Raw genomic sequence first — 56,018 nt, forward strand, 5'->3', positions numbered from 1 at the left:
ATATCATCGAGAAAATTAAATCACATCTTTTATGCTCAAAAACCATTATTAATCATGGCTTAGACAACCTTTTATATAACAGATTAAGAAACTAGTACAATTGTTTTTCAGGCTTACCTAAGAAGAGAAGTTGAGTCCGTTGATTCTTTATAAAGGATGCAGCAAAAGTGTTCAGCTTCTAGAACCAGTTATCAGCCAAAACAAAAAAGCGCTGCAGAAACCTCATAAAAGTTTCCGCAGCGCTTTGATAGCGAATCAATCATCAATTTTTTTCAGTTGAATAAATGTCAGGAATTCTGAGATTCCCATAAAAATTAGTATTCCGCCAAACAGTTGGAATAATAGCAGTACACTTCTAAATGGATTGAAGACTAACAAAAGCCCACCAACCACTAGGATGATTCCATAAACCAGAAAAAGTGTCCAGTTCACATTCACATATTGTTTTAGATTAAATGCCTGTACAATACGTGAGGTACCAAAAACTGCAATCAACACTCCTAAGAATATTGGTAGAATACTAACAATTCCCTTCGCAAAAATCAACACGATTACAGCTACAAGTAATAGAAAAACACCCATGACAAAGCTGCTGTTGTAGCCGCCTGAAGAACGTTTTTCCTTAACTCCATCCATCAAATTCAGTATACCCATAAATGCCAAATAACCGGAAACCGCATAAACCGCAACTTTAAATACTACAGACGGATTGATTACTACCGCTAAGCCCAATAATATATAAACAAGTCCTCTAAGCAATGCATATTTTTTTATTTGATGAATTAATGTATCCATGTGAATCCCCTCCTTGTTCTTTTCCTTATTGTATAAATTTTTCGTCATAAACACTACTAATTTGAATCGCTATTTGCCTTCTTTTCTTTCTACAGCGCTAAAATACAAAAAAAGAACAACTATCAGTTGTTCCTGACAGTTGTTCTATGTTTAGTTGACTCTGATTAATACCAACCGTTGGCTAACCAGAATGCTTGTGCTGCTTCCCATGAACCGTAGCGCTGTGCTACATATTGGTCTGCTACACGCTCTTGGTTCGCTTCTGAATAGTCACCATTTAGGTATGAAGCATCTAATTGGTATCTTCCGATGTATCTACCGTTTGTTGCTGAATAAGAACCGCTTGATTCTTTTTGAGCAATCCATTCTTTTGCAGATGAAGATGTTCCAGTATATGTTGATTCAGCTGCTGCAGTTGTTGTTGCAGGTGCAGCTGTTTCTGTTGTTGTTTGTACTTCTGTTTGAGCGACTGGTGCAGCCGTTTCAACGACTGTGCCATCGTTTGTTTTAACAACGAGTTGTTGTCCGGCAAAAATCATGTTGACATTCGAAATATTGTTGTCAGCAGCAATTGCCTCAATCAGTGAGTTGTCTCCACTGAATTGTTGTGAGATTTTAGAAAGTGAATCTCCTGATTGTACTGTATATAAAGTGTCTGCATGTGCGTCCGCTGTTCCGGCAAAGATTCCAAAGCCTGCTGCTAAAATTGTTCCTACAAGAATTGTTTTAATAGATCGCATTTATTTAATTCCTCCATAAAAATGTTTTGTCATCTCTCATATGAGACTTTCCATACTTTATCATCCCTCCGTATTTCATAGGTGAAAATATCGTGACAATTCATTACAAGGATTTATTTTTCGTAACACTTTGTAAAAAAAACGCCTGAAAAACCCTTTATTAATGAGTTTTCATTGTCGTTTTCCATTTTCAAAAAACTTACATTTTTTATAAAAAACTGCCGAAATTATAGTTTGCTTATTTTTTTTTAATCTTTTTCTTGTAAAAATTGTTTCTTTTTTTCAATTAAAGACCCTTTTATAGCATAATTGTAATGTAAAAAGTCAAGCTTTATGCTGTTTACAGCTCATTTCCAGTAATATTCATCGAAAATAATACTAGTTTTTTCACGAGTTTCTACTATGAATATAGAAATAGGAAACGGACAAAAAATTTTATGTATACAATAGAAGATTATGCCAAATTCTCTCCATGCGACGAGTAACCACAGAAGCAGAAATGTTTTGCTATAGAACTAAGCAGGTATTTTTCATCATCCGAAATACCATTTATCCGATTTTAGAGTAAAGAAAAAAGCGGGAGCCATGAAGTACCCCTTAAGTTAGATCAAAAAATCTAACCTAGTGAGCGTACTTCACCAACTATATTGCCCCACTCTCTTGCTAATTCTCTATCACTTTGTCTAACTCAGTAACGATTCAGATTTATGACCACCTTGCTCCAATTGAGCAATTGCTCCTAGAATCTCTGACAGGACCTCTTCATCCTTTTCTTCTTTCTGCAGTTGTCGGAGAATCACCATCCATCTCTCCGGCTCCCGATTGCCTAGTTTGCCAATCGCCCAAACAGCTGTTCCTCGAATGACTGGTCGTACATCCTCTGTACAGGCCAAAATATCGGGCAGCGCTTCTCTGCCTCCCAGGTTTGCCAAAGCAATCAGTGCGTTTCTCTGTAACGGCTTCTTCCCTCGCCACGATCCGGCAAGGTGACCGAACTGTTCTTTAAATGCTTTATTTGATAAGGTAAGCATCGGTCTCAGCTTTGGATAAACTTCCTCTATATTCGGCTCCATCTCTTCATGAAAATGAAAATCTTTTCCTCTATTATAAGGACAAACCAACTGGCAAATATCACAGCCATAGATAACACTCCCCATTTTTCTGCGATATTCTTTTGGCATCATCCCTTTTGTCTGGGTTTGATACGATAGGCAACGTTTGGCATTCATCCTGCCATCTCCTAAAAGAGCCTCGGTTGGACACGCAGTGACACAGCGGGTGCATTCTCCACAACCAAAGGGAACAGGCTCATCTGACTCCAAGGAAATATTCGTGACAATTTCTCCCAAATAAACAAAGGAACCAAACTCTTCAGTTATCAACAGACCATTTCTGCCAATGAAGCCTAAGCCAGCTCGTTGAGCGGCAGCGACATCAATCAGTTCCCCTGTGTCCACCTGAGGTTTAAACCGCCAGCTCTGTTCCTCTTCCAACGTTTCTGCCTGATTCCTTATGAATGTAATTAATCGCTCCAACCGATCCCGCAAAATATCATGATAATCGATTCCCCATGAAGCACGAGCAAACTGCCCTCTTTTTTCATCTCGCGGAACCTTTTCTCTTGCCTTCGTCGGATAGGCCAATGCGATTGCAATAATCGTCTGCGGGTGCTCAAAGGTTCGTTCCGGATAAATCCGTTCTTCAATGACAGGATGCTCAAACCCTGATGTATAGCCTCGATTTTTCTGTTCCTCTAAAGAGTCCTTCAAATGGTCAAAGGGTTCAGCAGAAGCAAAACCAATTTTATCAATACCCAGCCGTCTACTCTCAGCAATAATTCTTTCTTTCAGCGTTGCCATTGTTCTCCCTCCCTTTAATCGTTTCTATTATACCCGTCCCGGCTTTCCTTTGAAAGCAAGAAAAGCGGAACAGACTGGGCAACTTCCAAGCAATATAGGAACTTGACGAACTGGCGCTCTTATTGCCAGTGTAGACAAGTTATCTTATTGCCGAAGAAGTTAGTCTGTGAAGCTGGACAAGAAGAAAAGCGGAATGAGCTCGTCCAGCTTCCGAAAATAAGAAACGCCCTGAAATTCAGGGCGTTTCTTGAACAACATCTCACAAAAATCATTTTGATTCTTTCACTTTTTCAACATTGTTTAATCGCATACTTCTTTTCAACATCCATTCCACAACAGGGCCGGTCAATAACAGACAGACGAAGGTTGCAATATGAAAATCCTTACTACCTAATAATAGGCCTAAAACAACAAAGGAAGAATCAATCGCGATTCGAACCGTTCGTAGACTGAATTTAGTTCTGGATTCTAAAATGAAGGATAAGCATTCGATTGCTGCTGACCCCATCTGAGCGGATACATAGAATCCAATGCCAATGCCATACAAAACTGCCCCAAGCAGTCCCCAGAGTAACGGCATGGACATCGTCCAATCACCGAAAACAGCGAAAAAGAGATTCAGAATCAATCCGAGACCAAATCCGTTGATAATCGTTCCAATGCCCATCAACTCTCTTTGAATAAAAAAGGCAAGTACAATTACTAAAAGATTGAACAACATACTAAGATACCCAAATTCTATAGAAACATGCTGTTGGATCCCTGTCAAAAACACACTCAAGGTATCCGTTCCATAGCCGCTTTTCAGCAGCAGAAAAATAGCAAACGCTGTCAATGTTGTTCCAAAAAATACTGAAAAAATACGATATACTGGATTTAATTTTGTCATTTCTACTCACATTTTCCTTTAATTATTTACAGTTTTCCCAAACGACCAAACTTTCCCTATTTACACATTATCAGAAAAGATGTTGCAACGAAGTCTTCTACACTTTAAGAACGAAAAGTCACTTCTTTACCTATAATACAGGAAAAGGAAGGAAGAATCATGAAGAAACTCACATTTTTCTTTTGTCTAAAAACTCCTTTAAGAAAAGCAAAACCCCTCACTTTTATGTGAACTTTCTCATCTTGTTCCATCTATTCTAAATAATTACTCAGTCCCTACTAATTTAAAAGAGTGAAAGTTTAGGGGCTGCTCTGATAAACGGTTGACATTTTATTCTATATACCGTAGACTAATTACTACTTGAAAGACAACTGAATAGTACCTCAATATGAGGTAGAGGTCGCGATTTTTATTAATCTTGTGGAGTGAGAGGACACGTCGAAGCAAGCCTAGGAACAATCGCCGAAATGTACAACAGCCTTTCTGTTGTATGTTGGGACATCATGCGAATAGCTGATGGACTGTCTTAGCAGTAATGCTAAGTTGCGCTATGTTTTTGTTGAGGAATCCATTGATTTCAACAACCAGCAGGCGCATGGTTGTTTTTTTGTTTTTATCAGAGAAAGGGAGAGTTATATGAATAGACGATTTTTATCTTTCAGCTTATTCGTGACACTACTTGTAGGGTTATTCTGCACACCTTTAACAAGTCAGGCTGAAGGCAATACAAATGGGGAATTCCGTGTTGGGATGGAGGCAGGTTATGCTCCGTTCAACTGGACACAGACAACTGATGCAAATGGTGCGGTTCCAATTCCCGGCGATCATTCTTATGCCGGCGGATATGATGTCCAAATAGCGAAAAAAGTAGCAGAAGGATTAAATAAAAATCTGGTTATTGTAAAAACAAAATGGGATGGACTTGCTCCGGCACTCCAATCCGGAAAAATAGATGCAGTAATCGCCGGGATGTCACCAACACCGGAACGAAAAAAGGAAATTGACTTTTCCGATGCCTATTACGAATCAAACTTAGTTATCGTTACACGAAAAGACAGCAAGTATGCAAGCGCCACAAGCATCGATGATTTCAAAGGAGCAAAAATCACCGGTCAGCTGAATACTTTCCATTATAGTGTGATTGACCAAATTCCAGATGTCCAAAAGCAACAAGCGCAGGCAGATTTCGGTGCGATGCGTACAGCCCTGGCTTCCGGAGTTATTGACGGTTATGTCAGTGAACGTCCCGAAGGTGTCACTGCCGAAACTGTTAATCCAGACATCAAAATGGTTGAGTTCAGTAAAGAGAACGGTTTTCAAACTGATCCGGCTGATACAACAATCGCAGTTGGTGTTCGTAAAGGTGACCCGAATCTTGAAAAAATCAACGAAATTTTAGCGGGCATTTCTTCAGAAGAACGGACAAAAATTATGGATCAAGCCATCGTTGACCAGCCGGCTGCTGAAAACTCCGGAGACGAAGCAGAAGCAAAAACAGGTGTACTGAATGATTTCAAAAACATACTGGATCAATACGGCATTCTTTTCCTTCGTGGGACAGGAACAACTCTGCTGCTTGCATTGGTTGGAACCATCGTCGGAACATTGATTGGTTTATTGATTGGTGTGATTCGTACGATTCCAGAATCAGAAAGCAAAGGAAAGCGTGCTTTCCAAAAAGTGGTCAACTGGTTATTATCTGCGTATATCGAAATTTTCCGAAGCACACCGATGATGGTACAAGCAATGGTTATCTACTACGGGATTGCATTGGCTTTCAGTATTGACCTCAATCGTATGGCTGCTGCCTTCTTCATTGTATCGATTAACACAGGTGCCTATATGTCTGAAATCGTCCGCGGGGGTATTTTCTCAGTCGATAAAGGACAATTTGAAGCGGCTCAGGCCATCGGTATGACCCATAGCCAAACAATGATGAAAGTTGTTTTGCCGCAGGTTATCAGAAACATCATGCCGGCTACCGGAAATGAATTTGTTATCAATATCAAGGATACCTCTGTACTGAGTGTTATCTCTGTTTCAGACTTGTTCTTCCAAGGAAACTCAGCCGCCGGAGCAAACTATCAGTTCTTCCAAACCTTCTCAATTATTTGTGTGATTTACTTTGTATTAACCTTTACAATTACACGGATTCTGCGTTGGGTGGAAAAGCGGATGGATGGTCCTTCTGCCTATATTCCAGTTGAAGAAACTACTCAGGCTGTCGCTACAGGCGAAGATAAATAAGGAGGCCGCTCATGGATTCGATTATTAAAGTAGAACATTTGAAAAAAAACTTCGGTGAAAACGAAGTGTTGAAAGATATCAATTTAACTGTAAGCAAAGGGGAAGTCGTGACAATCATTGGTTCTTCCGGTTCCGGAAAATCAACGATGCTGCGCTGCATCAACCTTTTAGAAAAACCAACAGCCGGTAAAATCATTTATCAGAATCAAAACGTTTTAGAACCCGGCTATGATTTACCGAAATACCGTACCCATTTAGGGATGGTGTTCCAACAATTCAATTTGTTCAACAACTTAAATGTTTTAGATAATTGTACAACAGGACAGCTCACTGTCCTGAAACGTTCAAAAAGCGAAGCAGAAAAAGTTGCTTTGGAAAATCTGGAAAAGGTTGGAATGGCCCGTTTTGTACAAGCCAAGCCGGCACAGCTTTCCGGCGGACAAAAACAGCGCGTTGCAATCGCACGTGCGCTGTCTATGAACCCTGATGTTCTTTTATTTGATGAACCGACCTCTGCACTGGACCCTGAAATGGTAGGAGAAGTGTTAAAGACAATGAAGAATCTGGCCCACACAGGGCTGACGATGATGATCGTGACCCACGAAATGGAATTTGCCCGTGAAGTGTCCGATCGTGTCATTTTCATGGATAAAGGTGTCATTGCAGAGGAAGGAACCGCTGAAGATATTTTCGTTCATCCAAAAGAAGAACGAACAAAAGAATTTCTTCAACGGATTCTATCAAAAGAATAGCTATAAAAAACAAAAAAGCGGCTCTCGGGTGAGCCGCTTTTTTGTTTTTTATAATAAGCTTTCTATCTAAAGTCAATTAGCGTCAAGCCTTCATTTCTCATATTCCCGAATAGCTGTTGCCTCAAAGTCGGCAATAAATGTATCCGCAACTTCCAACGAATCTGTAATCAATATCTGCTCACGGTCCCTCTGAGACAAAAAGTCGTCTTCTACCATTTTATCGAAGAAATCCGCCAACGAATCATAATAGCCGTTTACATTCAAGAGGAAACAGGGATTCGCATGCTCTCCCACACGTGCCCATGAAATTGCTTCTGAAATTTCCTCTAAGGTGCCCGGACCGCCTGGTAGGGCAATATAGACATCCGCTAGATCCATCATTTTCTTTTTCCGCTGGTGCATATCTTCTACAATGACCAGCTCCGTCAGATTGGGATGAGCAATCTCCCGTTCAACTAAGAAGGTAGGCATAACACCAATGACCTCACCCCCGCCGGTTAAAACTGTATCGGCAAGTACACCCATCAAACCGACATTTCCTCCACCATATACTAAACTAAGCTCTTTAGAAATCAACCACCTGCCTAGTTCTTCCGCCGCTTCTCGGTAGATAGGACTATTTCCCATGCTTGCGCCGCAATAAACTGCTACTCGCTTCACCTTTCATTCTCCCTACTCTCTTTGGTTTTTCAATCAACAACACCTCATGATTGATACGAAATATCATTGAATACGTTAAGACTGTAACCGTCCCCTGCTTTATCAAGTATCGTCACGCTTGTGTTTTCCAATGGCCCATTTTCCCGCCATGACTGTTTTTCTTTTCCTGTCAGATAATTAATTAACACAATCAGCACCACTCCATGCGCAACGACCAGAACCTTTCCATTCGGATGCTCTGCTTCCAGCTGATTGATAACAGGAACAATTCGGTCAATCAACTCATCGTAGGTTTCACCGGAAAATTCCGTCGGGTCATATAAATCCGGTCTAGTACGCAAATACTGTGTCTGCTGGTTCTCCAAATCTACCACGATACCTTCTTTGTCACCGAAGCCCATTTCCCTCAGTCCATCATGATACCTCACAGTTAGACCATCTAAATGCGCATTTTCCGCTAAGACAAAAGCCGCTGTATCCATTGCCCGCTTCTGCGTGCTAACTGCGGCTGCAGAAAAAGCTACATCAGATAAATACTTGCCCAGCTGCCCTGCTTGCTCGATTCCTTCCGCAAGCAACGGCGAATCAATTCCTCCGCCTTGAAAACTGTTTAACACATTTAATTCTGTTTTACCATGTCTCACAAAATAAAAAGTTGTCATTGTCTTCTCTCCCGTTTTTTCATTCACTTCGATTATAGCAGTTATTTTTTTATCTGTCTTATTCATTTCATTTCCTTATCTTGTGATATGATAAAAGGAAAAAAGGAGGTTCGTCACAATGGACATACACGATTATCAAAAATGGATCAGTGATTTCTACAAGAAACGAGACTGGTACAGCCTTGATCCTTTTGTCCGCGTCAGCTTTCTCTCCGAAGAAACCGGGGAGGTTGCTCAAGCAGTTCGAGCAATAGAAATCGGACGTGATCGACCAGATGAAGAAATGAAATCACCTGAGCTGCTTAAACAACAGCTGACAGAAGAGCTGGGAGATGTCCTAGATAATATCTTTATATTAGCTGATAAATATGATATTCAGTTAGAAGATATTATGATTGCTCATAAAAATAAACTGACTGACCGATTTTCTAAAGAGTAGAGGAGGAACTGACATGACTGCAACGATACAAATAAGAGAGGTACGAGATACCGACTATCCGGAACTGATGACGATTGAAAACCAAATTTGGACCATTGAAAATTCGCCCATTGTTCATCATTATGATGATGTTGCTGCCTACCGAGAACGGATGCAGGAAAAACAGGTATTTGTCGCTGTTTTAGACGAGAAGGTTATCGGCTTTGTTGATGTTCATCACCCAACACCATTACCCTCTCACAAAAAACAATGGATGCTTGGCATCGGGGTTCATCCTGATTACCAATCATTTGGTGCAGGACGACATCTGTTAGATTACTTAAAAGCCGTTGCGCAAGATTATGGCATTCATAAAATTTCTTTACGTGTGATGGGAACAAACACGGCAGCAATTGCTTTTTATAAAAAAAATGGCTTCCTTCAAGAAGGCCATTTAAAGGACGAATTCTATATGAATGGTGTCTACTGTGATGATTATCTATTTGCTTATCTATTAAATTGAGTATGAATAACGAGTGACCTGACAGACAGGCAAACAAGAAAATCCATTTTCTCATGATTTTCTTGCTTGCCTGTCTCTTTTGACTCTGCTATTTTTATAAAGATGGGGAAAAAACAGGAACTGATTGCAGGCAGCCAGTAAGCTGCAAATTACCAGACAATTACTTCCTTCATCTGTGAGAAGAAGGCTTGGCCAGAACCTCACAACGACATCCAAAAAATAAAAGGAGCGTTTAACTTGAACAAAAAATTATCATGGCGGGAATATCTTTATGTTGGTTCCATGCTGTTCGGTCTCTTTTTCGGTGCCGGAAATCTTATTTTTCCTGTACATATGGGGCAGGAAGCTGGCAGTGCTATTTTCGCTGCTAATCTTGGCTTTCTAATTACAGGTATCGGATTACCTTTTCTTGGTGTTATTGCCATTGGTATTTCGAAAAGTAATGGTGTCTTTGATTTGGCTAATCGAATAAATCGGCCGTATGCTCTTATTTTTACTTCTTTATTATATTTGACGATTGGCCCATTTTTTGCTTTACCAAGATTGGCTACTACCTCATTTGAGATAGGACTTGCTCCCTTTATCTCTTCTGAACAGCAGCCTGTTTTTCTAGCTGTATTCTCTGCCTTATTTTTCTTAACGGCTTGGTTCTTCTCCAGAAAACCGACAAAAATCTTAAACTATGTAGGAAAATTCTTAAATCCAATTTTTCTGATACTATTGGGCATCCTTCTATTACTGGCATTCATTCGTCCTTTAGGATCTGTTGCTTCTGCACCTATCGGAGAAGCTTATCAGTCTCAAGCCTTCTTCAAGGGTTTTACAGAGGGCTACAATACCTTAGATGCTCTTGCTTCACTGGCCTTTGGTATTATTATCGTCACAACAATACGAGGAATGGGTGTAGAAGAGCCTAATGCTATCGCAAAAGATACCATTAAATCAGGAGCAGTCAGCGTCTTATTGATGGGAATTATCTATACGCTATTGTCTTACATGGGTGCGATGAGCATCGGAACCTTTGCTTTAAGCGACAATGGCGGAATCGCCTTGGCTCAAATTGCCAATCATTATCTGGGGAATTGGGGCAGCCTGCTTTTAGCACTAATTATTATTGTTGCCTGCCTAAAGACGGCGATTGGACTGGTTACCGCTTTTTCCGAGACCTTTGCTGAGCTGTTTCCTAAGGCTGGTTATTCTTTCTACATTGTTCTTGCCAGTGTTTTACCGTGTTTGTTCGCGAATGTTGGACTGACGAACATCATTCAATTCTCTATTCCTGTATTGATGTTCTTATATCCTTTGGCTATCACCTTGATGCTTTTAGTGATAGCAGGACCGCTGTTCAAGCAACATACCAGTGTCTATCGGATAACTACGTATATAACGCTTATCGCTGCATTCCTTGACGCACTGAACAGCTCACCGGCGTTCATCAAAGAAACTTCTCTTGTTACAGCGATTCTTGAAATTGCTGAAAAGTATCTGCCGTTTTTCTCCATTGGCATGGGCTGGATTCTTCCGGCGCTCATCGGGTTTATTCTTGGGCTTATGTGGAGCAAGATACAGCCTAAACAGCTTCCAATTAAATAATGTAAAATTCGCAAAAGAATTGTCTGTTTTTATACAGATAATTCTTTTTATTTAATTTTTTTATAGAAAAAAAGTAATATTCATTGATTTTATGTATTATAATGGGCATATTAGGCTACTTACAGTACAATGATCCACAGGAGGGATTTCTATAAATGATGCTATTTGAAGAGTTGATGATGGATGGTAATACACTAACCAAATTCAATATCTATAAGAAAATATACCACTCGAAGCAGCCCACTCTTCCAATTACCCAATTAGCAGCGGACTTTGAAATAAATTATCAGCAGGCATTGATTATTCTGGCCGAAATCAATCAGGAACTCACAGAATACTCCAAGCGGCAGCCTTCTATATTAAAAAAAGCTGGGAAGGTTCATACTGGTGCATTGACCGTCAGTATTGATGAATATCGTTACTTATTACTAAAAAAATCAATCCCTTTTATGTTCATTTTATATTTTTTGAATCATGATCAGCCAACAATAGAAGATTTCTGCAACAAACATTATGTCAGTCAATCAACCGTTGCCAGAAAGATGGGGCCTTTAAAAAAACATGTAAAGCGCTTTAATTTACGCTTCAGCTATCGAGAAGCAAATTTAACTGGTGATGAGCGCGTTGTTCGCGTCGCATTGTTTAATACGCTTTGGCTGGGAACTCGAGGCATAGCTTGGCCATTCAAAAATGTCAAACGTTCGGAGGCCGTCGAACTAGTTGAAGCCTTTGCAGAGTATTTTCCTTCGTCAAGAACCTATTTGGGTGCACAAGAGCTTTCTTATTTCGCTGCCATTTTTTTATCGCGTATAAGAAAAAAATTCTTCGTGAACTACGATCCAAAATACGATTTTTTAATGAAAGACAATCCCTATTATGATTTTAAGCGTTTAAACAAAGTATTAGGTCCTGTCAGGGCACTGTCAGCTGAAAATCTTAAAGCTGAAAGCAGCTTTATTTTCTTTCTGGCTCATTATGCACCGTTCTATACACTTGAAAGTGATCCTTCTTTACGTCAGACACTCACAGATTTTTTGAAACGAGAGAATAACATCCAAAAATTTGTAGAAAAGTTTATTTCGTATATGCAAGAGGAAGTCTTTTATGAAAAGCCCGAGCTTTTGAATCAACTGCTTTTAAAGGGAAACTTGTTTAATGTCTTTTTTGTTTTCCATATTCTTCAGCAGCCCTTCCCGAATCTTCAAGAGCTTGTTACACAGCCGGAGAAAAATCAACAGCAGATGGATATTCGTCTTGAAAAAGCGATACGCAACTTCCTTATCAAACATTTGAATCACAGCAACTATCCCTATCTGGCAGCCGTACAGTCTCAATTGATTTTATCTTTGAAAAATGTTTTACTTCCTTATTTGGATCAGATTGGGCATTCAAACAACTTAAAGGTCGGTGTAGCTTTTGAGCATGAATTTCTGCTTGTTAGAAACCTGTATCAATTTTTGAATCGCTTGGGATTTGTTGAAGCGTATCCTTACATAGATGGACACTCACAAAACTATGATTTAGTGATTAGTTCCTCTTTATTACCGTTAAAAACATATCCGGATCTTCCTCTTTACTTTATGGATTTATCCTATGGAGATGAAGAATTGGCCTATCTCTACGTTCGCCTCAATAAACTGTTCAAAGAAAAAAATGCAGTAGCCGATGAATAAAATAAACGATCAGTAGGACTATTCCAACTACGGATAGCTTACTGATCGTTTTTTCGGCTCAAAAACCGAGTATCGACGAATAGAAAAAAGCGTGGCACTTTCATAAGCCCACACTTCTCTTCTTTTTCTTGGAAGAGTTCCCTTCCCACAATGCCCTAACTTAGAGTCTGCTATTCATTCTGACTCACAGGCTCCTCATACATCACTTCAGCTAAATAGAGCCCTTCCGGATGTGCTGTTGGTCCTGCCAGATTACGATCCTTAGCGGCTAAAACAGCCGGTATGGAGGTCTCGTCCATCCGCCCGTTCCCTATTTTCAACAAGGTACCGACTAATATGCGAATCATTTTATACAAGAAACCGTCTCCTCTAAATGTAAAAAGAAGCTCATCTCCTTGTTCGTTGACCGTCATTTTTGCTTCATAGATTGTTCGAACCTTGTCCTCTACACTGCTGCCGGAAGCACAGAACGAGGTAAAATCATGCGTCCCAAGCAAATCAGGTAATGCTCGTCGAATTTTATCCAGTTCCAAAGGATATGGGTAATAACTGGCGTAAAAGCGTCGAAAAGGACTTCTTGGTTTTCCAATATCTACACGAAAGTGATAGGTTTTCTCCACAACATGATACCTTGCATGAAAATCCTCGGCAACCTTGGCTACACTTTTTACACTAATGTCTTCAGGTGTCTGCGTATCTAGCGCATATCGAATGCGTTCCAGTGGTCGGTCCTCCGGATAATCGAAATGGATGACCTGTCCCTCCGCATGTACACCAGCATCCGTCCTGCCGGAACCAAAAATCTGTATTGTTCGACCATTATTCATTTTCTTTAACGTCTTTTCCAGCTCTTGCTGAACCGTTCGTCCATTCGGCTGTGACTGGAAACCGTTAAAATTTGTTCCATCGTAAGCAATCACTGCTTTATAACGAGGCATTTACTTCACCTTTTCCTATCCTTAACTTCTTACCATTACCAATACCACAGTTAATACAGCAAACACTGCCATTACCATAGTATCCCCTGTTTGCCAATGTAGAATACGGAATTTCGTTCGCCCGTCTCCTCCTTGATACCCTCTGGCTTCCATCGCAGTCGCCAAATCTTCGGCACGATTGAAGCTGCTGACAAATAATGGAATCAGCAATGGAATCACGGCCTTCATCTTTTGAACCAGATTTCCTTCACCAAAATCAACACCTCGAGCACGCTGGGCATTCATAATTTTCTCTGTCTCATCCATTAAAGTCGGTACAAAACGTAAAGCAATTGACAGCATCAATGAAATTTCATGAACAGGCAGCTTTACCACTTTGAAAGGACGTAGCAAATACTCAATTGCATCTGATAAAGCCAACGGTGGTGTTGTTAGTGTCAGCAAGGTAGACATGAAGATAATCAAAATGAAACGGCAGAAAATGAACAGTCCGTTAACTACGCCATATTCCGTAACAGAGAATATCCACCATTGAAAGTAAACAGCGCCTCCCTGTGTAAACAACATCTGCAACGCAACAGTAAACAAGATCAACCAAAGCAACGGACGAATACCGCGAATAAAAAAGCGTAGATTGATTTTAGAAACTGCAATAGCGCCCAATGTAAAAGCACCAAAAATGGCAAAGGTCAGCCAATTATTTGCCAAAAAGATAATCGCAATAAAGTAGAAGCTAGCTAGTAATTTCGCACGAGGATCCATTTTATGAATAAACGAATCACCTGGAATATATCGCCCGAAAATCAGTTTATTCATCATCGTTCTTCACCAGCCTTTTCCAATAGAATCAAATCAGCCAGTTCGTCCGCTGTCAACGGTAATTTTGACATAGCGAAGCCTCGTTCAGCTAATCTTTCAGCAAACTCAGCTGCCGTAGGAACTCCCAACTGCTTTTCCTTCAACCACTGGGTGTCTTGAAAAACATCGCCGGGCTTTCCAGTCTTCACTATCCGTCCTTTTTCCAGAACAAATACCTGATTGGCGTAATTTGCCACATCATCCATCAGATGGGTTACCAATACGATGGTCATTCCTTTTTCTTTATGGAGTTTCCAGAACATCTCCATCATTTCTTTTCGACCCTGCGGATCAAGTCCGGCTGTTGGTTCGTCTAAAACCAGCACCTCTGGCTCCATAGCTAGAACTCCTGCAATCGCAACACGACGCATCTGACCACCAGACAGCTCAAAAGGAGAACGCTCAAGATAGCTTTCATCCAAGCCGACCAGCTTCAGCATCTCTTCTGCCAGCTTTCGGCCTTCTTCTTCTGATGCGCCAAAATTCTGAGGACCAAATGCAATATCCTTGGCTACTGTTTCTTCAAAAAGCTGTGCCTCAGGAAATTGAAACACAATACCCACTTTTTTTCGGAGCGGCTTCAAATTTTTATTATCAGTTTCAGGTGTGATTACACGGTCACCGATTGTTACTGTTCCCTTTGTTGGCTTAACCAATGCATTCAAATGCTGAAGCAATGTTGATTTACCACTTCCTGTATGACCGACAATTGCTGAATAAGAGCCATCCTTAATCAACAAATCGATATCAAATAATGCACGTTGCTCAAAAGGTGTATTCGGCTGATACGTAAAATCTACTTGTTCAAAACGGATGTCCATAACCATTCCACCATACTTTCTTCAGTCAAATACTCTTTTGGTACCGCCATCCCACGTTCCTTAAGAGCGATTTTCAGTTTTTCAGGAAATGGAAGATCCAATCCCATAGCTATCAAATCCGTACCCGCGGAAAAAATTTTTTCCGGTGTTCCTTCATCAATCAGCTGCCCTTGCTTCATTACCAGAATTCGATTGGCATTTGCAGCTTCATCAATGTCATGTGTAATGGAAATCACGGTCAGATTGCTTTCTGCTTTAATTTTTTGAATCGTTGCAATCACTTCTTCTCGTCCTTCCGGATCAAGCATACTTGTTGCCTCATCCAATATGATAATATCCGGACGCAAAGCGACAACTCCCGCAATCGCAACACGCTGCTTTTGTCCGCCGGAAAGACGCGCCGGCTCACGTTCAGCAAAGCTGTCCATTCGAACTTGTTTCAGTGCATCGTATACTCGCTTAACCATTTCATCACGAGGGATACCCTGATTTTCAAGTCCAAAGGCCACATCATCTTCTACAGTAGAACCGACAAACTGGTTATCAGGATTTTGAAAGACCATCCCAACCATCCGCCGAATATCCCAAACATTTTCTTCATCCAAAGCTTTACCGCCTACAGAGATACTTCCTGAAGCTGGAAGCAGTAATCCATTAATTGTTTTAGCCAGCGTTGATTTCCCTGAACCATTGTGACCGATGATTGCAACCCATTCACCTTGTTCAATACTGAAGGATACATCATTCAACGCAGGAGAAGCATCTTCCGGCTGATAATTGAAGCATATATTTTTAAGTTCGATTATTGGTTCCATTTCTTACTCCTTCAATCATTTATTCTTCCTGATTCTAACAAAAAATCAGTTGTTTTGCTCGTTTCTTGATGCTTATTTCATAAATTCCATTATAACAAAAGAATCTTTGAATTGGGAGTTGAAACTGTCAAGACAACTATAATCTGATAAATTATTTTTCTTTACTCAATCACTTTGGGTTTTATGGTAGTATGTAAGTGATATCCGGCAATAGGATTAACAAGAGAAAGAATTGTTTACTGCTAAAATGAGGAGGAAATTTTTGTCCCTCCCATCAGTTTATATAGAGAGGAAACAACACCATGGAAGCTTATCAAAAACAGTTTTACAACACACTGGCTGAAAAAGTAAAAAAGAAATTAATCCACAGGAACTTCAATGCGATTATCTGTTCAACTCTTGAGGACGCAAAGGAGGCTGCATTACAGTTAATTGATGAACAAGCAGTCGTTGCCTTTGGCGGCTCTGTTACTGTGGTTGACTCAGGAATCATCGACTCCTTATATGAACGTAATCAACAAATTATCAACAGAGAGCTTGCGACAAGCATAGAGGAGCGGCATCAGCTGATGAAACGCTCCTTGCTTTCAGATGTCTATCTGACCAGTATAAATGGTCTGACGGATGACGGAATACTTGTTAACATGGACAGTGTAGGAAACAGAGTAGCTGCGCTAACCTATGGTCCTGATAAGGTATTTGCTTTCGTGGGGATGAATAAGGTCTACGGCGATTTAGATACAACGATAGCAACAGTCAGAAATAAGGTGGCGCCAAAAAATGCTTTCCGTCTAAATCTGCAGCAAACGCCCTGTGTGAGAACCGGTACTTGCGGTGACTGCCTAAAAGAAGAATGTATCTGCAGCACGCTGGCAATTACACGCCGATCCAAACTCAATGACAGAATTACCCTATTCTTAATTTTAGAGGAAGTTGGACTTTGAGTTTGATTGTAAAAAAAGAGAAGGGTAGCCATTTTAGTGACTGCCTTTCTCTTTTTCGCTATTCATTTATACTTGATTGTTGGTCACTTTCACATAGATACCTTCTAATACACCATCAGTAGTGTATTCAACCGTAAAATTCTTCCTAATTGGTGCAGTTTCTTCATCCGCATAAATTGGCACGATTTCACCTTTAATGGCTTCTTCATCTGCTACCTTCTCATTGAAGTCTGCGATAAGCTGATCGACATCTTCTAATTGGAGAATTTCAGCAAGCTTCTTCAACGTATCTTCCAAAGATTTTCCATGAAATTCACCGTCACCCGTCCAATTAAGAATTTGAATCTCTTCACTGGCCAGTTTTACTTTCTTCGATCCCTCCATATAGCCATAGGTTGCTTTCGCAGTTCCTAAGGATACTAGCTCATCATCTTTTGCATAGCCAATTTCTCTAGAAACCGTTAATGTATTCTCTGAGGCATTCACTTGATAGTCGCTGTCCTTCAGCTCTACCCCATCAATAGAAAAATCATCTTGATAAACTTTTTCAAATTCAAAATAAGAAGGCAACAGCTCTACATTGAAGCGATCCTTCAACTCACCCTCCAGCTCGTCCTCCGATACTGTATAATCGTAGCCGCCAAACTTCTTTTCCTGGTCTGCTTGCCACACAAACGCTGATTCTGCTTCTGATAGCTTCTCTGTTTCTTTATCCTTGTTTTCCTGCTGGCACCCACTAAATAATAGTAAGGGTAAAACTAACAGCCATTTACTGTATTTCTTCATTGTGCTCCTCCTGCAATATCCTTATTAACCCTATCCATCAAAAATCGTTCACTTCTTCATTCTATTGCTACCTTCTTCCCTTTGTTAAAAAGAGAAAGATTGTGATGCGTATAGTGATTTGCGCTTCATTCAGCAGTTATCTCTCTACTACTGTAATAAATACACATAGTAATATTATATTTCATTGTATTCTGAACGTCTATATCAATTTTGATAGATAAATAATAAAAATTCTGTTTTATTTTCTTTATTGCTTTTTTAACTGGATTCATTACAATCTTCAATGCTTTAGATAAAATAAAAAAAGCAGATTTGTTGGAATGAACGAAAATAGCTTTAACGACTACAGCCCTCAAGTTATCTGCTAAACAGCTACTCTACTATTCCGGCAATAAATTAGTCACTATTATATCTTGCTCCCAAAAACCTGCTTTTTCTACCTTGCTAGTTAATGTTGTTCTATGTACAAAAAAAACACCTTATATGATGAGTGCCTGTCCGCCGGAAACCAGCGGACATGGCGCGAGCTAGACTCGGAGTCGCCTCCAACATCATAACACTCTAAAAGAATCATCTATAAAGTGACGGTATAGTTTGATTATTAAACAAATTCAATGATTACCATTGGCGCAGCATCTCCGCGTCTAGGTTCAGTTTTAAGAATACGAGTGTATCCACCTTGGCGTTCAGCATAACGAGGACCTAAGTCATTGAATAGTTTTTGCAAAGCTGATTCAACTACGATAGCCTCATTTTCTTCACGAACATTGGCAACTTCATTACGTACGTAAGCAGCAGCTTGACGGCGTGCATGAAGATCTCCACGTTTACCTAAAGTAATCATTTTTTCAGTTGTTGAACGAATTTCTTTCGCACGAGCTTCAGTCGTAACGATGCGTTCGTTAATAATTAAGTCAGTTGTTAAGTCACGCAACATCGCTTTACGTTGGCTTGATGTGCGTCCTAATTTACGATAACCCACGTTGGTTTCCCTCCTTCGTAAAAAGTATTAATCGTCTTTACGTAAGCCTAAACCCAGATCATGTAACTTCAGCTTAACCTCTTCAAGAGATTTACGACCTAAATTACGTACTTTGATCATTTCAGGTTCAGATTTGTTTGTAAGCTCTTGTACAGTATTAATTCCTGCACGTTTCAAACAGTTATATGAACGAACAGACAAGTCTAATTCTTCGATGGTCATTTCCAGCATTTTTTCTTTCTGTGTTTCTTCTTTTTCTACCATGATTTCAGCGTTTTTCGCTTCATCAGTAAGATTTACAAAGATATCTAAATGCTCAGTCATGATCTTAGCAGCTAGGCTAAGAGCTTCTTGTGGAATGATTGAACCATCTGTCCATATTTCCATTGTTAATTTATCGAAATCATCACGACGACCAACACGTGTATTTTCTACTTGATAGTTCACACGACGTACTGGTGTGTAGATAGAATCGACAGGGAGAACACCAATTGGCATATCTTCCTTTTTGTTTTCGTCTGCTTGAACATAGCCACGACCAGGTTTCACTGTTAAGCGAGCATGGAAAGCAGCTCCTTCAGCGACACTACAGATAATTAAATCTTTATTTAGGATCTCAACATCACTGTCAACGATAATATCGCCGGCAGTTACTGTAGCGGGTCCTGTAATATCGATCTCAAGGGTTTTTTCATCTTCAGAATAGAGCTTTAATGCCAATCCTTTGATATTCAGAATAATTTGCGTTACATCTTCTCTCACACCTTTAACAGTAGAGAATTCATGCAATACGCCATCAATTTGAATATTAGTAATAGCAGCTCCAGGTAATGAAGACAATAAAATACGACGTAGAGAGTTACCTAAAGTAGTCCCGTATCCTCGTTCAAGAGGTTCTACAACGAACTTGCCATAATCTCTATCTTCATCAATTTTTTCGATTCTTGGTTTTTCAAATTCAATCATTCTTATCTATACCCCTTTCAAAACGAAAAGTGTCTTGTTCAATGACGTTTTTGGTTCAAACTCAAAATGAGCTGCACTCATTAAACACGACGGCGTTTTGGAGGGCGGCATCCATTATGAGGAACTGGAGTAACGTCACGAATTGCAGTCACTTCTAAACCTGTTGCTTGTAATGAACGGATTGCTGCTTCACGTCCGGAGCCAGGTCCTTTAACTGTTACTTCGACAGTTTTCAGTCCATGTTCTTGCGCTACCTTAGTTGCAGCTTCTGCAGCCATTTGAGCGGCAAAAGGAGTTGATTTTTTACTTCCTTTGAAGCCTAATGATCCTGCTGATGACCATGCCAAAGCATTTCCATGAGTATCAGTGATCATGATAATTGTATTATTGAATGTAGAATGAATATGCGCGATACCCGCTTCTATATTCTTTTTCACACGGCGTTTACGACTAACTTTTTTTGCTGCCATGAAGTTCTAACCTCCTTCACTTAGGAATTATTTTTTCTTGCCTGCTACAGTACGAGCTGGGCCTTTACGAGTACGTGCATTATTTTTCGTGTTTTGTCCACGAGTTGGTAATCCACGACGGTGACGGATTCCACGGTAAGAACCGATTTCCATCAAACGTTTAATGTTCAGGTTGACTTCACGACGAAGGTCACCTTCAACTTTCAAACTATCAATTTCCGCACGGATAGCATCTGTTTGTTCGTTCGTTAAGTCACGAACACGAATTTCTTCAGATACTCCTGCATTCGCTAAAACTTTTTTCGCAGTAGTGTTACCAATACCGAAAATATAAGTAAGAGAAACTACTACACGTTTATCACGAGGAATGTCTACTCCTGCAATACGAGCCATTATTCGTTACACCTCCTATTATCCTTGACGCTGTTTATGTTTTGGATTTGCTGGGCAAATGACCATAACACGTCCTTTACGACGGATTACTTTACAATGCTCACACATTGGTTTTACTGATGGTCTTACTTTCATGATAATACCTCCTGAGATTTTACGGAGTACAATTATTTAAAGCGGTAGGTAATACGACCGCGAGTTAAGTCATATGGCGACAACTCGACAGTTACTTTATCCCCAGGCAAGATTCGGATGTAATGCATACGAATTTTACCAGAAACATGAGCCAATACGACATGCCCATTTTCTAACTCAACTTTAAACATTGCATTCGGCAAAGTTTCGACGACTGTACCTTCGATTTCAATCATATCATCTTTTGCCACGCACAGTACCTCCTTGTACTTGTTTCGCATTTTCACACGATAAAACGGCGGAAACTGCTGCTCCCACCTAGAATCTTCAAGTTAGACTTCAAAAAAATTTACATAGAAGTCGGACTGATACATTCTATCATAAATCATAACATTTAGCAAGAGAATCAAAGCACAACAACTGGTTACTCGCGAGCAATCAAATGAATCTATCAGTCTTTGTCAATGATTGCTTTCACATCAACAAACACGTCATCGATTTCACGATTCCCATCGATTGTATGCAACACGTTCTTTTCTTTGTAGTAAGCTAAAATCGGTGCACTACTCTTGATGTTTACTGTCAAGCGATTTTTTACCGTTTCAGGCTTATCATCTTCTCTTTGATAAAACTCATGTCCGCCACAGCGATCACATGTGCCTTCCTCGGTTGGAGGATTGAAAATTTTATGATATGTAGCTCCGCAGTTTTTACACATAAAGCGTCCTGCTAAGCGTTCAATCAATACATCTTCTTCCACATGAATGTCGATTACGGCATCAATTTGTTTATCTAATTCTTTAAGCATTGTATCCAATGCTTCGGCTTGCTCAATCGTTCTTGGGAAACCATCTAACAGAAATCCTTTTTCCGTATCTGGTTCTGCCAAGCGCTCTTTTACGATTCCGTTTGTTACTTCATCCGGAACCAGCTCGCCTTTATCGATATAAGATTTTGCTTCAAGCCCAAGAGCAGTCTGGTTTTTCATCGCTGCACGGAACATATCACCTGTAGAAATATGAGGAATCCCATATCCATCGATAATCCGCTCAGCCTGTGTTCCCTTACCAGCTCCAGGCAGTCCCATTAAAATGAGGTTCATTTGACATCCTCCTGATTTTAAAAGTTACGCAGGTTCCCTCAGCAATGACCGGAAAACCTGTGAAGCTCTCTAATGTTGAACAGACTGCTGATTTACCTATAAAAAATCTTGTGTTAAACCATATCTTGATTCAGTTAACAAGACTTCTATATATGTGAGAATGGTGCTGAGGAAAATCCTCAACACACGATTCTTACTTATTGATAAAGCCAACGTATTGACGTTTCAACATTAAACCTTCTAATTGTTTTGCTGTTTCCAACGCAACACCGATGATGATTAATAGACTAGTTCCACCTAAACCAATTGATTGAGGCAGGTTCCACAGCATTTGCGCAATAATCGGCAATAATGCGATAGTTCCCAAGAAAATAGAACCAACTACACTTAATCTCATCAACAGACCGGATACATAATCCTCTGTTCCTTTACCTGGTCGCACGCTTGGAATGTAGCTTCCTTGCTTTTGCAGATTTTCCGCTAATTTCTCAGGGTTAACCTGAACAAACGCATAGAAGAACGTGAAAGCGACGATCAGCACAGTATAGATTGTTGCACCTGGTACAGTGTTGTAGTCGAAAATTTGTGTCATTACTTCATACCATCCTTCACCAGAATAGCTTGATGCAAAACCTTGCAAAATTGCATTAGGCGTTGAAATCAATGAACTGGCAAAAATGACCGGGATAACTCCCGCTGCATTTACTTTTAATGGTAGATAGCTGCTTGTTGGTGCACCTGATACACGTTTTGTATATTGGATTGGAATCTTTCTTTCGGCCTGCTGCACAAAAGTAACAACAGTCACGATAATCAAGATTGCAATAGCCAGTATAACAACAAAAATGATTGAGCTGACAAGATCAGAAGAAGGGATATTAATAAAGTAATCTTCAATAATCTCTTTGACCGATCCAGGTACACCTGAAATAATACCGGCAAAGATAATCATAGAAACTCCGTTACCAATTCCTTTTTCGGTGATTTGCTCACCCATCCATGTAACAAAGAGCGTACCAGCAGTTAAAATGACCGAAATCATCACATAGGTTGAGGGAGTTGGATTTTTTACAATACCAATTCCACTTAGGGAGTTAAATCCATAAGTCAGTGCAAACGATTGAGCAATTCCCAAAACGATCGTTAAGTAACGAGTTGCTTGGTTCAATTTCTTACGTCCGACTTCACCTTGTTTTGACCATTCAACAAATTTTGGTATGATGTCCATTTGTAAAAGCTGAATAATGATTGAAGCAGTGATATATGGAGAAACCCCCATCGCAAAGATGGAGAAGTTCTGCATGGCACTACCACTAACGATATTCAACATATTCAGAAAAGGCAGACCGCTCAATTCTTGTAACCCTTTGGCATTTACACCGGGAACAGTAATATGAGCACCTAAACGAAAGATAAACAAAATGAACACTGTAAAGAAGATTTTTGATCTAATGTCTTTGACTTTAAAAGCATCCTTTAATAGTTTAAGCATTAGATCACCTCGATAGACCCACCAGCAGCTTCAATCGCTTCTTGTGCTGCTTTAGAGAATTTTGCTGCTTTAACAGTCAATTTCTTCGTTAATTCACCGTTGGCAAGAACTTTGATTCCAGCTTTTTCGCTCTTAACGATTCCAGCTTCCTTCAAGACAACAGGAGTTACTTCAGCTCCATCTTCGAATCGATTCAATACATCTAAATTGATGACTGCATAGTCCTTACGATTAATATTTGTGAATCCGCGTTTTGGTAAACGACGGAACAATGGAGTTTGACCCCCTTCAAATCCTAAACGTACACCACCGCCTGAACGAGCTTTTTGCCCTTTTTGTCCACGGCCGGATGTTTTACCATTACCAGATGAAGTACCACGTCCAACACGGTTACGTACTTTACGGGAACCTTCAGCAGGTTTTAATTCATGAAGTTTCATTATGGTTTGGCACCTCCTTAAACATTCTAAATTAAGTTAATTAAACTTCTTCTACGTCCACTAAATGAGAGATAGTGTTAACCATGCCTTTGATTGCTTCATTAGCAGGCTTAACAACTGTACTGTTCATTTTTTTCAATCCCAACGCTTTTACTGTATCACGTTGGTTTTGAGGACGTCCGATAACACTGCGTCTTAAAGTGATTTTTAATTCAGCCATTATGTTTGTCCTCCTTAACCGATTAATTCTTCTACAGATTTACCGCGAAGTGCTGCCACTTCTTCGGCACGTTTTAATTGAGTCAATCCATCAACAGTTGCGCGAACAACGTTGATTGGTGTGTTTGAACCTAAAGATTTAGATGTGATATCAGCTACCCCAGCTAACTCCAATACGGCACGAACTGGTCCGCCCGCTGCAACCCCAGAACCTTCTACTGCAGGTTTCATAAGGATACGGCCGCCGCCGAACACTCCAATAACTTCATGAGGGATGGTAGAACCAACCATAGGAACTTCAATTAAGTTTTTCTTCGCATCTTCGATTGCTTTACGAATTGCTTCTGGTACTTCTTGTGCTTTACCTGTACCAAAACCAACGTGACCGTTCTTGTCACCGACAACAACTAAAGCAGCAAAACGTAGACGACGTCCACCTTTAACAACTTTCGTTACACGGTTGATCGCAACCACGCGGTCTTCTAATTCCAAATGTTTTGGATCAATATAAACCATGAATGGTGTTCCTCCTTCTCCTAAAATTCTAGTCCATTTTCACGAGCAGCTTCTGCTAAAGCTTGCACGCGGCCATGGTAAAGGTATCCACCACGGTCAAAGACTACTACTTTAATACCTTTTTCAGCAGCGCGTTCTGCAACTAATTTACCAACTGCAGCAGCTTGCTCAACTTTTGTTCCACCTGAAATTTCTTTTTCCAAGGCAGAGGCACTTGCTAGCGTTACACCCGCTACGTCATCAATAATTTGCGCGTAGATGTTTTTGTTAGAACGAAAAACGTTCAAGCGTGGGCACTCAGCAGTACCAGAGATTTTGTTACGAACACGACGATGTCTCTTCTGACGTGTTTTATTCTTATCTGGTTTTGTAATCACAATTGTCACCTCTTTGATTTGATAAACTACTGACTGGATCAGCAGTTCTCATTCAGGAACAGTAATAAAGGACAAGTGGAAAATCAGCCTAAGCGATTTTCCTACACATCTTTTATTATTATTTACCTGTTTTACCTTCTTTACGGCGTACGTATTCACCAACATAGCGGATACCTTTGCCTTTATAAGGTTCTGGAGGACGAACGCCGCGGATGTTCGCTGCTAATTCGCCAACATGTTCTTTATTGATACCTTTTACAATCACTTGTGTGTTTGAAGGTACTTCAAATGTTACGCCTTCCGGTGCAGTCATCTCAACTGGGTGAGAGTAACCAACGTTAAGCGTTAATTTATTTCCTTGTGCTTGGGCACGGTACCCAACCCCGATAAGCTCTAAAGCTTTCTCGAATCCGGCACTTACACCAACAACCATGTTGTTGAAGTTCGCACGAGATGTTCCGTGGATAGTTTTCATTTCTTTGCTGTCATCCGGACGAGTAAATGTAACTTCGTTTCCTTCGATATTCATTTTAATATCTGCAGAGAATTCACGAGTCAATTCACCTTTTGGTCCTTTTACTGTGATGCTGTTTCCGTCTTGCTTAACTTCAACGCCAGCAGGAAGAACAACAACTTTATTACCAATACGGCTCACTTAGAGACACCTCCTTGTGTATTCTTTTAAATTACCATACGTAGGCGATTACTTCGCCGCCGATGTTTTTCGCTCTTGCTTCTTTATCAGTGACAACACCTTCTGAAGTAGAGATGATCGCAATACCTAAACCATTCAGTACTTTTGGTACTTCGTCAGCTTTTACATATGCACGTAAACCTGGTTTAGAGATACGTTTTAAGTTAGTGATAACGCGCTCGTCGTTTCTACCGTATTTAAGGAAAACACGGATTACGCCTTGCTTGTCATCTTCAATATATTCTACATCGCGTACGAATCCTTCACGTTTCAGGATTTCAGCGATATCACGCTTGATTTTTGATGCAGGCACTTCCAAACTCTCATGTTTGACCATGTTCGCATTACGAATGCGAGTTAGAAAATCTGCAATTGGATCTGTCATGACCATTGAACTAGTTACCTCCTTTATGCAAGTTTACTTGTTTACCAGCTAGCTTTCTTCACGCCGGGAATTTGACCTTTATAGGCAAGTTCGCGGAAGCAAATACGGCAAAGATGAAATTTACGATAAACTGAATGTGGACGTCCGCAACGTTCGCAACGAGTATAAGCCTGTGTTGAATGTTTAGCAGGGCGTTTGTTTTTAGCAATCATTGATTTTTTAGCCACGTAGTTCGCCTCCTTATTTTATTTTTGGAATGGCATGCCTAATTGTCCTAACAACTCACGAGATTCTTCATCAGTGTTTGCTGTTGTAACAATGACGATATCCATACCGCGTACTTTATCTACTAAATCATAATCAACTTCTGGGAAGATTAATTGCTCTTTAATACCTAAAGTGTAGTTACCGCGTCCGTCAAAGGCTTTTTTACTGATACCGTGGAAGTCACGTACACGAGGTAGAGAAACTGAAACCAGTTTATCCAAGAATTCATACATTCTTTCTCCGCGCAATGTTACTTTCGCACCGATCGGCATTCCTTCACGTAAACGGAATCCAGCGATTGATTTCTTTGCTTTAGTGATGATTGGTTTTTGACCTGAGATTAAAGCCAATTCTTCAACAGCTTTATCTAAGTTTTTTGCATTAGATACTGCATCACCCACACCCATGTTGATAACAATCTTCTCAACTTTTGGTGTTTGCATGATTGAACTATAATTGAATTTTTCCATCAATGATGGCGTTACTTCTTTAATATATTTTTCTTTCAGGCGGTTCATTCAACAAGCCCCTCCTTCCTTAGATGATTAATTTTTTTCTGCTTCCGGTTTAACAGGGTTAGCAATAACTTCTCCTGTTTTTTTAGAAACACGTACTTTTTTACCGTCTACTTCTTTAAAACCAATTTTAGTAGCTTCTCCATTAGATGGATCAATCACCATTACGTTTGAAACGTGAATTGGTGCTTCTACCTCAAGAATTCCTCCTTGTGGTGCTGCTTGACTTGGTTTTTGGTGTTTTTTCATCATGTTAACACCTTCAACGATAACTTTATCTTTTTTAGGAAACGCTGCTAATACAACGCCTTCTTTGTTTTTGTCTTTTCCGGTAATAACTTTTACCTTATCGCCTGCTTTAACAAACATTAGTGTTTCGCACCTCCTTTGATAAGTGTCTCGATTATAATACTTCTGGTGCAAGAGAAACGATCTTCATGAAGTTGTTTTCACGTAATTCACGTGCAACAGGTCCGAAGATACGTGTACCGCGCGGGCTTTTATCATCACGGATGATTACCGCAGCATTTTCGTCAAATTTGATATATGAACCGTCAGGACGACGAGCGCCTGATTTTGTACGAACGATAACGGCTTTAACTACTTCACCTTTTTTGACAACACCACCTGGCGTTGCTTGTTTAACCGTAGCAACAATAACGTCACCAATATTAGCAGTTTTACGACCAGAACCACCAAGGACTTTGATCGTCAGAATTTCACGTGCACCTGAGTTGTCAGCAACTCTTAATCGGCTTTCTTGTTGGATCACGATGTGTATCCCCCTTTCAGATTTTGTACTTCAATCTATATAGGAAAATCTCGTTTTATTTAGATAACAACTGCTTCTTCGACTACCTCTAGTAAACGGAAACGTTTTGTAGCTGATAATGGACGAGTTTCCATGATTCTTACGATGTCTCCAACTTTTGCTGTGTTGTTTTCATCATGAGCTTTGTACTTTTTAGAATATTTCATGCGTTTGCCATAGATAGGATGGTTTTTCTTTGTTTCAACGACAACTGTGATAGTTTTATCCATTTTGTCTGAAACCACACGTCCTTGGTAAACTTTGCGTTGATTTCTTTCTTCAGTCATACGCGTTTGGCCTCCTTCCACTATTAGTTAGCTTGTTCACGCAATACTGTTTTGATGCGTGCAATCGATTGACGTACTTCTTTAATACGTGCAGTGTTCTCTAATTGACCTGTTGCTAATTGGAATCTCAGATTAAACAATTCTTCTTTGAATTGTTTTTCTTGATCAAGCATTTCGGCAGTGGTTAATTCTCTGATATCTTTAACCTTCATTCGATTCACCACCCATTTCCTCACGTTTTACGATCTTAGTTTTAACTGGTAATTTGTGAGATGCAAGACGAAGAGCTTCACGAGCTACTTCTTCAGGAACGCCGGCGATTTCAAACATAATCTTGCCGCGCTTAACTGGAGAAACCCAGCCTTCCGGAGCACCTTTACCTTTACCCATACGAACACCAATCGCTTTACTTGTATAAGATTTGTGAGGGAAAATTTTGATCCACACTTTCCCGCCACGTTTCATATAACGAGTCATAGCGATACGGGCAGCTTCGATTTGACGGTTTGTAATCCAATGAGATTCAACAGCTTGTAATCCCCATTCACCAAACACGACTTCTTTTCCGCCTTTTGCTTCACCGCGCATTTTACCTCTGAACTCACGACGGTGTTTTACACGTTTAGGTACTAACATGCTTATTTCCCTCCTTTCTCAGTGTTTTTTTTCGTTGGAAGAATCTCTCCACGATAGATCCACACTTTTACTCCTAGTTTTCCGTAAGTTGTGTCTGCTTCTTCCCATGCGTAATCAATATCAGCACGCAATGTATGAAGAGGAACAGTTCCTTCTGAGTATCCTTCTGAACGAGCGATATCCGCACCATTCAAACGACCAGATACTTGTGTTTTGATTCCTTGAGCGCCTGAACGCATTGTGCGTTGGATCGCTTGTTTTTGCGCACGACGGAAAGCTACACGATTTTCTAATTGACGTGCAATTCCTTCGCCGACTAATTTAGCGTCTAAATCTGGTTTTTTGATTTCAATGATGTTGATATGAACTCTTTTACCAGTTAGTTTGTTCAATTCTTTTCTAAGGTTTTCGACTTCAGATCCGCCTTTACCGATAACCATACCTGGTTTAGCTGTGTGGATTGAAATATTCACACGGTTTGCAGCGCGCTCAATCTCAATTGTAGACACAGCGGCATCAGCTAGTTTTTTGGCGATGAATTTACGGATTCTCAAATCTTCGTGTAAGAATTCAGCATACTCTTTTTCAGCATACCATTTTGCATCCCAGTCGCGGATGATGCCTACACGCATTCCAATTGGATGTACTTTTTGACCCACTGATTGTCCCTCCTCTTAATTGTTGACACTTGTTTTAACAAACAAGTTTCATTTTCGAGGTCCGGTATCCATTATCTCTAAGCACGAAAGTGCTAAGAGCTAGTGGTCCTCCTCTTAATTGTTGACACTCGTTTTTACAAACAAGTTTCATTTTAAGAATCGACAGTCATTTCTACTATGTACGAAAGTACAAAGTTCCATGACGCTTCTCTTAATTGTTGACACTTCCTTCTATTGAAAGAAGTTCAGTACGAGGTGTGGTGTCTATTACTTTTAGGTTCGAAAACGCTAAAGTAATAGTTCCGCCTCAATTATTTTTCTGCTACTACTACTGTAATATGGCTTGTACGTTTGTTGATTGGTGATGCTGACCCTTTGGCACGTGGACGGAACCGTTTCATAGTTGGTCCTTCGTTAACGAAAGCTTCAGATACAACCAAGTTTTCAACGTCTAAGTCAAAGTTGTTTTCTGCGTTAGCAACTGCTGACATTAAAACTTTTTCAATGATTCCAGCAGATTTGTTTGGCATGAATTTCAATACTGAAATTGCATCGCCAACGCTTTTTCCTCTGATAAGATCAATTACTAAACGTGCTTTACGAGGAGAAGTGCGAACTGTTTTTGCAGTTGCTTTAGCTGATGTGATTTGTTCTGCCATGTTGATATTTCCCTCCCTCTAAAATTAACGTCTAGTTTTCTTATCATCGGCAGCATGCCCACGATAAGTTCTAGTTGGTGCGAATTCACCTAATTTATGTCCTACCATGTCTTCTTGGATGTATACAGGAACGTGTTTACGTCCATCATATACAGCAATTGTAAATCCTACAAAATTTGGGAAGATTGTAGAACGACGAGACCAAGTTTTAATAACTTTTTTCTTTTCAGCGCCTTGTTGAGCTTCCACTTTCTTCATCAAATGATCATCAGCGAAAGGCCCTTTCTTTAAACTACGACCCATGGTGAACCTCCTCTCAAAATGTGCGACACATGGTCAATTATATAAATTCTGTTAAACAAACAGTTCATAGATTTATATAGATTATTTAGTACGACGACGAACAATAAGTTTGTCAGATTTTGCTTTTTTGTTACGAGTTTTGTAACCCAATGCTGGTTGACCCCAAGGTGATACTGGCGCTTTACGTCCGATTGGAGTTTTACCTTCACCACCACCGTGTGGGTGATCGTTAGGGTTCATTACGCTACCACGAACAGTTGGGCGCTTACGCATCCAGCGAGAACGACCGGCTTTACCGATATTGATCAATTCGTGTTGTTCGTTACCTACAGAACCGATTGTTGCACGGCATGCAGCAAGAATCATACGAACTTCGCCTGAGTTCAAGCGGATCAATACGTATTTGCCTTCTTTACCAAGTACTTGAGCACTTGTACCAGCTGAACGGATTAATTGTCCGCCTTTACCTGGCTTCATTTCGATATTGTGGACAACAGTACCAACTGGAATGTTTGCCAATGGTAGGCTGTTACCAATTTTAATATCAGATTCAGGACCTGAAACCAGCTTCATGCCAACTTCTAATCCTTTTGGTGCTAAGATGTAAGCTTTCACTCCATCTTCATAGTGCACTAACGCGATGTTAGCTGAACGGTTTGGATCGTATTCGATCGTACGAACAGTTGCAACAACGTTGTCTTTGTTACGCTTAAAGTCGATGACACGATATTGACGTTTATGTCCGCCACCTTGGTGACGTACAGTAATACGACCGTGGTTGTTACGACCGGCATTATTTTTTAATGGCTGTAATAACGTTTTTTCTGGTGTTGACGTTGTGATTTCTGCGAAATCAGAAGTTGTCATGTTACGACGGCCATTTGTGGTAGGTTTGTACTTTTTAATCGCCACGTCTTGTTTCCCTCCTACTTTACTTTGATCGTTATTTCATGTTCTACTGATTATTCAGCAGCTTCGAAAATTTGGATTTCTTTTGATTGTTCAGTCAACGTCACAACAGCTTTGCGGCGTTTCTTAGTATATCCTGCATATTTGCCCATGCGTTTAAATTTAGGACGTACGTTGATGATGTTCACGTTTTTCACTTTTACGTCAAACGCAGCTTCAACAGCTTGTTTCACTAAAGTTTTGTTTGCACGAACATCTACTTCAAACGTGTATTTCTTTTCGTCCATAGCAAGCATTGATTTCTCAGTGATTACCGGGCGTTTGATTACGTCTAGTAAGTTCATTATGCAAGCACCTCCTCAAGTTGAGTAAGAGCAGTTTGCGTTGCTAACATTTTTTGACCTGAAACGATATCCAGAACGCTAATGTTGTCAGAAGTAACAACAGTTACGTTTGATAGGTTACGAGCTGATAATGCTGCAAAGTCATTCTCCGGCTCTACTACCACCAATACTTTTGTATCGATAGACAAGTTAGCAAGAACTTGTTTGAATTCTTTTGTTTTTGGTGCATCAAAGCTTAATGCTTCTACTGCTACCAGATTGTTTTCAGCAACTTTTTCTGACAATACAGATTTCATTGCTAAACGACGAACTTTCTTAGGAAGTTTGTAGCTGTAAGAACGTGGTGTTGGTCCGAAAACTACGCCACCTCCACGCCATTGTGGTGAACGGATTGAACCTTGACGGGCACGACCTGTTCCTTTTTGACGCCATGGTTTACGACCACCGCCACGAACAGCACTGCGGTTTTTCACAGCGTGTGTTCCTTGTCTTAATGAAGCGCGTTGCATGATGATTGCATCGTAGACAACACTTTCATTAGGCTCGATTCCGAAGATTTCTTCATTTAAAGTGATTTCACCGTTTTGAGTTCCATCTTGTTTGAATAATGCTACATTCGGCATTCCTTAGTTCCTCCTTTCCTAACGATTATTTAGCTTTCACAGCTGATTTGATTGTAATTAATGATTTTTTAGATCCAGGAATGTTTCCTTTAATTAGGATAACGTTCTTTTCTGCATCTACACGAACGATTTCAAGGTTTTGAATCGTTACGCGATCGCCACCCATACGGCCGGCAAGTTTTTTATTTTTAAATACACGGTTAGGTGCTACTGGACCCATTGACCCAGGACGACGATGATAACGAGAACCGTGGGACATTGGTCCGCGGCTTTGGCCGTGACGTTTGATAACCCCTTGGAATCCTTTACCTTTCGTAGTACCCGTAACATCAACGATGTCACCTGCTTGGAAAACATCTACAGTGATTTCTTCTCCAACTTTATATTCTCCCAGCTCAACATCTTTGAATTCCTTAATGAAGCGCTTAGGAGCCGTGTTTGCTTTTGCAACATGACCTTTCGCTGGTTTGTTCGCTAATACTTCACGTTTGTCTTGGTACCCGACTTGAATCGCTTCGTAGCCGTCTGTTCCGACAGTTTTCACTTGTAGTACTACGTTTGGAGTAGCTTCTACAACTGTTACTGGGATCAATTCACCTGACTCAGTAAAGACCTGCGTCATTCCAACTTTTTTCCCTAAGATTCCTTTGGTCATGAGTACACCTCCATCATCTTAATTTTTTTATTATAGTTTGATTTCAATATTCACACCAGATGGTAAGTCAAGCTTCATCAAAGCATCAACTGTTTTTGGTGTTGGGTTCACAATGTCAATCAGACGTTTGTGAGTACGCATTTCGAATTGTTCGCGTGAATCTTTGTATTTATGTGTCGCACGGATAACTGTGTATAATGAGCGCTCTGTTGGCAATGGAATTGGACCTGATACGCCAGCCCCAGTTCTTTTTGCAGTCTCCACAATTTTATCCGCCGATTGATCTAAAATACGATGTTCATACGCTTTTAAACGGATACGAATTTTTTGTTTTGCCATCTTGTTTCCCTCCTTCGCCTATTTTGAAAAGTAGACATGGCTCCACGAAAATCTCCGTCACGCTCGTCCATGGCAAAGCGTCCGGGCGTGTCGCAACCTCTCGTTTCCCAGCCGGTAAATTCTTTTTCAGAATTACCAGTGCATTTACACTTCTGTAAACAGCACCTTTATGATTATATTACAGAAATACGTGAATAGCAAGGGTTTTTTCAGAGTTTTCACGATTATTTTCACAACGTTTCACCGGATGAAAATTCTTCCAATCAGGACTCATTTTTGTATAATTTTTCTTAATTAGTTAGTAATTATTCAATTCTATTATTTTTCATTGCTAAAAACAGATTTTTACATCTCAGCCGGAAGAAAATCCAGATTATCACTTAGAATAAGTTATACTTGCCCGAAAAAAAGACATATCGATAGTTATCGATACGTCTTAATAAATTCCCCTATAACAGACTATTCTTTTTCCTTAAAGCCCTGCTCCAGCAAAAACTCTTTCGATTGTTTCATGCTGATGTATTTCACTGCTTTTCCTTCATCCTCTTGATCAGTCATCGAGCCCATCAAACTCATCACTTCTTCGATATCGGCCTTATCGTAATCTACAGAGACCTTTTCGACCATTTTCGTTTCTTGGTAATCAGCTTCATAAGTGACACCTGTGATGTCATATTCATCCTTTACAAATGAAAACATTTCTTCCGCTTCTTCTTTCGACTCTATGCCCAATGTCTCATAATTGATTGTGGAATTCGTTTCTTGTTTTACTACTTTGTCGCCTTTATGGTAGTAGATCATCTCTGTCTGCACACCATTCAAATCAGCTTCAAAGACTGTCGTAGTTACACCGTTACCTGTACCGCTCTTCTTAGACGAATCCTTTTCTCCTGAAGAACATGCTGTAGCGATTAAACATACAACAAGCAACGACAACCACAGTACCCAATTTTTTTGTTTCTTTTTCATCTTTTCCCCTCCTAAGTTTCCATACCATTGTACATTAATAATCCTATCCTTTTTCAAAAGGGAAAGCAATCCTTTTTAGTGGGTTGACTTTTTTTCTTGTACCAGTTATTATTGAACCACGATACATCGAACTACGATACAAAGAACTACAATATAAAAATACATGCTGCAAGATTAGGAGCTAAACACCATGGAGGACAAGCTAAAACGCATTTACATTCCCATGACCGAGACCGGTTTCTACATTTTATACTTTTTGCAAGAGGAGAATCACGGCTATGGCATTATTCAACTTACGAAAGAAATGACAAACCAGGAAATAACAATTAGCGCCGGCACAATGTACGGTAGCTTAAGTAAAATGGAAAAAGACGGATTAATCCATATGACAAAAGAAGAAAACCGTCGAAAATTTTATCTTTTAACCGCATTGGGAAAAGAAATCTTAGCACTTGAAATCAAAAGAATTGAGCGACTATACAAAAATAGCATCGGGGAGAAGAGCATATGAAAAAGGAAAAAATGAAATTTTTTGGGTTGGCAGATTATCTTGAGGAAGAGCGTTTTTTAGAAGAGCAGCATCGAAACGGCTGGAAGATGGTTGGGGCAAAGAAATTCGGTTTAGTTTACGTTTTTGAGAAATGTGAACCAGAAGAATATATTTATCAACTGGATTTCAAAGAAGATGCGCAAGCTGAAGAAGATTACTTCCAATTATTCGAGGATTGTGGCTGGGAATCTTTCCACAAGCTGAACAGCTGGTATTACTTCAGAAAGAAAAAAACAGAGAACGAAGATGAGAATGTAATTTTCAGTGATAGCGCCTCTCGCGCAGAAATGGCAAAAAAAGTAATGCGCATGCAATGGCTCGTTTTGTTACCGATTCTGATTATATTCTTCTCCGTATCAAGCAGTTTCGCTTCCAATGCGAGTAGTACCGTCTGGACAATAGTTTTCACCATCTATGCTTGTTTTGTTGTTTTTTTAGTTGCTTTAGGAATTCGAACTTATTGGAAGCTGAATAAGATTATCGAGGATAATAAATCTGTTTAGATTCTAAGCAAGAAATTTTCTCTTGGGGACATTCAAAAGGAGCACATCGCTATTTCGCGATGTGCTCCTTCTTGTTCTATTGCTCTCCTTCCTCATCAAGAAGCATTCATTTCTGACAAAGAAGGGTTCCGATTAAATTGACCTTGCCTATACTATCTATTCACTATAATGAATATACACGGCTAACAGCTGCACATCATACGAGGTCGCTTCAAAGGAGAGATCCACTGTTTCTCCACTATCAAGCTGAAGTCGAAAGCGAGGCTCTTGTCGGAATGAGATGAGAAATCTGCTCGCTCCTGCCAGACGCCATTTTCTCACAACCGAAAAATGTCGAACCTCATCATACCGGTATTTCTTGATTTTTCTAAACTGAACAACCTCAAGCTCCTGCTCGCGCAAATAAACACCATCCTCTTTATAAAGGTACTCAAAAAGAGAAATCAGGCAAGCCGCACCTAACAGCGTTCCCGCAATACTCCACCCAACTGTATCCAAATTACTATTCGACAAGAGAGACACGACAATAATAAATACAAACAAGCCCCCCATAACAGGGCCTATCAACATCCCTCTCCTGTGCATTGTTTGCCTAAACTCATTTGATTCCATTTTCCACTTCTCCTTTTTTATGAATTTGGTAAAGACTGCCATACCGACAACCTTTCACCCTTTATTTCTGCAGCGTATCTATAAACGCTACTACCACAACAACAGCTGAGATAAATTTATCAGCATCTATTTAGCATAGCATTTTCGCAAAAATTTTCCAACATATCTTTCATTAATGCAAAGAACTTTTGAAAACAGAGAGCCACCACACTTGTTTGAACCAAATATTCTTGAGCTAAATAACTTCTAAAAGCTCCCTCTTTTATACACCACACCAAAGAACACCTCTCCCGGAAGTCCTTATAGCATTCCATTTTTATATCTCACTTTCTAAACACCAGCAGTATGACCCGGTAAAAATAAAAGAGGAAGAATATTTCTCAAAATTGATTCATTCAAAATATCTATTTGCAAAAGGTTTCATGCTAGAATAAAGAAAACAGGACAATACTAATAAATACCGTTAGGGGTTGTTTACTATGGTTATTCTACTGGTCACTTGTACCATTATTTGCGCCGCAAGCCTTTCATTGGTTCTATCAGGAAAAGGAAATCCGTTTGATTTTCGGATTTCAGCCGCAATTATCAGCAAACGTCGCCCATTCCTCACAAAAATCATGCATTTTTTTACCGAAATCGGGAAAGGGGTGCCGACTACTGTTATTATCGCTTCGCTTTTCTTTTTGTTGAAATCAAGCGCTGCCTTACCCAGAATTGCTGCGTTCAGCACTATAAGCACGCTGTTCATCGGAAAAGCATTAAAAAACTTAATCCGACGTGTACGTCCTATCGAAAATCGATTGGTTGAAGAAAAAGATTTCAGCTTTCCGAGTGCCCATGCATTAAGCTCTGCTGCTTTATACGGCTCAATTGCCTTGAATTCAACTATGCGTGCTCCTTCACTGCACCTGAGTACTATTCTTTTATGCATCCTTCTTATTTTTTGCATCGGATTTAGCCGAGTCTACTTAGGTATTCATTATCTGCTTGATGTTATCGGAGGTTGGAGTTTAGGTTTAGTTCTCGCTTCCGCGTTTACGTTACTCTTCACTTCTGGAATCTTATGAATATATTTTTCCACACCACTTGATAGCCAGACTCCTACAAATGATCACTCATTTTTCAATTCATCTACCAAACGGACGGAATTCACTATGTTCTCTATAAATCAGCAAAGCAAGCTATGTATACAAAAAAAGCTCTTCTATTATCCAAATGGATAATAGAAGAGCTTTTACGTCCGAGTACACCAGCTTTTCCAAGCCGGATTTAGTGCATATATTTTAATCGAAAATTATTTAACGATTTCAGAAACAACGCCTGAACCAACAGTACGTCCGCCTTCACGAATAGAGAAACGAGTTCCGTCTTCAATCGCGATTGGGTGGATAAGTTCAACGTCCATTGCTACGTTATCACCAGGCATTACCATTTCAGTTCCTTCTGGTAATTCAACTACACCAGTTACGTCAGTTGTACGGAAGTAGAACTGAGGACGGTAGTTAGTGAAGAATGGAGTATGACGTCCGCCTTCTTCTTTTGATAATACGTAAACTTCTGCTTTAAATTTAGTATGTGGAGTGATTGAAGCTGGTTTAGCCAATACTTGTCCACGTTCGATGTCTTCACGAGCTACACCACGTAGCAATGCACCGATGTTGTCTCCCGCTTCAGCGTAATCCAACAATTTACGGAACATTTCAACACCTGTAACAGTTGTTTTAGATGTTTCTTCTTGAATACCAACGATTTCGATTTCGTCACCAACACGAACTTGTCCACGTTCAACACGTCCTGTAGCAACAGTACCACGACCAGTGATTGAGAATACATCCTCAACTGGCATCATGAATGGTTTGTCAGTATCACGTTCTGGAGTTGGGATATACTCGTCAACTGCAGCCATCAATTCAAGAATTTTTTCTTCGTATGAAGCGTCGCCTTCAAGAGCTTTCAAAGCAGAACCAGCGATAACTGGAGTGTCATCACCTGGGAAGTCGTATTCTGACAATAGGTCACGAACTTCCATTTCTACCAATTCAAGTAATTCTTCGTCATCAACCATGTCCATTTTGTTTAAGAAAACAACGATGTATGGTACACCAACGTTACGAGATAACAAGATGTGCTCACGTGTTTGAGGCATAGGGCCATCAGCAGCAGATACTACTAAGATAGCTCCGTCCATTTGTGCAGCACCAGTGATCATGTTCTTAACGTAGTCCGCGTGTCCTGGGCAGTCAACGTGCGCATAGTGACGTGCGTCTGTTTCGTACTCGATGTGAGACGTGTTGATAGTGATTCCACGTTCTTTTTCTTCAGGAGCGTTATCGATATCAGCGTAGCTTGCAGCTTCTCCGCCACCAGCTTTAGCTAGTACAGTTGCAATCGCAGCAGTTAATGTAGTTTTACCATGGTCAACGTGTCCGATAGTACCAATGTTTACATGGGGTTTAGAACGGTCAAATTTTTCTTTAGCCATTTTAAAATGTTCCTCCTAAAATCAATTGATTATTTTTTTATCTGATAGACGGTTCAACGACCGACTGATCATCTTTAATTATTTTACCTGAAATCCCGAAAAAAGCCTAGTCTAAAATCAAGAGCCTTAGAGAGTCTTAATTATTCAGATTTTCCGCCATTTTTCTTGATGATTTCTTCTTGGATAGACTTAGGTACATCTTCATAGTGGTCAAATACCATCATGAATGTTCCGCGTCCTTGTGTTGCTGAACGTAGTGTAGTTGCATATCCGAACATTTCAGCCAATGGAACAATCGCATTAACGATTTGTGAGTTACCATGAGCTTCCATACCTTCAACACGTCCACGACGACTTGTTACGTGTCCCATGATATCACCTAAGTAATCTTCCGGTACAGTAACAGTTACTTTCATCATCGGTTCAAGGATTACTGGGTTTGCTTTCTTAGCTGCAGCACGAAGTGCCATAGAAGCAGCGACACGGAAGGCAGTTTCATTGGAATCGACATCATGGTAAGAACCATCATAAAGCTTCGCTTTGATATCAACCAATGGATAACCAGCAAGAACACCGTTGTTCATTGATTCTGCTAATCCTTTTTCAACAGCAGGGATGTATTCACGAGGAACCACACCACCGACAATTGCGTTTTCGAATTCGAAGCCTTTACCTTCTTCATTCGGTGTAAACTCAACCCATACGTGACCGTATTGACCTTTACCACCAGACTGACGGACAAATTTACCTTCAGCTTGAGTAAGAGGCGCACGGAATGTTTCACGGTATGATACTTGAGGAGCACCAACGTTGGCTTCAACTTTGAATTCACGTCTCATTCTGTCTACCAATACGTCCAAGTGAAGTTCTCCCATACCTGAGATAACTGTTTCACCTGTTTCAACGTTTGTTTCAACACGGAATGAAGGATCTTCTTCTGCAAGTTTTTGCAGAGCCACACCCATTTTATCTTGGTCAGCTTTTGATTTAGGCTCAACAGCAACCTGGATAACTGGTTCTGGGAATTCGATAGACTCAAGAATAACCGGCGCGTCTAACGCACACAATGTATCTCCAGTAGTAGTATCTTTCAGACCTACCGCAGCTGCGATATCTCCTGAGAATACTTTATCGATTTCTTTACGTGTGTTCGCATGCATTTGCAGGATACGACCGATACGCTCTTTTTTGTCTTTAGAAGCGTTCAATACATATGAACCACTTTCAAGGACACCAGAGTATACACGGAAGAATGTCAGACGACCTACGAATGGGTCAGTCATAACTTTAAATGCTAATGAAGCAAATGGACCTTCATCATCAGCCGGACGAGTTGTTTCTTCGTCTGTCTTCACATCCACACCTTTGATAGCGTCGATGTCAAGTGGTGATGGCAGGTAGTCAAGTACTGCATCAAGCATCAATTGAACACCTTTGTTTTTGAAGGCTGAACCAGCTAATACTGGGAAGAATTCAACTCTGATTGTCGCTGCACGGATACCCGCTTTCAGCTCTTCTTCAGTGATTTCTTCACCTTCAAGATATTTCATCATTAGTTCTTCGTCTGTTTCAGCAACAGCTTCGACTAATTTTTCGCGCCATTCAGTTGCTAAGTCCATGTAATCTTCCGGAATCTCAGTTTCTTGAATGTCTGTTCCCAAATCGTTTGTGTAGATTTCAGCTTTCATCTTAACTAAGTCAATGATTCCAGTGAAGTCTTCTTCAGCACCGATTGGTAATTGAATTGGGTGAGCGTTCGCTTGTAAACGGTCATGCAATGAGTTTACTGAATATAGGAAGTCCGCACCGATTTTATCCATTTTGTTACAGAATACGATACGAGGTACTTTATATTCAGTAGCCTGACGCCAAACTGTTTCCGTTTGAGGCTCAACACCTGATTGTGAATCAAGAACGGTTACCGCGCCATCCAATACACGCAATGAACGTTGTACTTCAATTGTGAAGTCCACGTGTCCTGGTGTATCGATGATGTTTACACGGAAGCCATTCCATTCTGCTGTTGTTGCAGCAGATGTGATGGTAATACCACGTTCTTGTTCCTGTTCCATCCAGTCCATCTGTGACGCACCTTCGTGCGTTTCACCGATTTTGTGGATTTTACCAGTATAGTAAAGGATACGCTCTGTTGTTGTTGTTTTACCCGCATCAACGTGAGCCATGATCCCTATATTACGAGTTTTTTCCAGTGAAAATTCTCTTGCCATCTCAGCTTGTATCTCCTCTCTTTAGTAAAATCAATGGTAAATAACTATTCTGTCACACATATTTTAACTTGTATGCAGAGAGGATCTTACCAACGATAATGTGCAAACGCACGGTTGGCATCCGCCATTTTATGAGTGTCTTCACGTTTCTTAACTGAAGCGCCAGTGTTATTGGCAGCATCCATCAATTCTTTCGCAAGACGTTGTTCCATTGTGTGTTCGCCACGCAGACGTGCGTAGTTAACAACCCAACGAAGACCTAATGTTGTACGACGTTCTGGACGAACTTCAACTGGTACTTGATAGTTAGAACCCCCAACACGGCGAGCTTTTACTTCAAGAACAGGCATAACGTTCTTCATTGCTTGTTCAAACACTTCCAATGGATCGTTACCTGTAGATTCTTTGATGATATCAAATGAATTATAGATAATATTAGCAGCAATCCCACGTTTACCATCAACCATTACACGGTTGATTAAGCGAGTTACTAATTTTGAGTTATAAATTGGATCTGGTAAAACATCACGTTTTGCAACAGGACCTTTACGAGGCATCCGTAACTCCTCCTTCCGAACTATTTTCTTTTTATAATATGTGAGTTAATGTCAAATTAATTAGCAGCTTTAGGTCTTTTAGTACCATATTTAGAGCGGCTTTGTTTACGGTCAGTAACACCGGCAGTATCAAGCGCACCACGAACGATATGGTAACGTACCCCTGGTAAATCCTTTACACGTCCACCACGTAGCAATACAACACTATGTTCTTGCAAGTTGTGGCCGATTCCTGGGATATAAGCTGTAACTTCAATCAGGTTTGACAAACGAACACGGGCATATTTACGCAAAGCTGAGTTCGGTTTTTTAGGTGTCATTGTTCCCACACGTGTACATACCCCACGTTTTTGCGGAGAGTTCACATTTGTTTGAGCTTTCTTAAAGCTGTTATATCCTTTGTTCAATGCTGGTGAAGTAGATTTCTCCACCTTAGATTTACGAGGTTTACGTACTAATTGGTTAATTGTAGGCATTCCTTGTTTTCCTCCTTCCTCGATTCGCTTCTAGTACCACACATCCAGGTGGTTCTTTTTTAGCGATAAAAAATAATGCATTCATGCATCCCTTATCAAATATGCTTTGATAGACAGTCAGCACGTCTCAGCGAGAGACCTGTACATAAAGCACCTTCGCTAGAATATCATGATAATCTATAGATGTCAACCTTTTCTTAGACTTTTTCCGCAGGTTTATTGACCTTCTTTTTTTACATTAAATTTTACTTCATTATTGAAATCGTTCTATCTTTTCCCCTTGAGAAACGGTACAATTATTTTGATAAAACGAAAGGAGCAGGCACTGAAATGAATCTTAAGCAAATGGCTGGCATTGAAGCAGCAACATACGTTAAGAATGGTATGATCGTAGGACTTGGTACAGGCTCGACAGCAAAATACATGGTTGACGAGATTGGACGCAGAGTAAAGGAAGAAAATCTTGAAATCATCGGAGTAACGACTTCGAAAGCGACAGAGAAACAAGCATTGGAATTAGGTATCCCTCTGAAAAGTATCGACGAGGTTCCTTATGTTGACATCACGATCGACGGAGCAGATGAAGTCAGTGCTGATTTCCATGGAATCAAAGGCGGCGGTGCCGCATTACTTTTCGAAAAAATTGTTGCTACGTACTCAAAGAAAAATATCTGGATTGTTGACGAATCAAAGCAGGTTGAAAAATTGGGGGCCTTCCCTTTACCCGTGGAGGTCATTCCTTACGGCAGCCAACAGCTGATGCACCTTTTTGAAGCAAAAGGCTTTCAGCCTACACTTCGCAAGACTGAAGATAACACGGTTCTTATAACAGATGGCGGTCACTATATTATCGATCTTCAGCTGGATGTTATTGAAGACCCAATGGCGTTAGGCGCTTATTTGGATCAATTGGTGGGTGTAGTGGAGCATGGACTGTTTCTGCAGGTTGTTTCTACTGTAATCGTCGGAAGCGAATCCGGCCCAGAGACTGTACACAACCCGGCTGCTGATTAATCAAGCGCTGCTCATACTGTACGGCTATGTTTAGCCAAATAAATCTATAGGAGAAAGACGCAATGAATTTAATCGGTTATGCGCGAACGACAATCAATGAAAATGATTTAGATGCACAGCTCTCTCTCTTATCAAAATACGGCTGTGACAAGATTTATCAGGAAACTTTTGAGCTTACCGGTGACAGAGCCTGTGCCTCTTTATTGGATTCGGTAGTTGCTGATTTGGAAGAAGACGACACATTGGTCATTTGCCGGCTGAATTACTTGGGCAAATCGACAAGACAGCTGACAGAGCTAACGCAATTATTCGAAACAAACAATATTCATCTTGTCAGTCTGAAAGAAGATATAGATACACGTGGAGCAGAAGGGTCTGTTTACTTTCGTTTGATGGACGGGCTGGCTCGCATGGAATGTGAGCTGCTGAAAGAACGAACTCTCGTAGGTCTGACAAACGCCCGGAAGAAAGGGAAAGTCGGTGGACGTCCAAAGACAAATAAGAAAACGGTACTCAAAATCCGCAAAATGTATTATGAAAAGCAGGAAACGGTTCAAGCCATCGCTGCAAAATGCAATGTATCTTTGGGCACCTGCTATAAATACATCAATCTATCAGAGGAAGAGCTCGAAGGCTTAAACAGCTCGAACTAATCCGTATAATCTGAAGAGGTTGTGACAAAAGCGTTTATTCGCTTTTAAGGGGCAGGACATTTTAATGTCTTAGCCCCTTTTTATAATTTTATGGACCGTTCTCCTAAAATGCATGACTTTTCAAAAGCTGCTCTATCCATTTTTTGTGTTTTTTTCTTAAATTCTGCCTTTTCATTAATTTTCATTGGAAATTGCTAATGAAACATTGTACAATAAACAAGGAATGAAATTTTCAGAAACTATATACAAAGGAGACTTATCATGCCAAAATTAGTTTTTTCTCGTCACGGACTAAGTGAATGGAATGCGTTAAACCAATTTACTGGATGGGTTGATGTAGATTTAGCACCAGAAGGTATCGAAGAAGCAATCGAGGGCGGACGTAAAATCAAAGAAGCCGGAATCGAATTTGATATTGCGTACACTTCAGTTTTGAAGCGCGCAATCAAAACATGTAACTTGCTTTTAGAAAACTCAGACCAACTGTGGGTACCACAAGTAAAATCTTGGCGCTTAAACGAACGTCATTATGGTAAATTACAAGGGTTAAACAAAAAAGAAACGGCTGAAAAATACGGAGATGAGCAAGTTCATATCTGGCGTCGTTCTTACGATACTCTTCCTCCACTATTGGAAGCAACTGATCCTGAATCAGCAGCAAACGATCGTCGTTACGCTATGCTTGACCAACGTGATGTACCAGGCGGAGAAAACCTGAAAGTTACTTTGGAACGTGCACTGCCTTTCTGGCAAGATCAAATTGCTCCTGCTTTATTAGATAACAAAACTGTTTTAGTTGCCGCACACGGTAACTCTTTACGTGCATTAGCTAAACACATCGAAGGTATTTCTGATGATGATATCATGGATCTTGAAATCCCAACTGGTCAACCTCTAGTTTACGAATTAAACGATGACTTGACTGTTGCGAAGAAATACTACTTATAAGAAATCAAAAAAGCTGTTCATTCCAAATGGAGTGAACAGCTTTTTTCTGTTTTGTTACCAAATTAGCACTCTTTACTCAGCTAATTTGTCTGCTTTCTTTAAAATGGCTTTGATTTCATGAACAGCCTTCTTTTGTTCAAGATAGCTTTTGACTTTATTATCATCTTCATTGATGCCACCCAATGTCGTATCCAGCTTTGCTATTTCCTGAACAATTCCTTTCACCAGCGAATCCTCATGATTCAGCCAGCCCTCTAATCCTGAAACTTCTTCTTCCGCAGCTTTAACTTCATCTTTTTCAATCTTGTTTTCTTTGCGAATAATAGATTTCACTTCGTGTAACGCCTTTTCTTGTTCATAAAAGTGCTTAACTTTACTATCCGTTTCCTCCATCTTTGCTAAAGAATCATCCAGCTTGTCCATTTCTTTACCGATTTTTTCCAGCAGCTTTGCTTCTTTCTTTGCATAATCAGTCATTTTTTCTTCCTCCTGAAATCATTTTTGTCTCATCGATTCCGAACAATTGCTTCTATAAATTCAGACTACGCTCAAAAGCTATAACCGTCAAAAATTTGGACTTCTGTATAAGAAAAAACAGAGCATTGTCCAGCAATGCTCTGAGGTCGATTCCTACTATTTGTTATTCTTCAAAACCATTAGCTTCCGTCACCGCTTTAAACCAATGACCGGATTTTTTGATTGTCCGTTTGCCATCCTGCTCTAAATCTACTGCAATAAAACCATAACGATTCTTGTAGGCATTCATCCATGACCAGTTATCCATACATGTCCACATATGATAACCAAGACAACCACTGCCTTCTTCCAACGCCTGATGAACATAGCGTAGATGATCCTTCACAAACTCGATGCGGTAGTCATCTTCAACAACACCTTCAGCATTCCGATAGCGTTCTTCGCCTTCAACACCCATCCCATTTTCAGAGATATAGCAAGGAATATTGCCATAGTTTTCCCGTACGTTTGTAAGGATATCATAGATTCCTTTCTCATAGATTTCCCACCCACGATAAGGATTCATTTTCTTCCCTGGCATATCATAGTTATCAAAATAATCATCCGGCATTGGGCCATTAGAATGATCGATAGCTGATTCTTTAGCCTTGATTCGACGCGGTTGATAGTAATTGATTCCTAGAAGGTCGATTGTATGCTCCTTGATTAATGCTAAATCACCTTCCTGAATAGCCGGAACCATATCCAGCTCTTTAACAATCTCTACTAATTCTGCCGGGAACTCGCCTTTAACTGCTGGGTCAAGGAACGAACGGTTGAAAAATGCATCTGCAATTGCTGCGGCTTTCACATCTGCCGGATTTTTTTCGTCTCTCGGATAGCTTGGCGTCAAATTCAAGATTATCCCGATTTCTCCCCCTAGGTCCATTTCATGATAGGCCTTTACTGTCAACGCATTTGACAAAACCTCATGGTAGCCTACTTGAACGGCATGCTTCATGTTGATTTCTTCCGGATAGTGGAACTGATACAGGTAGCCGCCTTCTACAGGAACGATTGGTTCATTATGTGTAAACCATTTTTTCACGCGGTCACCAAATAGTTCAAAACAAATTTTGGCATAAGCAACATAAGCCTCCACAGTTGCTCTGTTTAGCCAGCCACCCTGTTCCTGCAGCTTCATTGGCATATCAAAATGGTACAGATTCATGAAGGGTTCGATTCCTGCTTCAATTAAGTCATCAATATATTCATTATAGAAGTCGACGGCTTTTTGATTGACCGCCCCTGTTCCTTCTGGAATCAAACGACTCCATTGTATTGACGTTCTAAAGCTGTTATGGCCAGTTTCCTTCATTAAGCGAATATCCTCTTTATACTTTGTATAGACCTGAGAGGTTTTTTCCGGTCCTACCTGATCGAAGAATTTTTCCGGTTCCTGTTGATACCAATGATCCCAGATACTTTCTCCTTTACCGTCTCCTTCAACTCGTCCTTCTGTTTGCGGGCCGCTGGCTGCTGATCCCCACCAAAACCCTTTTGGAAATGTGTATGTTGTCATAATCATCTATCCTTTCTTTCTCTTTTCACTACCATCATAATTCAGGTTTCGGCAAAAATCAATCTTTTTAATTAAATGACTAGACATTATTTTATAAAGATGGTATATTACAAATGTAATCGATTGCAACAAAAATTTATTCAATGGGGTGAGAATTATGAATAGCTTTATGGACAAACTTGGTGAAAAAATTATGCCGCTGGCTAATTGGCTAGGTCAAAATCGCTATTTAACTGTTTTAAGAGATGCTTTTATGCTTTCATTTCCACTAACAATGTTTGGTTCTATCGTGGTTGTTATCAATAACCTGCCGTTTTTCAGCGATGAACTAAAAGGAAACTTGGGAAATCTGTTTGGTAACGGACAAAACGCAACAATGAGTATCATGACGGTCTTTGTCACTTTTGGTATCGGCTATTATTTATCTAAATCTTATGATGTAGAAGGGATTTTCGGGGGAGCCGTTTCCTTTGCCAGCTTCCTGATTCTGACACCTTTCTTCATGAGTACCGAAAGCGGCGAAACTGTAAGCGGTGTCTTGAGTCTTGACCGTTTAGGCGCTAAAGGAATGTTCATTGGGATGTTCGCTGCATTTATCGCAGCTGAAATTTACTGCCGTATCACGAAAAAAGGTTGGCAGATTAAAATGCCTGATGGGGTTCCGCCAGCTGTGTCAAAATCATTTGCTGCGCTGATTCCAGCAGTCTTGACATTAACAGTTTTTCTATTCGTCAATGCAGCGGTAACTGGTTTCTTCAATACAAATCTGCATGATGTTATCTACGAAGTCATTCAAAAGCCATTGACTGGTTTAGGAGGCAGCTTGCCTGCAACCTTGATTGCCTTGTTCTTTATTCAATTTTTATGGTTCTTTGGTCTTCACGGTCAAATCATTGTCAACTCAGTGATGGACCCAATCTGGAATACCTTGATGCTGGATAACTTAGAAGCTTATCAAGCAGGAAAAGAGCTGCCGCATATCATTACAAAACCCTTTATGGAAACATTTACTGTGGGTCTAGGCGGTTCCGGAATGACATTAGCTGTTATTCTGATTATGGCGTTCCTTCTTAAGAAGAAACAATATAGAGATGTTGGTCGTTTGGCTCTGGCACCTGGACTTTTCAATGTAAACGAGCCTGTTATTTTCGGTTTGCCGATTGTTTTAAATGCCTCCATCTTTATTCCTTGGTTGCTTGCACCACTCGTAGTGACAACATTGAACTACTTAGTGATGGCAGCGGGAATTTTCCCAGCACCAACCGGCGTGTCTGTGCCTTGGACAGTGCCGATTATCGCCAGCGGGGTCTTAGCAACGAACTCTTGGCTAGGTGGTCTCCTACAAGTAATCGACTTCCTGATTGTCGGGGTCATCTGGTACCCATTCTTGAAAATTATGGATAAGCAAGTAGATGTTGATATCTAGCCTATCGCTAGAGAGTACGACTTGCTGAAACGAAAGAGAGAGGCCCTGTCCAACAGAACAGGCCTCTCTCTTTCTATTATCAGTTACTGTCACTGCACCTTGCATTCTATTCAGGCGTCTATCTCTCTTTGCTTCCAAGCTGCAAATTGATGGCTCAGCAGAAATTTCTCTTCCGGCGGCTGCTCATAAAAAAATTGAAACTCAGGCGCTTGATACGCTTCACTTCGTACCTGCAGCAGCTGATTTTGCCACTCAAGTGTCACTATCACCGCACCGGGAGATTTTCTTTTCAGCAATTTAATATAGCTATGCAGCACAACCAGCTTCTCATAGTATTCTGGCAAGTGGTTTAAGGACAGACCGTCCTCCCAGCCCTGTCCTTTATCGAAAAAGAAGCGCAGCTGCTGAACTGCCCGACCGGTATGAATAAACACCTTGATGTGCTCACATGGCTCCTCAATAATTCTTCTTAACTGGCGTATAATTTCAGCGTGCATCACTTCGTCAGATACTGTTTCATCAAAGCTGCCATCTAAATAAGGATAGGATGCTTCCACAGATTCTTTTGAAGCGAGTGTTTCGATTGAGGCAATGTGCTCATTGACCGTCTCCCAACGTCCGTTCTCAAATATGCTTGTCGGCTCGTTTTCATGCAGGAATTCTCGAAACTTTTCAATAGCTAACTCCGTAGTTCCGTAGATTTCATACATGGAATTCCAAGCAATAAGCGAACTTGCACCGACAGCGGATTCCGTCAAGAACAGCCAGCGTTTTAAATCATAATTAAAATGCCAGAGGGGCTTTTGATGCATGCTCCAGCCATTGAGAAAAATCTGTACAAGATCCAGTCTGTTCTTGCCGACATACATTCCGGGTCGCCCCATAATCTGCTTAAAAAGTGCGACAGACTCGTTGATATTTTCTGTTTCATCAAAATACTCATAGCTTTTCTCTGCAATTAAGATATCCCGCCAACACTGCTCCGTCTCTTCTGAAATCGAGTATTCTTGGTATTCATCCAGATATCCTGCTAAATAGATTTTTTGCTTGTTGCCATGGTGCAGTTGAAACAGATATTTGGCTCGCTCCTCCTCACTTGAGAAATAAGTAAAATGAAGGGAGCTATCTGCCTCTTCATTGATTTGATTTAACAGCCATGATGAATAAGAGCTTGTTTTCTCTTTTTGCCTATATAGTCCAAAGGGCTCACCCTCATAACTGATAGCCCAAACACTTTCTTTCGGGACTTGCGGGAAAAAGCCCGCCTGCTGCAACGGGGTGATAAAATCATACGTTCCAAACAGCTCTTCCTTCGTATAGTTGCAAACATAGTCTTCTGTTTCATTATTTACCTTGTCCCTTGATACACGCACAGTCTTTTCCCTCCTAATGGTCAACGTTAACCGCTGCTATAAGTATAGCATGTTTGCGTTTCTACCCTTTAGCAAACTAGGAAAAGACGATAATTTTCAGAAAATGTATTTTTGAACTTGCCATAAAAACAGGCTTCTGGTTAATACCCCAGTAGAGGATTCTCTCATTACTCAAGCAGACGAAGAATTGGACCCCTTTTACCAAAGAATATGATTGTAGAAACTCTCAGAGTTCGTTATACTCAGATTGAGGTGAACATATATGCCAAAATACGAAGAAATCGCGAATATATTAAGAGAACGAATCAAAAATAAAACCTATCCGGCTGACAGCCTATTACCGAATCAGACAGATTTGGTAGACGAATTTTCAGTTAGCCGAATGACGATAAAAAAAGCCGTAAATATACTGACAATGGAAGGGCTGGTATACTCACAAAGAGGGGCGGGCACTCGAATATTGGACCATTCCTTTTGGGATAAGGATACTTCTCCCGCAAATGAATATCAGGGGCTTAGTGTCCAAATGGCTGCTGCCAATCGAAAGCTGTCTAGTGAGGTCATTTTGTTTGAAGTGGAATTCCCAAGCAAAGAAGTGCAGGAGCGCTTGCTGATTCAAGCAGAACAGCCTGTTTACAAAATCATCCGTTTACGAATACTGGAAGAAAAACCGTATGTGTTGGAACATACCTTCATGCCAGTGGACTTAGCACCCGGCTTAACAAAAGATATCTTGCATCATTCGATTTATGAATACCTAAAAAGAGAATTAGGTATTCAGTTCGCCGGCGCGTTTCGAACAATCCAAGCCGCCAAAAGCGATTCCTACGATCAAGAATACCTAGAATGCGGCATAAATGATCCTGTCCTCGAGGTGGAACAGGTAGTGTACTTGAAAAATGGACGCCCCCTAGAGTATTCCCGAAGTCGTAATCGCTATGACCAAAGAGGCTACTCTGTCCTAGATGTAAAAGGAATTTAGTCGTGAGAAAGCAAAAAACTGAGTGTGCCTCGGCACTACTCAGTTTTTTTATATTAGCGTTTCTTCTTATTACTATGTATTCTGTACAATCACTGTTCAGCCATTTGCTAATAAATAGCGATTAATCAACAGTGCTACTCGTTCCTTCACTCGGATGATGAACGGACGGTACTCGATGAAAACAATCTCTAAGTAAAAGAATTTTGTTTCTTTGCTATGTACTTTTACTCTCATACCATGCTTTTTACAATATGTTTTTATGTACTTAAATACTTCTTTAAACCCTTGTTTTCCTAGATACTTCCCTTCAATCCCCAGGTCAGAAAACAAATCATTTGAGGCAATCCCAATATACCCCGCCTTGATAACTCCCGGTTTATCCAGTTCTTTTAACAGGTAGGTATCGAAGGCTGTTATTAAAATCTGTACAGCCTGTTGTAGCGCCCCTTCTTCTCGCTCTTTGATTTCCTTTTTTATCGATAGTACTTTTTCCTTTACCATTTTCAGTTCTCACAACTCCTCGTATTCTTTGGCTGTATATAAATTCGGCCTTTCCCCCACAACAAAACAACTAAAAGATACTTTCCACCGAACACTTTAAACGTATTATAGATACTCAGGCATAGCAATTATTATGAATGTTTTTTAATTTTCAAATTCTAGTATTTTGATAAAGAATATTGAGCAAAAAATGCTGTTAACATCAGAAACCCAGGTAATTCCCACTACTCCCGCTTTTTTCTTGGGCGTTATATTATTATCTTAAAAAACAGCTGGAGTTCTTTTCCCGTTTCAGGAAAAGAACTCCAACTGTCCTAAGCTTAGATATAAGAAGACTCAGTCAAGCAATCCTTGTAGATAGCTGTTACGTCTTCCGCAGTCAATGGTACATAGGCTGCTGTTTCTATCGTGCTATGAGCCACTGCTTGTTCTGCCATAACCGTTAGCTTCTCTTCATCAATCCTCACTTCCGGCAAGGTCATTGGAATCCCGCACGATTTGAAGAAGTCATACGTTGCTTGAATACCCATTTTCGCTGCGGTAAACGGTTCTTCTTCCGTTATTCCCCAGACATTCTTAGCAAACTGCTGGAATTTACCAACTGTTTTGTCAGATAAAATGTAGTTCATCCAACGCGGCGTTAAAATCGCCAAGCCGACACCATGTGTAATATCATAGAAAGCACTTAGCTCATGCTCCATCGGATGACAGGACCAAGCACCACTCTTACCATTTCCAGTCAATCCATTCAAGGCTAAGCTGCTGGCCCACATCAGATTAGCACGAGCATCATAATCCTCCGGTGTTTCAAGCGCGATTGGACAGTTTTTGATGACCGTCTTCATTAGACCTTCGGAAACACCGTCTTGTACATCGGTCCCCTCGGTTGCTTTAAAATAATTTTCAAATAAGTGACTCAAAATATCTGCTGACCCCGCCGCCGTTTGATACGGAGGGACAGTATACGTATTTTGCGGATCTAAAAAGGACACTTTCGGCATCATAGAAGGAGCTCCGACACCGAGCTTCTGATTCGTAGCAAGATTGCTGATAACGGCGCCGCTATTCATCTCACTACCAGTTGCTGCCAACGTAAGAATTGTAACCAAAGGCAATGCAGGACCATTAAATGTCCGACGTGCCAATACCAAATCCCACGCAGATTTTTCAAAATAAAAACCAGCAGCTACAACTTTGGCACAGTCAATTGTTGAACCACCACCAACAGCCAAAATGACATCCACCTGATACTCTCGACATAAAGCGACACCTCGATCAACTGTCTCAGTTCGAGGGTTAGGTTCAATTCCGCTTAATTCAACGACCTTATTCCCATTAGCTGCCAACAATTGGAGCAATTGGTCATACAATCCGTTTTTCTTAATGCTTCCTCCCCCGTAAGCCAACAGAACAGTCTTACCATACACATTCAACACATCCGCCAATTCATCACTCAAACGATTTTTACCGAAACGGATATCAGTTGGTACATAGAAACGAAAATTATCCATTCTTTCACCCACTTTTAAAGTATAGTTTTCTTTCAGCTCCATCATATACTTTTTTCCGCCTATCTGCCAGTCACAGATTTTTATTGAGGCAGCTAACTTTTTATTAGAAAGGCGTCATACTCTCTGTACCAGAAAAAAAACTGAGCCGAAAAACATTCAGGCTCAGTCAAATATCTTTAATCATTATTTTTTAATAGCAGGTATAGAAAATATGGTGCTCCAATAATTGCGACAATAACACCGGCCGGTATTTCTCCCGTCGGAAGCAATAAACGTCCAATCGTGTCACTCAACAATAGAAGCAAACCGCCTGTCAAAAGAGAAGCCGGAAGCAGATTCATATGCTTTTTAATCCCCAAGCCTCGCACGATATGAGGCGCAATCAAGCCTAGAAAGCCAATTCCTCCGGTCACCGAAATAGCCGCCGCTGCTGCAATGACAGCCAGCAAAAGAGAAAGCAGACGTTCCCGCCCAACATTTACACCAACTGAGACAGCCGTTTCATCCCCCAACTGCAAAATGTCATAGATTCGATGCCTACTCATCGCTACTAAAAAGCATATCAACAGCCAGGGAACCATCGCTCCGACAAAGGACCAATTGCTGCCCCAAATACTTCCCGCCTGCCACATCGTAACGAAGCGGTAGTTTTCAGAATCAAGCTTGGTTGTTAATAAGATTGTCATAGCAGAAATGCCCGAGCTCAAGACCACACCTGTCAAAACCATTCGAACAGGAGTCAAGCCTTTTCGTCGATCAAACGCAATTAAGAGGATGCCACCGGCTGCAGCCAATGCACCTACTAACGCAACCAGCGGTAGTAAAAAGACCGTTGCTGTGGTTGTTTCCACAAAGCTGATAAATAGCAAAACGGTAAATCCAGCGCCCGCATTGATTCCTAATATTCCCGTATCTGCCAAAGGATTTTTCGTTACACTTTGTAATATCGTCCCGCTCATGCCAAGCGCACCGCCAGCTAATACAGATAAAATAATTCTAGGAAGACGGAAATCAATGACTAACAGCCGTTGTGCTCTACTACCCGCTCCTCGAATCACAGCGAAAAGCTCGCTGGTTGAAATGGCCAATTGACCATGAGTCAGGCTAAACAAAGCAACACCTATGATTAGGCTAATGAGAACGAGGTAAAAGCCCGTTAGCTTTACTTTACTCATCCAAGATTCCCTCCTTTACGGAACAAATAGATAAAGAATGGAATCCCGATAATCGCAATGACCGCTCCGAAAGGTGTTTCAAACGGAGGGTTAATCATTCGTGCGGCAAAATCTGCCAGCACTACCAGTAATGCCCCACCGACTGCTGTAAAGGGTATCAGCTTCCGATAGTTTTCGCCGGCAAAAAAACGCATCATATGGGGAACAATCAGACCAACAAAGCTGACAGATCCCGCAATTGCGACTGCCAATCCTGATAAAATCAAAATAAGCAGACTCACAATCAGACGAATTTGCTGCGGTTTTTTCCCCAGACTGATTGCTGTATCGTCACCAAAGCGCAAAATAGTTACAGAAGAGCTGTAGACAATCGCTAATAACAAAGCTAGCACAAAAAACGGAACTGCTACTTGCAGCTGCTTCCATGAAATGGCGCTGATGCCACCTAACGACCAGAACGTGATATCCTGACTCAGATTAAACTGCAAGGCAATAAACTGACTGAGAGAAATGAATAGGGCACTGATACCGGCCCCCGCCAAAACTAACCGAATGGGAGTTGCCCCTTTACTTGACTGTCTGGAGATAAAATAAATAATGACTATACTTATTCCTGCTCCTAGAAATGATACAAGAAGAATGGACCAATAGCCGGCAGCTGGAAAGAAGGCAAATACAAATGCCAGCCCCAGAGCCGCTCCGGCATTAATCCCCATCAGCCCGGAATCTGCCAATGGATTTTGAGTAATTCCCTGAGCCAGAGCTCCGCTGACAGCCAGACTCGTACCAACTAAAACCGCACCTAACACTCTAGGTAGACGAATCGAATAAATAACCTGATGCAGCTGGTTTTCTTTATCAAACCGAAACAGCGCCTCCCAAAAGGTTTTCAATGGCACTTGAACAGCGCCATACCGAACAGATACGCCGATTGCGACAATCAGAAGCAGCACCAGAAAAAGAAATGATAGCCATTGATACTGTTGCAGCTTAGCCTTTACTACGTTCATCGCTGTTTTCCTCCATCATTTCATAGGAGAGTACCAGTGGCCGCTGTGTCTTGCTGTGACAAATAATCTCTGCCTCAATCGCAAATACCTGCTTTAACGTCTCCTCTGTGATTACCTCTGAAGGAGTTCCCTCTTTCAGCACCTGTCCTTCCTTCATAGCAATCACTCGATCAGAAAAGCGAGAAGCAAGATTGATATCATGAATGGTCATCACTATTGTTTTCTTATGCTCTTTATTAATCATCTTCAATACATTGAGAATCTCCAATTGATGTGCTGGGTCCAGATAAGTGGTTGGCTCATCCAGAAGTAAAATTTCCGTATCCTGCACCAAAGCCATGGCAATCCAGACTCTTTGCCGTTGACCGCCGGATAAGATAGCGACCGATTCACGCGCCAGCTCTGTCAAACCAGTCAATTCCAATGCCCATTGAATATATTGCTGATCCTCATTCGTTATGCTCTTCCACCCAGATTGATAGGGATGCCGACCAAATGATACAAGGTCAAATACAGACAAATCAATCGTGCTTTCCGGATTTTGAGAAAGAATCGCCAATTTTCGGGCGATTTCTTTTGTTGTGTACTGCTGCAGTGCCTTTCCTTCTAAAAGAACCTGCCCTTTAAGCTCAGGTTGAATACGCGCCAGAGTTTTCAGCAAGGTGGATTTCCCACAGCCATTTGGACCGATAATACTAGTAATCGTACCTTCTTCAAAGGAGCAATTCAGCGCTGCGCTGATAATTTCTTTATTGTAACCTGTCGCCAGTTCAACAGTTGATAAAATTGCCATAGTTTTCCTTCCTCTGCAAAACACCTGTTTTTTCTTAATTCAGAAATTGAGAACGATTCTCAACAGACCGCACTTTATTATAAGAAACTCTCTCTTAAATTGCAATCACCTTTCTAATTATCAATCGTACTAATCAACTGTCAGTAAAACCAACAGATTTTACAGATAAGGATTGACAAATCTGCCAATATAAATGATAATGAGAATCGTTATCATTTATATTCGTATCAATAAACAATGAAGGAGAATACAACATGAAATTATTCAATAAATACGCAGCTTTCGGCCTATCACTGTTGCTAGGCGGTTCACTTCTTGCAGCCTGCGGGTCAAATGATTCCTCAACGAAGGGGTCTACTGCAGAAAGTACCTCTGCCGAAGAACGAGTAATGACAGATGCATTAGGTAATGAAGTAACGATTCCTGCCAATCCAAAGAAAATTATCGGCAGCTACTTAGAGGATTATCTTGTTGCCCTTGATGTTACCCCTGTAGCACAATGGACGGTCAACAACTCAAGTATCCAAGATTACCTACAGGATAAGCTGGAGGGAATACCAACAATTTCTTATGACTTGCCTTATGAAGAAGTGCTGAAATATGAACCAGACCTATTGCTGGTGAGCTCGTCAGCTCTTGTAGAAGGTGGAAAATATGAGGAATACAGCAAAATCGCCCCTACATATGTCGTAAAAAATGGGGATGATGTTACTTGGAGAGACCAAATGCTGGATGTTGGTGCTGTTCTTAACAAAGAGAAAGAGGCCGAAGCTGTCCTTTCTGACTATGACACACTTGCTGAGGAAACAAAAAAGGAAATAGCTGATAAAGCCGGAGAACAATCTGCTGCTGTCTTGTGGATTACAAATAATCAAGCATTTATGGTGAGTGAAACTCGTTCAAGCGGTGCCGTTCTTTATGGCGATTTAGGCTTGAAGGTTCCTACCTTAGTCAAAGAAATTTCTGAATCAGCGACCGCTGACTGGAGTAGCGTTTCTTTAGAGAAACTGGCAGAACTGGATGCTGATAACCTTTTCGTTATTAACAGCGATGAATCCGACTCGTT

At 40.6% G+C, this 56,018-nt stretch carries 70 protein-coding genes and 1 riboswitch (1 of these 71 running past the window's edge); of the genes, 16 read left to right on the forward strand and 54 right to left on the reverse strand.

Translation table 11 applies throughout. The features are described 5' to 3' along the window. Nucleotides 1-255: 255 nt before the first annotated feature. The 4 genes from IW510_RS07335 to IW510_RS07350 form a co-directional block, all read right to left on the reverse strand. Nucleotides 256-795: an HdeD family acid-resistance protein gene (locus IW510_RS07335; protein WP_202058214.1), complete on the reverse strand. Its 540-nt coding sequence runs from the start codon at nt 793-795 to the stop codon at nt 256-258. Between the two features lie 164 nt (nt 796-959). Then, nucleotides 960-1,535, reverse strand: coding sequence for a LysM peptidoglycan-binding domain-containing protein (locus tag IW510_RS07340; protein WP_202058215.1), 576 nt, complete (start codon nt 1,533-1,535; stop codon nt 960-962). Nucleotides 1,536-2,218: 683 nt separating this feature from the next. Continuing rightward, complete coding sequence (queG, locus tag IW510_RS07345) at nt 2,219-3,394, reverse strand: tRNA epoxyqueuosine(34) reductase QueG (RefSeq protein WP_202058216.1); 1,176 nt, start codon at nt 3,392-3,394, stop codon at nt 2,219-2,221. Between the two features lie 268 nt (nt 3,395-3,662). Beyond that, on the reverse strand, nt 3,663-4,283 hold the full coding sequence (locus tag IW510_RS07350) for a YczE/YyaS/YitT family protein (RefSeq protein ID WP_202058218.1): 621 nt from the start codon (nt 4,281-4,283) through the stop codon (nt 3,663-3,665). Nucleotides 4,284-4,669: 386 nt separating this feature from the next. Then, nucleotides 4,670-4,842: riboswitch (Lysine riboswitch) on the forward strand. Between the two features lie 77 nt (nt 4,843-4,919). On the opposite strand from IW510_RS07350, the gene IW510_RS07355 reads away from it, so the two are divergent. Together IW510_RS07355 and IW510_RS07360 are read left to right on the forward strand one after the other, a co-directional pair. Beyond that, nucleotides 4,920-6,530: an ABC transporter permease subunit gene (locus IW510_RS07355; protein WP_202058219.1), complete on the forward strand. Its 1,611-nt coding sequence runs from the start codon at nt 4,920-4,922 to the stop codon at nt 6,528-6,530. Between the two features lie 11 nt (nt 6,531-6,541). Then, nucleotides 6,542-7,282, forward strand: a complete 741-nt coding sequence (locus IW510_RS07360; RefSeq protein WP_202058221.1) for an amino acid ABC transporter ATP-binding protein — start codon at nt 6,542-6,544, stop codon at nt 7,280-7,282. 90 nt (nt 7,283-7,372) lie between these two features. Here the strand turns inward: IW510_RS07360 and IW510_RS07365 are convergent, their stop codons facing one another. Both IW510_RS07365 and IW510_RS07370 read right to left on the reverse strand, forming a co-directional pair. After that, complete coding sequence (locus tag IW510_RS07365) at nt 7,373-7,942, reverse strand: TIGR00730 family Rossman fold protein (RefSeq protein ID WP_202058222.1); 570 nt, start codon at nt 7,940-7,942, stop codon at nt 7,373-7,375. Between the two features lie 44 nt (nt 7,943-7,986). Beyond that, entirely contained in the window at nt 7,987-8,604 is a 618-nt protein-coding gene (locus IW510_RS07370; RefSeq protein ID WP_202058223.1) for a histidine phosphatase family protein, read from the reverse strand. A gap of 118 nt (nt 8,605-8,722) precedes the next feature. Between IW510_RS07370 and IW510_RS07375 the strand changes: the two genes are divergently transcribed. The 4 genes from IW510_RS07375 to IW510_RS07390 all read left to right on the forward strand — a co-directional run bounded on the left by IW510_RS07375 (nt 8,723) and on the right by IW510_RS07390 (nt 12,811). Next, complete coding sequence (locus IW510_RS07375; protein ID WP_202058224.1) at nt 8,723-9,043, forward strand: MazG nucleotide pyrophosphohydrolase domain-containing protein; 321 nt, start codon at nt 8,723-8,725, stop codon at nt 9,041-9,043. Nucleotides 9,044-9,056: 13 nt separating this feature from the next. Continuing rightward, nucleotides 9,057-9,545: a GNAT family N-acetyltransferase gene (locus IW510_RS07380; protein ID WP_202058225.1), complete on the forward strand. Its 489-nt coding sequence runs from the start codon at nt 9,057-9,059 to the stop codon at nt 9,543-9,545. 237 nt (nt 9,546-9,782) lie between these two features. Beyond that, the gene (brnQ, locus tag IW510_RS07385) at nt 9,783-11,138 is read left to right on the forward strand and encodes a branched-chain amino acid transport system II carrier protein (protein WP_202058226.1); all 1,356 of its coding nucleotides are present in this window, start codon (nt 9,783-9,785) and stop codon (nt 11,136-11,138) included. Between the two features lie 155 nt (nt 11,139-11,293). After that, nucleotides 11,294-12,811: a helix-turn-helix domain-containing protein gene (locus IW510_RS07390; protein WP_236674644.1), complete on the forward strand. Its 1,518-nt coding sequence runs from the start codon at nt 11,294-11,296 to the stop codon at nt 12,809-12,811. Between the two features lie 170 nt (nt 12,812-12,981). On the opposite strand, the gene truA is transcribed toward IW510_RS07390, so the two are convergent. Genes truA through IW510_RS07410 form a run of 4 tightly spaced genes read right to left on the reverse strand, consistent with a single transcriptional unit; the run spans nt 12,982 to nt 16,243 of the window. Then, nucleotides 12,982-13,749 carry a tRNA pseudouridine(38-40) synthase TruA gene (gene truA, locus IW510_RS07395; protein WP_202058228.1) on the reverse strand — a complete coding sequence of 256 codons (768 nt, stop codon included), beginning with the start codon at nt 13,747-13,749 and terminating at the stop codon, nt 12,982-12,984. Between the two features lie 21 nt (nt 13,750-13,770). Beyond that, entirely contained in the window at nt 13,771-14,568 is a 798-nt protein-coding gene (locus tag IW510_RS07400; RefSeq protein ID WP_202058230.1) for an energy-coupling factor transporter transmembrane component T family protein, read from the reverse strand. Next, on the reverse strand, nt 14,565-15,428 hold the full coding sequence (locus IW510_RS07405) for an energy-coupling factor ABC transporter ATP-binding protein (protein WP_202058232.1): 864 nt from the start codon (nt 15,426-15,428) through the stop codon (nt 14,565-14,567). The genes IW510_RS07400 and IW510_RS07405 overlap by 4 nt, the downstream gene beginning before the upstream one ends. Further along, nucleotides 15,404-16,243 carry an energy-coupling factor ABC transporter ATP-binding protein gene (locus IW510_RS07410; protein ID WP_202058234.1) on the reverse strand — a complete coding sequence of 280 codons (840 nt, stop codon included), beginning with the start codon at nt 16,241-16,243 and terminating at the stop codon, nt 15,404-15,406. The genes IW510_RS07405 and IW510_RS07410 overlap by 25 nt, the downstream gene beginning before the upstream one ends. Before the next feature lie 302 nt (nt 16,244-16,545). On the opposite strand from IW510_RS07410, the gene IW510_RS07415 reads away from it, so the two are divergent. Beyond that, nucleotides 16,546-17,187 (forward strand): lactate utilization protein, encoded by a 642-nt coding sequence (locus IW510_RS07415; RefSeq protein ID WP_202058236.1) that lies wholly within the window; start codon nt 16,546-16,548, stop codon nt 17,185-17,187. Nucleotides 17,188-17,253: 66 nt separating this feature from the next. Here the strand turns inward: IW510_RS07415 and IW510_RS07420 are convergent, their stop codons facing one another. The 31 genes from IW510_RS07420 to IW510_RS07570 form a co-directional block, all read right to left on the reverse strand. Beyond that, on the reverse strand, nt 17,254-17,973 hold the full coding sequence (locus IW510_RS07420) for a hypothetical protein (RefSeq protein WP_202058238.1): 720 nt from the start codon (nt 17,971-17,973) through the stop codon (nt 17,254-17,256). Nucleotides 17,974-18,574: 601 nt separating this feature from the next. Continuing rightward, nucleotides 18,575-18,955, reverse strand: a complete 381-nt coding sequence (gene rplQ / locus IW510_RS07425; RefSeq protein ID WP_202058240.1) for a 50S ribosomal protein L17 — start codon at nt 18,953-18,955, stop codon at nt 18,575-18,577. A gap of 27 nt (nt 18,956-18,982) precedes the next feature. Beyond that, the gene (locus IW510_RS07430) at nt 18,983-19,921 is read right to left on the reverse strand and encodes a DNA-directed RNA polymerase subunit alpha (protein WP_086349681.1); all 939 of its coding nucleotides are present in this window, start codon (nt 19,919-19,921) and stop codon (nt 18,983-18,985) included. A gap of 80 nt (nt 19,922-20,001) precedes the next feature. Further along, entirely contained in the window at nt 20,002-20,391 is a 390-nt protein-coding gene (gene rpsK, locus IW510_RS07435; protein WP_086349680.1) for a 30S ribosomal protein S11, read from the reverse strand. Between the two features lie 27 nt (nt 20,392-20,418). After that, nucleotides 20,419-20,784, reverse strand: coding sequence for a 30S ribosomal protein S13 (gene rpsM / locus IW510_RS07440; RefSeq protein ID WP_086349679.1), 366 nt, complete (start codon nt 20,782-20,784; stop codon nt 20,419-20,421). An 18-nt stretch (nt 20,785-20,802) separates the two neighbouring features. Further along, nucleotides 20,803-20,919, reverse strand: coding sequence for a 50S ribosomal protein L36 (gene rpmJ, locus IW510_RS07445; RefSeq protein ID WP_002288710.1), 117 nt, complete (start codon nt 20,917-20,919; stop codon nt 20,803-20,805). A 32-nt stretch (nt 20,920-20,951) separates the two neighbouring features. Next, a complete protein-coding gene (gene infA / locus IW510_RS07450; protein ID WP_067395111.1) occupies nt 20,952-21,170 on the reverse strand; it encodes a translation initiation factor IF-1 in 219 nt (72 codons plus the stop codon). A 200-nt stretch (nt 21,171-21,370) separates the two neighbouring features. After that, nucleotides 21,371-22,021, reverse strand: a complete 651-nt coding sequence (locus IW510_RS07455) for an adenylate kinase (protein WP_202058242.1) — start codon at nt 22,019-22,021, stop codon at nt 21,371-21,373. 193 nt (nt 22,022-22,214) lie between these two features. Beyond that, nucleotides 22,215-23,513 carry a preprotein translocase subunit SecY gene (secY, locus tag IW510_RS07460; protein WP_202058243.1) on the reverse strand — a complete coding sequence of 433 codons (1,299 nt, stop codon included), beginning with the start codon at nt 23,511-23,513 and terminating at the stop codon, nt 22,215-22,217. Further along, entirely contained in the window at nt 23,513-23,953 is a 441-nt protein-coding gene (gene rplO, locus IW510_RS07465) for a 50S ribosomal protein L15 (protein ID WP_202058245.1), read from the reverse strand. The genes secY and rplO overlap by 1 nt, the downstream gene beginning before the upstream one ends. Nucleotides 23,954-23,993: 40 nt before the next feature. Continuing rightward, nucleotides 23,994-24,173, reverse strand: a complete 180-nt coding sequence (gene rpmD, locus IW510_RS07470; protein ID WP_086349675.1) for a 50S ribosomal protein L30 — start codon at nt 24,171-24,173, stop codon at nt 23,994-23,996. A gap of 14 nt (nt 24,174-24,187) precedes the next feature. Then, nucleotides 24,188-24,688, reverse strand: a complete 501-nt coding sequence (gene rpsE / locus IW510_RS07475) for a 30S ribosomal protein S5 (RefSeq protein ID WP_202058247.1) — start codon at nt 24,686-24,688, stop codon at nt 24,188-24,190. Between the two features lie 20 nt (nt 24,689-24,708). Beyond that, nucleotides 24,709-25,065, reverse strand: a complete 357-nt coding sequence (gene rplR, locus IW510_RS07480) for a 50S ribosomal protein L18 (RefSeq protein ID WP_202058249.1) — start codon at nt 25,063-25,065, stop codon at nt 24,709-24,711. A 118-nt stretch (nt 25,066-25,183) separates the two neighbouring features. Beyond that, nucleotides 25,184-25,720: a 50S ribosomal protein L6 gene (gene rplF / locus IW510_RS07485; protein WP_202058250.1), complete on the reverse strand. Its 537-nt coding sequence runs from the start codon at nt 25,718-25,720 to the stop codon at nt 25,184-25,186. Nucleotides 25,721-25,751: 31 nt separating this feature from the next. Further along, complete coding sequence (gene rpsH / locus IW510_RS07490) at nt 25,752-26,150, reverse strand: 30S ribosomal protein S8 (RefSeq protein WP_202058251.1); 399 nt, start codon at nt 26,148-26,150, stop codon at nt 25,752-25,754. A gap of 35 nt (nt 26,151-26,185) precedes the next feature. Beyond that, nucleotides 26,186-26,371 (reverse strand): type Z 30S ribosomal protein S14, encoded by a 186-nt coding sequence (locus IW510_RS07495; protein WP_002356214.1) that lies wholly within the window; start codon nt 26,369-26,371, stop codon nt 26,186-26,188. A gap of 18 nt (nt 26,372-26,389) precedes the next feature. After that, nucleotides 26,390-26,929 (reverse strand): 50S ribosomal protein L5, encoded by a 540-nt coding sequence (gene rplE / locus IW510_RS07500; protein WP_202058253.1) that lies wholly within the window; start codon nt 26,927-26,929, stop codon nt 26,390-26,392. Between the two features lie 27 nt (nt 26,930-26,956). Further along, the gene (gene rplX, locus IW510_RS07505; protein WP_202058254.1) at nt 26,957-27,295 is read right to left on the reverse strand and encodes a 50S ribosomal protein L24; all 339 of its coding nucleotides are present in this window, start codon (nt 27,293-27,295) and stop codon (nt 26,957-26,959) included. A 34-nt stretch (nt 27,296-27,329) separates the two neighbouring features. After that, on the reverse strand, nt 27,330-27,698 hold the full coding sequence (rplN, locus tag IW510_RS07510) for a 50S ribosomal protein L14 (protein WP_086349668.1): 369 nt from the start codon (nt 27,696-27,698) through the stop codon (nt 27,330-27,332). 59 nt (nt 27,699-27,757) lie between these two features. Then, a complete protein-coding gene (rpsQ, locus tag IW510_RS07515) occupies nt 27,758-28,024 on the reverse strand; it encodes a 30S ribosomal protein S17 (protein WP_010766219.1) in 267 nt (88 codons plus the stop codon). Nucleotides 28,025-28,047: 23 nt separating this feature from the next. Then, nucleotides 28,048-28,236 (reverse strand): 50S ribosomal protein L29, encoded by a 189-nt coding sequence (gene rpmC / locus IW510_RS07520; RefSeq protein ID WP_086349666.1) that lies wholly within the window; start codon nt 28,234-28,236, stop codon nt 28,048-28,050. Then, entirely contained in the window at nt 28,226-28,660 is a 435-nt protein-coding gene (rplP, locus tag IW510_RS07525) for a 50S ribosomal protein L16 (protein ID WP_086349665.1), read from the reverse strand. The genes rpmC and rplP overlap by 11 nt, the downstream gene beginning before the upstream one ends. 2 nt (nt 28,661-28,662) lie before the next feature. Next, nucleotides 28,663-29,319, reverse strand: a complete 657-nt coding sequence (gene rpsC, locus IW510_RS07530) for a 30S ribosomal protein S3 (protein ID WP_202058255.1) — start codon at nt 29,317-29,319, stop codon at nt 28,663-28,665. A 311-nt stretch (nt 29,320-29,630) separates the two neighbouring features. Beyond that, the gene (gene rplV, locus IW510_RS07535; protein WP_202058259.1) at nt 29,631-29,978 is read right to left on the reverse strand and encodes a 50S ribosomal protein L22; all 348 of its coding nucleotides are present in this window, start codon (nt 29,976-29,978) and stop codon (nt 29,631-29,633) included. Between the two features lie 24 nt (nt 29,979-30,002). After that, entirely contained in the window at nt 30,003-30,281 is a 279-nt protein-coding gene (rpsS, locus tag IW510_RS07540) for a 30S ribosomal protein S19 (protein WP_010756443.1), read from the reverse strand. An 81-nt stretch (nt 30,282-30,362) separates the two neighbouring features. Beyond that, nucleotides 30,363-31,193: a 50S ribosomal protein L2 gene (rplB, locus tag IW510_RS07545; protein WP_202058261.1), complete on the reverse strand. Its 831-nt coding sequence runs from the start codon at nt 31,191-31,193 to the stop codon at nt 30,363-30,365. Nucleotides 31,194-31,243: 50 nt separating this feature from the next. Continuing rightward, a complete protein-coding gene (gene rplW / locus IW510_RS07550; protein ID WP_202058263.1) occupies nt 31,244-31,534 on the reverse strand; it encodes a 50S ribosomal protein L23 in 291 nt (96 codons plus the stop codon). After that, complete coding sequence (rplD, locus tag IW510_RS07555; protein ID WP_202058265.1) at nt 31,534-32,157, reverse strand: 50S ribosomal protein L4; 624 nt, start codon at nt 32,155-32,157, stop codon at nt 31,534-31,536. The genes rplW and rplD overlap by 1 nt, the downstream gene beginning before the upstream one ends. 25 nt (nt 32,158-32,182) lie before the next feature. Then, nucleotides 32,183-32,812, reverse strand: a complete 630-nt coding sequence (rplC, locus tag IW510_RS07560) for a 50S ribosomal protein L3 (RefSeq protein ID WP_202058267.1) — start codon at nt 32,810-32,812, stop codon at nt 32,183-32,185. 30 nt (nt 32,813-32,842) lie between these two features. Further along, nucleotides 32,843-33,151 (reverse strand): 30S ribosomal protein S10, encoded by a 309-nt coding sequence (rpsJ, locus tag IW510_RS07565; protein ID WP_010734471.1) that lies wholly within the window; start codon nt 33,149-33,151, stop codon nt 32,843-32,845. Nucleotides 33,152-33,610: 459 nt separating this feature from the next. After that, nucleotides 33,611-34,120, reverse strand: a complete 510-nt coding sequence (locus IW510_RS07570; protein WP_202058269.1) for a YehR family lipoprotein — start codon at nt 34,118-34,120, stop codon at nt 33,611-33,613. 190 nt (nt 34,121-34,310) lie between these two features. Here IW510_RS07570 and IW510_RS07575 point away from each other — a divergent pair, with 190 nt between their 5' ends. Then, nucleotides 34,311-34,631, forward strand: coding sequence for a PadR family transcriptional regulator (locus tag IW510_RS07575; protein WP_202058271.1), 321 nt, complete (start codon nt 34,311-34,313; stop codon nt 34,629-34,631). Then, entirely contained in the window at nt 34,628-35,173 is a 546-nt protein-coding gene (locus IW510_RS07580) for a DUF2812 domain-containing protein (RefSeq protein ID WP_202058273.1), read from the forward strand. The genes IW510_RS07575 and IW510_RS07580 overlap by 4 nt, the downstream gene beginning before the upstream one ends. A 156-nt stretch (nt 35,174-35,329) precedes the next feature. On the opposite strand, the gene IW510_RS07585 is transcribed toward IW510_RS07580, so the two are convergent. Beyond that, a complete protein-coding gene (locus IW510_RS07585) occupies nt 35,330-35,785 on the reverse strand; it encodes a hypothetical protein (protein ID WP_202058275.1) in 456 nt (151 codons plus the stop codon). Between the two features lie 479 nt (nt 35,786-36,264). Here IW510_RS07585 and IW510_RS07590 point away from each other — a divergent pair, with 479 nt between their 5' ends. Further along, nucleotides 36,265-36,852 (forward strand): phosphatase PAP2 family protein, encoded by a 588-nt coding sequence (locus IW510_RS07590; protein ID WP_202058277.1) that lies wholly within the window; start codon nt 36,265-36,267, stop codon nt 36,850-36,852. 227 nt (nt 36,853-37,079) lie between these two features. On the opposite strand, the gene tuf is transcribed toward IW510_RS07590, so the two are convergent. The 4 genes from tuf to rpsL all read right to left on the reverse strand — a co-directional run bounded on the left by tuf (nt 37,080) and on the right by rpsL (nt 41,528). After that, nucleotides 37,080-38,267: an elongation factor Tu gene (tuf, locus tag IW510_RS07595; RefSeq protein WP_086349654.1), complete on the reverse strand. Its 1,188-nt coding sequence runs from the start codon at nt 38,265-38,267 to the stop codon at nt 37,080-37,082. A 140-nt stretch (nt 38,268-38,407) separates the two neighbouring features. After that, nucleotides 38,408-40,495 carry an elongation factor G gene (gene fusA, locus IW510_RS07600; protein ID WP_202058279.1) on the reverse strand — a complete coding sequence of 696 codons (2,088 nt, stop codon included), beginning with the start codon at nt 40,493-40,495 and terminating at the stop codon, nt 38,408-38,410. Between the two features lie 86 nt (nt 40,496-40,581). After that, nucleotides 40,582-41,052, reverse strand: coding sequence for a 30S ribosomal protein S7 (gene rpsG / locus IW510_RS07605; RefSeq protein WP_086349652.1), 471 nt, complete (start codon nt 41,050-41,052; stop codon nt 40,582-40,584). A gap of 56 nt (nt 41,053-41,108) precedes the next feature. Then, entirely contained in the window at nt 41,109-41,528 is a 420-nt protein-coding gene (gene rpsL / locus IW510_RS07610) for a 30S ribosomal protein S12 (protein ID WP_202058280.1), read from the reverse strand. Between the two features lie 330 nt (nt 41,529-41,858). On the opposite strand from rpsL, the gene rpiA reads away from it, so the two are divergent. From rpiA to gpmA, 3 genes are all read left to right on the forward strand, one after another. Further along, nucleotides 41,859-42,542, forward strand: a complete 684-nt coding sequence (gene rpiA / locus IW510_RS07615) for a ribose-5-phosphate isomerase RpiA (protein WP_202058282.1) — start codon at nt 41,859-41,861, stop codon at nt 42,540-42,542. A 62-nt stretch (nt 42,543-42,604) separates the two neighbouring features. Next, the gene (locus IW510_RS07620; RefSeq protein ID WP_202058284.1) at nt 42,605-43,195 is read left to right on the forward strand and encodes a recombinase family protein; all 591 of its coding nucleotides are present in this window, start codon (nt 42,605-42,607) and stop codon (nt 43,193-43,195) included. A 261-nt stretch (nt 43,196-43,456) separates the two neighbouring features. Continuing rightward, nucleotides 43,457-44,143, forward strand: coding sequence for a 2,3-diphosphoglycerate-dependent phosphoglycerate mutase (gene gpmA, locus IW510_RS07625; RefSeq protein ID WP_202058286.1), 687 nt, complete (start codon nt 43,457-43,459; stop codon nt 44,141-44,143). Between the two features lie 72 nt (nt 44,144-44,215). Here the strand turns inward: gpmA and IW510_RS07630 are convergent, their stop codons facing one another. Next, the gene (locus tag IW510_RS07630) at nt 44,216-44,620 is read right to left on the reverse strand and encodes a hypothetical protein (protein WP_202058287.1); all 405 of its coding nucleotides are present in this window, start codon (nt 44,618-44,620) and stop codon (nt 44,216-44,218) included. A gap of 163 nt (nt 44,621-44,783) precedes the next feature. Further along, on the reverse strand, nt 44,784-46,181 hold the full coding sequence (locus IW510_RS07635) for a glycoside hydrolase family 1 protein (RefSeq protein ID WP_202058289.1): 1,398 nt from the start codon (nt 46,179-46,181) through the stop codon (nt 44,784-44,786). A gap of 157 nt (nt 46,182-46,338) precedes the next feature. On the opposite strand from IW510_RS07635, the gene celB reads away from it, so the two are divergent. Continuing rightward, a complete protein-coding gene (gene celB, locus IW510_RS07640) occupies nt 46,339-47,607 on the forward strand; it encodes a PTS cellobiose transporter subunit IIC (protein ID WP_202058291.1) in 1,269 nt (422 codons plus the stop codon). Nucleotides 47,608-47,717: 110 nt separating this feature from the next. On the opposite strand, the gene IW510_RS07645 is transcribed toward celB, so the two are convergent. Further along, a complete protein-coding gene (locus tag IW510_RS07645) occupies nt 47,718-48,980 on the reverse strand; it encodes a hypothetical protein (protein ID WP_202058293.1) in 1,263 nt (420 codons plus the stop codon). A 262-nt stretch (nt 48,981-49,242) separates the two neighbouring features. Between IW510_RS07645 and IW510_RS07650 the strand changes: the two genes are divergently transcribed. Then, nucleotides 49,243-49,962, forward strand: a complete 720-nt coding sequence (locus tag IW510_RS07650; RefSeq protein WP_202058295.1) for a GntR family transcriptional regulator — start codon at nt 49,243-49,245, stop codon at nt 49,960-49,962. A gap of 96 nt (nt 49,963-50,058) precedes the next feature. Here IW510_RS07650 and IW510_RS07655 read toward each other — a convergent pair whose 3' ends face one another. The 5 genes from IW510_RS07655 to IW510_RS07675 all read right to left on the reverse strand — a co-directional run bounded on the left by IW510_RS07655 (nt 50,059) and on the right by IW510_RS07675 (nt 54,952). Further along, nucleotides 50,059-50,463, reverse strand: coding sequence for a hypothetical protein (locus IW510_RS07655; RefSeq protein WP_202058296.1), 405 nt, complete (start codon nt 50,461-50,463; stop codon nt 50,059-50,061). A gap of 320 nt (nt 50,464-50,783) precedes the next feature. Next, nucleotides 50,784-51,974: an iron-containing alcohol dehydrogenase gene (locus IW510_RS07660; RefSeq protein ID WP_202058327.1), complete on the reverse strand. Its 1,191-nt coding sequence runs from the start codon at nt 51,972-51,974 to the stop codon at nt 50,784-50,786. Between the two features lie 176 nt (nt 51,975-52,150). Beyond that, on the reverse strand, nt 52,151-53,149 hold the full coding sequence (locus IW510_RS07665; protein ID WP_202058297.1) for a FecCD family ABC transporter permease: 999 nt from the start codon (nt 53,147-53,149) through the stop codon (nt 52,151-52,153). Further along, the gene (locus IW510_RS07670) at nt 53,146-54,159 is read right to left on the reverse strand and encodes a FecCD family ABC transporter permease (protein ID WP_202058298.1); all 1,014 of its coding nucleotides are present in this window, start codon (nt 54,157-54,159) and stop codon (nt 53,146-53,148) included. The genes IW510_RS07665 and IW510_RS07670 overlap by 4 nt, the downstream gene beginning before the upstream one ends. Beyond that, entirely contained in the window at nt 54,140-54,952 is an 813-nt protein-coding gene (locus IW510_RS07675) for an ABC transporter ATP-binding protein (RefSeq protein WP_202058299.1), read from the reverse strand. The genes IW510_RS07670 and IW510_RS07675 overlap by 20 nt, the downstream gene beginning before the upstream one ends. Before the next feature lie 254 nt (nt 54,953-55,206). Between IW510_RS07675 and IW510_RS07680 the strand changes: the two genes are divergently transcribed. Further along, a protein-coding gene (locus IW510_RS07680) for an ABC transporter substrate-binding protein (protein WP_202058300.1) crosses the window boundary here: on the forward strand, nt 55,207-56,018 show its 5' portion. Its footprint extends 148 nt past the window's final position; 812 of the gene's 960 nt are visible here — the first part of the coding sequence; its start codon is at nt 55,207-55,209; its stop codon lies beyond the right edge, outside the window.

It is taken from the genome of Enterococcus sp. BWR-S5 (genome assembly GCF_016745255.1).
GTDB lineage: Bacteria > Bacillota > Bacilli > Lactobacillales > Enterococcaceae > Enterococcus_L.

Coding starts and splice junctions, on each gene's coding strand:
- IW510_RS07405 (WP_202058232.1), bottom strand. CDS start 15,428: ATGGACATCCGTTTTGAACAAGTAGATTTTACGTATCAGCCGAATACA.
- IW510_RS07420 (WP_202058238.1), bottom strand. CDS start 17,973: ATGAAGAAATACAGTAAATGGCTGTTAGTTTTACCCTTACTATTATTT.
- secY (WP_202058243.1), bottom strand. CDS start 23,513: ATGCTTAAACTATTAAAGGATGCTTTTAAAGTCAAAGACATTAGATCA.
- IW510_RS07340 (WP_202058215.1), bottom strand. CDS start 1,535: ATGCGATCTATTAAAACAATTCTTGTAGGAACAATTTTAGCAGCAGGC.
- rpmD (WP_086349675.1), bottom strand. CDS start 24,173: ATGGCTGAATTAAAAATCACTTTAAGACGCAGTGTTATCGGACGTCCT.
- IW510_RS07585 (WP_202058275.1), bottom strand. CDS start 35,785: ATGGAATCAAATGAGTTTAGGCAAACAATGCACAGGAGAGGGATGTTG.
- rplP (WP_086349665.1), bottom strand. CDS start 28,660: ATGTTAGTACCTAAACGTGTAAAACACCGTCGTGAGTTCAGAGGTAAA.
- IW510_RS07430 (WP_086349681.1), bottom strand. CDS start 19,921: ATGATTGAATTTGAAAAACCAAGAATCGAAAAAATTGATGAAGATAGA.
- IW510_RS07455 (WP_202058242.1), bottom strand. CDS start 22,021: ATGAACCTCATTTTAATGGGACTGCCTGGAGCTGGTAAGGGAACACAG.
- rpsM (WP_086349679.1), bottom strand. CDS start 20,784: ATGGCTCGTATTGCAGGAGTAGACATTCCTCGTGATAAACGTGTAGTA.
- IW510_RS07370 (WP_202058223.1), bottom strand. CDS start 8,604: ATGACAACTTTTTATTTTGTGAGACATGGTAAAACAGAATTAAATGTG.
- celB (WP_202058291.1), top strand. CDS start 46,339: ATGAATAGCTTTATGGACAAACTTGGTGAAAAAATTATGCCGCTGGCT.
- IW510_RS07375 (WP_202058224.1), top strand. CDS start 8,723: ATGGACATACACGATTATCAAAAATGGATCAGTGATTTCTACAAGAAA.
- fusA (WP_202058279.1), bottom strand. CDS start 40,495: ATGGCAAGAGAATTTTCACTGGAAAAAACTCGTAATATAGGGATCATG.
- IW510_RS07335 (WP_202058214.1), bottom strand. CDS start 795: ATGGATACATTAATTCATCAAATAAAAAAATATGCATTGCTTAGAGGA.
- truA (WP_202058228.1), bottom strand. CDS start 13,749: ATGCCTCGTTATAAAGCAGTGATTGCTTACGATGGAACAAATTTTAAC.
- IW510_RS07355 (WP_202058219.1), top strand. CDS start 4,920: ATGAATAGACGATTTTTATCTTTCAGCTTATTCGTGACACTACTTGTA.
- IW510_RS07670 (WP_202058298.1), bottom strand. CDS start 54,159: ATGAACGTAGTAAAGGCTAAGCTGCAACAGTATCAATGGCTATCATTT.
- IW510_RS07400 (WP_202058230.1), bottom strand. CDS start 14,568: ATGATGAATAAACTGATTTTCGGGCGATATATTCCAGGTGATTCGTTT.
- rpsH (WP_202058251.1), bottom strand. CDS start 26,150: ATGGTCATGACAGATCCAATTGCAGATTTTCTAACTCGCATTCGTAAT.
- IW510_RS07570 (WP_202058269.1), bottom strand. CDS start 34,120: ATGAAAAAGAAACAAAAAAATTGGGTACTGTGGTTGTCGTTGCTTGTT.
- IW510_RS07650 (WP_202058295.1), top strand. CDS start 49,243: ATGCCAAAATACGAAGAAATCGCGAATATATTAAGAGAACGAATCAAA.
- rplO (WP_202058245.1), bottom strand. CDS start 23,953: ATGAAACTTCATGAATTAAAACCTGCTGAAGGTTCCCGTAAAGTACGT.
- IW510_RS07580 (WP_202058273.1), top strand. CDS start 34,628: ATGAAAAAGGAAAAAATGAAATTTTTTGGGTTGGCAGATTATCTTGAG.
- IW510_RS07415 (WP_202058236.1), top strand. CDS start 16,546: ATGGAAGCTTATCAAAAACAGTTTTACAACACACTGGCTGAAAAAGTA.
- rplX (WP_202058254.1), bottom strand. CDS start 27,295: ATGTTTGTTAAAGCAGGCGATAAGGTAAAAGTTATTACCGGAAAAGAC.
- IW510_RS07675 (WP_202058299.1), bottom strand. CDS start 54,952: ATGGCAATTTTATCAACTGTTGAACTGGCGACAGGTTACAATAAAGAA.
- rpsE (WP_202058247.1), bottom strand. CDS start 24,688: ATGGTTTATATTGATCCAAAACATTTGGAATTAGAAGACCGCGTGGTT.
- IW510_RS07575 (WP_202058271.1), top strand. CDS start 34,311: ATGGAGGACAAGCTAAAACGCATTTACATTCCCATGACCGAGACCGGT.
- rpsS (WP_010756443.1), bottom strand. CDS start 30,281: ATGGGTCGTAGTTTAAAGAAAGGGCCTTTCGCTGATGATCATTTGATG.
- rpiA (WP_202058282.1), top strand. CDS start 41,859: ATGAATCTTAAGCAAATGGCTGGCATTGAAGCAGCAACATACGTTAAG.
- rpsG (WP_086349652.1), bottom strand. CDS start 41,052: ATGCCTCGTAAAGGTCCTGTTGCAAAACGTGATGTTTTACCAGATCCA.
- IW510_RS07590 (WP_202058277.1), top strand. CDS start 36,265: ATGGTTATTCTACTGGTCACTTGTACCATTATTTGCGCCGCAAGCCTT.
- IW510_RS07380 (WP_202058225.1), top strand. CDS start 9,057: ATGACTGCAACGATACAAATAAGAGAGGTACGAGATACCGACTATCCG.
- IW510_RS07410 (WP_202058234.1), bottom strand. CDS start 16,243: ATGGAACCAATAATCGAACTTAAAAATATATGCTTCAATTATCAGCCG.
- IW510_RS07390 (WP_236674644.1), top strand. CDS start 11,294: ATGATGCTATTTGAAGAGTTGATGATGGATGGTAATACACTAACCAAA.
- rpsL (WP_202058280.1), bottom strand. CDS start 41,528: ATGCCTACAATTAACCAATTAGTACGTAAACCTCGTAAATCTAAGGTG.
- IW510_RS07635 (WP_202058289.1), bottom strand. CDS start 46,181: ATGACAACATACACATTTCCAAAAGGGTTTTGGTGGGGATCAGCAGCC.
- tuf (WP_086349654.1), bottom strand. CDS start 38,267: ATGGCTAAAGAAAAATTTGACCGTTCTAAACCCCATGTAAACATTGGT.
- IW510_RS07620 (WP_202058284.1), top strand. CDS start 42,605: ATGAATTTAATCGGTTATGCGCGAACGACAATCAATGAAAATGATTTA.
- rplE (WP_202058253.1), bottom strand. CDS start 26,929: ATGAACCGCCTGAAAGAAAAATATATTAAAGAAGTAACGCCATCATTG.
- IW510_RS07350 (WP_202058218.1), bottom strand. CDS start 4,283: ATGACAAAATTAAATCCAGTATATCGTATTTTTTCAGTATTTTTTGGA.
- gpmA (WP_202058286.1), top strand. CDS start 43,457: ATGCCAAAATTAGTTTTTTCTCGTCACGGACTAAGTGAATGGAATGCG.
- IW510_RS07630 (WP_202058287.1), bottom strand. CDS start 44,620: ATGACTGATTATGCAAAGAAAGAAGCAAAGCTGCTGGAAAAAATCGGT.
- rpmC (WP_086349666.1), bottom strand. CDS start 28,236: ATGAAGGTTAAAGATATCAGAGAATTAACCACTGCCGAAATGCTTGAT.
- rplC (WP_202058267.1), bottom strand. CDS start 32,812: ATGACCAAAGGAATCTTAGGGAAAAAAGTTGGAATGACGCAGGTCTTT.
- IW510_RS07660 (WP_202058327.1), bottom strand. CDS start 51,974: ATGGATAATTTTCGTTTCTATGTACCAACTGATATCCGTTTCGGTAAA.
- rplW (WP_202058263.1), bottom strand. CDS start 31,534: ATGAACTTACTAGACGTAATCAAACGCCCGGTAATCACTGAGAAATCA.
- rpsQ (WP_010766219.1), bottom strand. CDS start 28,024: ATGACTGAAGAAAGAAATCAACGCAAAGTTTACCAAGGACGTGTGGTT.
- queG (WP_202058216.1), bottom strand. CDS start 3,394: ATGGCAACGCTGAAAGAAAGAATTATTGCTGAGAGTAGACGGCTGGGT.
- IW510_RS07655 (WP_202058296.1), bottom strand. CDS start 50,463: ATGGTAAAGGAAAAAGTACTATCGATAAAAAAGGAAATCAAAGAGCGA.
- rpmJ (WP_002288710.1), bottom strand. CDS start 20,919: ATGAAAGTAAGACCATCAGTAAAACCAATGTGTGAGCATTGTAAAGTA.
- rplD (WP_202058265.1), bottom strand. CDS start 32,157: ATGCCGAATGTAGCATTATTCAAACAAGATGGAACTCAAAACGGTGAA.
- rplV (WP_202058259.1), bottom strand. CDS start 29,978: ATGGCAGAACAAATCACATCAGCTAAAGCAACTGCAAAAACAGTTCGC.
- rpsJ (WP_010734471.1), bottom strand. CDS start 33,151: ATGGCAAAACAAAAAATTCGTATCCGTTTAAAAGCGTATGAACATCGT.
- rpsK (WP_086349680.1), bottom strand. CDS start 20,391: ATGGCAGCAAAAAAAGTTAGTCGTAAACGCCGTGTGAAAAAGAATATA.
- IW510_RS07665 (WP_202058297.1), bottom strand. CDS start 53,149: ATGAGTAAAGTAAAGCTAACGGGCTTTTACCTCGTTCTCATTAGCCTA.
- IW510_RS07360 (WP_202058221.1), top strand. CDS start 6,542: ATGGATTCGATTATTAAAGTAGAACATTTGAAAAAAAACTTCGGTGAA.